The sequence below is a fragment of the Brevundimonas terrae genome (assembly GCF_011761985.1).
Classification (GTDB): domain Bacteria; phylum Pseudomonadota; class Alphaproteobacteria; order Caulobacterales; family Caulobacteraceae; genus Brevundimonas; species Brevundimonas terrae.
In genome coordinates this window covers 57087-114606 of record NZ_JAASQT010000004.1, presented here as the reverse complement: position 1 = coordinate 114606, position 57520 = coordinate 57087, and the positions used below count along the sequence as shown (strand labels likewise).

54 protein-coding genes, 2 tRNA genes and 1 pseudogene (2 of these 57 only partly in view) are annotated in these 57520 nt (G+C 59.3%); 28 read left to right on the top strand and 29 right to left on the bottom strand.

The features are described from left to right. The 6 genes in view from FHS64_RS10810 to FHS64_RS10785 are tightly spaced (at most 14 nt apart) and all read right to left on the bottom strand, a layout consistent with a single transcriptional unit that may run on beyond the window. Window positions 1–184, bottom strand: partial view of an aminotransferase class V-fold PLP-dependent enzyme gene (locus FHS64_RS10810; RefSeq protein WP_167178223.1) — the start only. The gene continues 1058 nt to the left of window position 1, outside the view; only the first 184 of its 1242 coding nucleotides appear in the window; the start codon lies at window positions 182–184; the stop codon falls past the left edge of the window. After that, entirely contained in the window at window positions 163–1176 is a 1014-nt protein-coding gene (sufD, locus tag FHS64_RS10805) for a Fe-S cluster assembly protein SufD (protein ID WP_167178222.1), read from the bottom strand. Before sufD ends, FHS64_RS10810 begins: the two co-directional genes overlap by 22 nt. Continuing rightward, a complete protein-coding gene (gene sufC, locus FHS64_RS10800) occupies window positions 1173–1922 on the bottom strand; it encodes a Fe-S cluster assembly ATPase SufC (RefSeq protein WP_167178221.1) in 750 nt (249 codons plus the stop codon). Before sufC ends, sufD begins: the two co-directional genes overlap by 4 nt. A gap of 14 nt (window positions 1923–1936) precedes the next feature. Beyond that, window positions 1937–3403, bottom strand: coding sequence for a Fe-S cluster assembly protein SufB (gene sufB / locus FHS64_RS10795; RefSeq protein WP_167178220.1), 1467 nt, complete (start codon window positions 3401–3403; stop codon window positions 1937–1939). A 3-nt stretch (window positions 3404–3406) separates the two neighbouring features. Further along, a complete protein-coding gene (locus FHS64_RS10790) occupies window positions 3407–4543 on the bottom strand; it encodes a cysteine desulfurase family protein (protein ID WP_167178219.1) in 1137 nt (378 codons plus the stop codon). Continuing rightward, window positions 4544–5002, bottom strand: coding sequence for an Rrf2 family transcriptional regulator (locus FHS64_RS10785; RefSeq protein WP_167178218.1), 459 nt, complete (start codon window positions 5000–5002; stop codon window positions 4544–4546). It abuts the gene before it with no gap. Between the two features lie 161 nt (window positions 5003–5163). Between FHS64_RS10785 and FHS64_RS10780 the strand changes: the two genes are divergently transcribed. Beyond that, on the top strand, window positions 5164–5814 hold the full coding sequence (locus FHS64_RS10780; RefSeq protein ID WP_167178217.1) for an alpha/beta hydrolase: 651 nt from the start codon (window positions 5164–5166) through the stop codon (window positions 5812–5814). A 120-nt stretch (window positions 5815–5934) separates the two neighbouring features. Here FHS64_RS10780 and FHS64_RS10775 read toward each other — a convergent pair whose 3' ends face one another. From FHS64_RS10775 to FHS64_RS10765, 3 genes are all read right to left on the bottom strand, one after another. After that, complete coding sequence (locus FHS64_RS10775) at window positions 5935–6552, bottom strand: DUF6624 domain-containing protein (protein WP_167178216.1); 618 nt, start codon at window positions 6550–6552, stop codon at window positions 5935–5937. Between the two features lie 63 nt (window positions 6553–6615). Continuing rightward, window positions 6616–7575, bottom strand: a complete 960-nt coding sequence (locus tag FHS64_RS10770) for a DMT family transporter (RefSeq protein ID WP_341771146.1) — start codon at window positions 7573–7575, stop codon at window positions 6616–6618. A gap of 29 nt (window positions 7576–7604) precedes the next feature. Continuing rightward, window positions 7605–8765, bottom strand: coding sequence for an anhydro-N-acetylmuramic acid kinase (locus FHS64_RS10765; RefSeq protein WP_167178215.1), 1161 nt, complete (start codon window positions 8763–8765; stop codon window positions 7605–7607). 178 nt (window positions 8766–8943) lie between these two features. Between FHS64_RS10765 and tyrS the strand changes: the two genes are divergently transcribed. The 3 genes from tyrS (at window position 8944) to FHS64_RS14190 (ending at window position 11584) form a co-directional block, all read left to right on the top strand. After that, window positions 8944–10200 (top strand): tyrosine--tRNA ligase, encoded by a 1257-nt coding sequence (gene tyrS, locus FHS64_RS10760; protein WP_167178214.1) that lies wholly within the window; start codon window positions 8944–8946, stop codon window positions 10198–10200. Between the two features lie 43 nt (window positions 10201–10243). Next, the gene (locus FHS64_RS10755; protein ID WP_167178213.1) at window positions 10244–10711 is read left to right on the top strand and encodes a peroxiredoxin; all 468 of its coding nucleotides are present in this window, start codon (window positions 10244–10246) and stop codon (window positions 10709–10711) included. 132 nt (window positions 10712–10843) lie between these two features. Beyond that, window positions 10844–11584: a bactofilin family protein gene (locus FHS64_RS14190; protein WP_243862940.1), complete on the top strand. Its 741-nt coding sequence runs from the start codon at window positions 10844–10846 to the stop codon at window positions 11582–11584. A gap of 73 nt (window positions 11585–11657) precedes the next feature. Here the strand turns inward: FHS64_RS14190 and prfB are convergent. The 4 genes from prfB to dapA all read right to left on the bottom strand — a co-directional run bounded on the left by prfB (window position 11658) and on the right by dapA (window position 16737). After that, a protein-coding gene (prfB, locus tag FHS64_RS10745) for a peptide chain release factor 2 (protein ID WP_167178212.1) occupies window positions 11658–12771 on the bottom strand; the annotation gives its coding sequence in 2 pieces (ribosomal slippage) (window positions 11658–12701 and window positions 12703–12771; 1113 coding nt in all). Window positions 12772–12880: 109 nt separating this feature from the next. Then, on the bottom strand, window positions 12881–15304 hold the full coding sequence (locus tag FHS64_RS10740; protein ID WP_167178211.1) for a penicillin-binding protein 1A: 2424 nt from the start codon (window positions 15302–15304) through the stop codon (window positions 12881–12883). 78 nt (window positions 15305–15382) lie between these two features. Continuing rightward, on the bottom strand, window positions 15383–15853 hold the full coding sequence (smpB, locus tag FHS64_RS10735) for an SsrA-binding protein SmpB (RefSeq protein ID WP_167178210.1): 471 nt from the start codon (window positions 15851–15853) through the stop codon (window positions 15383–15385). Continuing rightward, window positions 15853–16737, bottom strand: coding sequence for a 4-hydroxy-tetrahydrodipicolinate synthase (dapA, locus tag FHS64_RS10730; protein ID WP_167178209.1), 885 nt, complete (start codon window positions 16735–16737; stop codon window positions 15853–15855). Before dapA ends, smpB begins: the two co-directional genes overlap by 1 nt. A gap of 102 nt (window positions 16738–16839) precedes the next feature. Here dapA and FHS64_RS10725 point away from each other — a divergent pair, with 102 nt between their 5' ends. Next, entirely contained in the window at window positions 16840–18888 is a 2049-nt protein-coding gene (locus tag FHS64_RS10725) for a lytic transglycosylase domain-containing protein (protein WP_167178208.1), read from the top strand. 1 nt (window position 18889) lies between these two features. Here the strand turns inward: FHS64_RS10725 and FHS64_RS10720 are convergent, their stop codons facing one another. The 4 genes from FHS64_RS10720 to FHS64_RS10705 are packed head-to-tail and all read right to left on the bottom strand — an operon-like array spanning window position 18890 to window position 22066. Continuing rightward, window positions 18890–19642, bottom strand: a complete 753-nt coding sequence (locus FHS64_RS10720) for an ATP-binding cassette domain-containing protein (protein WP_167178207.1) — start codon at window positions 19640–19642, stop codon at window positions 18890–18892. Continuing rightward, entirely contained in the window at window positions 19639–20628 is a 990-nt protein-coding gene (locus FHS64_RS10715; RefSeq protein WP_243862939.1) for a FecCD family ABC transporter permease, read from the bottom strand. The genes FHS64_RS10720 and FHS64_RS10715 overlap by 4 nt, the downstream gene beginning before the upstream one ends. Continuing rightward, a complete protein-coding gene (locus FHS64_RS10710) occupies window positions 20625–21395 on the bottom strand; it encodes an ABC transporter substrate-binding protein (protein ID WP_243862938.1) in 771 nt (256 codons plus the stop codon). Before FHS64_RS10710 ends, FHS64_RS10715 begins: the two co-directional genes overlap by 4 nt. 41 nt (window positions 21396–21436) lie before the next feature. Continuing rightward, window positions 21437–22066: a TetR/AcrR family transcriptional regulator gene (locus FHS64_RS10705; RefSeq protein ID WP_167178205.1), complete on the bottom strand. Its 630-nt coding sequence runs from the start codon at window positions 22064–22066 to the stop codon at window positions 21437–21439. Between the two features lie 115 nt (window positions 22067–22181). Here FHS64_RS10705 and FHS64_RS10700 point away from each other — a divergent pair, with 115 nt between their 5' ends. From FHS64_RS10700 to FHS64_RS10690, 3 genes are read left to right on the top strand one after another with little or no spacing between them, the layout of a single operon-like run. Continuing rightward, window positions 22182–23630: a glycosyltransferase family 2 protein gene (locus tag FHS64_RS10700; RefSeq protein ID WP_167178204.1), complete on the top strand. Its 1449-nt coding sequence runs from the start codon at window positions 22182–22184 to the stop codon at window positions 23628–23630. A gap of 17 nt (window positions 23631–23647) precedes the next feature. Continuing rightward, complete coding sequence (locus tag FHS64_RS10695; RefSeq protein WP_167178203.1) at window positions 23648–24547, top strand: RsmD family RNA methyltransferase; 900 nt, start codon at window positions 23648–23650, stop codon at window positions 24545–24547. Continuing rightward, a complete protein-coding gene (locus tag FHS64_RS10690; RefSeq protein WP_167178202.1) occupies window positions 24547–25359 on the top strand; it encodes a TrmH family RNA methyltransferase in 813 nt (270 codons plus the stop codon). The genes FHS64_RS10695 and FHS64_RS10690 overlap by 1 nt, the downstream gene beginning before the upstream one ends. 35 nt (window positions 25360–25394) lie before the next feature. Here the strand turns inward: FHS64_RS10690 and FHS64_RS10685 are convergent, their stop codons facing one another. Further along, complete coding sequence (locus FHS64_RS10685; protein WP_167178201.1) at window positions 25395–26684, bottom strand: MFS transporter; 1290 nt, start codon at window positions 26682–26684, stop codon at window positions 25395–25397. A gap of 66 nt (window positions 26685–26750) precedes the next feature. Beyond that, window positions 26751–29186 carry an ATP-dependent helicase HrpB gene (gene hrpB, locus FHS64_RS10680; RefSeq protein ID WP_167178200.1) on the bottom strand — a complete coding sequence of 812 codons (2436 nt, stop codon included), beginning with the start codon at window positions 29184–29186 and terminating at the stop codon, window positions 26751–26753. Window positions 29187–29337: 151 nt separating this feature from the next. On the opposite strand from hrpB, the gene FHS64_RS10675 reads away from it, so the two are divergent. The 6 genes from FHS64_RS10675 to FHS64_RS10650 all read left to right on the top strand — a co-directional run bounded on the left by FHS64_RS10675 (window position 29338) and on the right by FHS64_RS10650 (window position 35671). Next, on the top strand, window positions 29338–30846 hold the full coding sequence (locus FHS64_RS10675; protein WP_167178199.1) for an amino acid permease: 1509 nt from the start codon (window positions 29338–29340) through the stop codon (window positions 30844–30846). Window positions 30847–30979: 133 nt separating this feature from the next. Continuing rightward, window positions 30980–31064: transfer RNA gene (locus FHS64_RS10670), tRNA-Leu, on the top strand. A gap of 209 nt (window positions 31065–31273) precedes the next feature. Beyond that, the gene (locus FHS64_RS10665) at window positions 31274–31612 is read left to right on the top strand and encodes a P-II family nitrogen regulator (RefSeq protein WP_167178198.1); all 339 of its coding nucleotides are present in this window, start codon (window positions 31274–31276) and stop codon (window positions 31610–31612) included. 74 nt (window positions 31613–31686) lie between these two features. Next, complete coding sequence (glnA, locus tag FHS64_RS10660; RefSeq protein ID WP_167178197.1) at window positions 31687–33096, top strand: type I glutamate--ammonia ligase; 1410 nt, start codon at window positions 31687–31689, stop codon at window positions 33094–33096. Between the two features lie 299 nt (window positions 33097–33395). Beyond that, window positions 33396–34706, top strand: coding sequence for a glycosyltransferase family 2 protein (locus FHS64_RS10655; protein ID WP_243862935.1), 1311 nt, complete (start codon window positions 33396–33398; stop codon window positions 34704–34706). Beyond that, window positions 34703–35671 carry a hypothetical protein gene (locus FHS64_RS10650; protein WP_167178196.1) on the top strand — a complete coding sequence of 323 codons (969 nt, stop codon included), beginning with the start codon at window positions 34703–34705 and terminating at the stop codon, window positions 35669–35671. The genes FHS64_RS10655 and FHS64_RS10650 overlap by 4 nt, the downstream gene beginning before the upstream one ends. Here FHS64_RS10650 and FHS64_RS10645 read toward each other — a convergent pair whose 3' ends face one another. The 4 genes and pseudogenes from FHS64_RS10645 to FHS64_RS10630 form a co-directional block, all read right to left on the bottom strand. Beyond that, window positions 35672–36319 carry a CatB-related O-acetyltransferase gene (locus FHS64_RS10645; protein ID WP_167178195.1) on the bottom strand — a complete coding sequence of 216 codons (648 nt, stop codon included), beginning with the start codon at window positions 36317–36319 and terminating at the stop codon, window positions 35672–35674. Between the two features lie 60 nt (window positions 36320–36379). Continuing rightward, complete coding sequence (tatC, locus tag FHS64_RS10640) at window positions 36380–37267, bottom strand: twin-arginine translocase subunit TatC (protein WP_167178194.1); 888 nt, start codon at window positions 37265–37267, stop codon at window positions 36380–36382. Between the two features lie 262 nt (window positions 37268–37529). Next, a pseudogene (gene tatB / locus FHS64_RS10635) lies at window positions 37530–37761 on the bottom strand (Sec-independent protein translocase protein TatB); the annotation flags it as partial. A 23-nt stretch (window positions 37762–37784) separates the two neighbouring features. Further along, on the bottom strand, window positions 37785–37988 hold the full coding sequence (locus FHS64_RS10630) for a twin-arginine translocase TatA/TatE family subunit (protein ID WP_167178193.1): 204 nt from the start codon (window positions 37986–37988) through the stop codon (window positions 37785–37787). A gap of 110 nt (window positions 37989–38098) precedes the next feature. On the opposite strand from FHS64_RS10630, the gene rnhA reads away from it, so the two are divergent. Beyond that, entirely contained in the window at window positions 38099–38548 is a 450-nt protein-coding gene (gene rnhA, locus FHS64_RS10625; protein WP_167178192.1) for a ribonuclease HI, read from the top strand. A 40-nt stretch (window positions 38549–38588) separates the two neighbouring features. On the opposite strand, the gene FHS64_RS10620 is transcribed toward rnhA, so the two are convergent. From FHS64_RS10620 to FHS64_RS10610, 3 genes are all read right to left on the bottom strand, one after another. Continuing rightward, the gene (locus tag FHS64_RS10620; RefSeq protein WP_167178191.1) at window positions 38589–39047 is read right to left on the bottom strand and encodes an NfeD family protein; all 459 of its coding nucleotides are present in this window, start codon (window positions 39045–39047) and stop codon (window positions 38589–38591) included. Window positions 39048–39052: 5 nt separating this feature from the next. Beyond that, complete coding sequence (locus FHS64_RS10615) at window positions 39053–40060, bottom strand: SPFH domain-containing protein (protein WP_167178190.1); 1008 nt, start codon at window positions 40058–40060, stop codon at window positions 39053–39055. An 80-nt stretch (window positions 40061–40140) separates the two neighbouring features. Then, a complete protein-coding gene (locus FHS64_RS10610; RefSeq protein WP_167178189.1) occupies window positions 40141–40557 on the bottom strand; it encodes an NUDIX hydrolase in 417 nt (138 codons plus the stop codon). Window positions 40558–40635: 78 nt separating this feature from the next. Here FHS64_RS10610 and FHS64_RS10605 point away from each other — a divergent pair, with 78 nt between their 5' ends. The 4 genes from FHS64_RS10605 to FHS64_RS10590 all read left to right on the top strand — a co-directional run bounded on the left by FHS64_RS10605 (window position 40636) and on the right by FHS64_RS10590 (window position 44817). After that, window positions 40636–42039, top strand: a complete 1404-nt coding sequence (locus FHS64_RS10605) for an FAD-binding oxidoreductase (RefSeq protein WP_167178188.1) — start codon at window positions 40636–40638, stop codon at window positions 42037–42039. A gap of 94 nt (window positions 42040–42133) precedes the next feature. Beyond that, the gene (yaaA, locus tag FHS64_RS10600; protein ID WP_167178187.1) at window positions 42134–42907 is read left to right on the top strand and encodes a peroxide stress protein YaaA; all 774 of its coding nucleotides are present in this window, start codon (window positions 42134–42136) and stop codon (window positions 42905–42907) included. A gap of 61 nt (window positions 42908–42968) precedes the next feature. Beyond that, a complete protein-coding gene (locus tag FHS64_RS10595; protein WP_167178186.1) occupies window positions 42969–43766 on the top strand; it encodes a 3-hydroxybutyrate dehydrogenase in 798 nt (265 codons plus the stop codon). 28 nt (window positions 43767–43794) lie between these two features. Further along, entirely contained in the window at window positions 43795–44817 is a 1023-nt protein-coding gene (locus FHS64_RS10590; protein WP_167178185.1) for a patatin-like phospholipase family protein, read from the top strand. On the opposite strand, the gene FHS64_RS10585 is transcribed toward FHS64_RS10590, so the two are convergent. Continuing rightward, window positions 44814–45752, bottom strand: a complete 939-nt coding sequence (locus FHS64_RS10585; RefSeq protein ID WP_167178184.1) for an L-threonylcarbamoyladenylate synthase — start codon at window positions 45750–45752, stop codon at window positions 44814–44816. The two genes, FHS64_RS10590 and FHS64_RS10585, sit on opposite strands and share 4 nt — an antisense overlap. A 160-nt stretch (window positions 45753–45912) precedes the next feature. On the opposite strand from FHS64_RS10585, the gene FHS64_RS10580 reads away from it, so the two are divergent. The 4 genes from FHS64_RS10580 (at window position 45913) to FHS64_RS10565 (ending at window position 50336) form a co-directional block, all read left to right on the top strand. Further along, the gene (locus FHS64_RS10580; RefSeq protein ID WP_167178183.1) at window positions 45913–47700 is read left to right on the top strand and encodes an acyl-CoA dehydrogenase; all 1788 of its coding nucleotides are present in this window, start codon (window positions 45913–45915) and stop codon (window positions 47698–47700) included. Window positions 47701–47778: 78 nt separating this feature from the next. Further along, window positions 47779–48642 (top strand): hypothetical protein, encoded by an 864-nt coding sequence (locus FHS64_RS10575; RefSeq protein WP_167178182.1) that lies wholly within the window; start codon window positions 47779–47781, stop codon window positions 48640–48642. A 61-nt stretch (window positions 48643–48703) separates the two neighbouring features. Next, window positions 48704–49447 carry a TonB family protein gene (locus FHS64_RS10570; protein ID WP_167178181.1) on the top strand — a complete coding sequence of 248 codons (744 nt, stop codon included), beginning with the start codon at window positions 48704–48706 and terminating at the stop codon, window positions 49445–49447. 85 nt (window positions 49448–49532) lie between these two features. Further along, on the top strand, window positions 49533–50336 hold the full coding sequence (locus FHS64_RS10565) for an energy transducer TonB (RefSeq protein WP_167178180.1): 804 nt from the start codon (window positions 49533–49535) through the stop codon (window positions 50334–50336). Here the strand turns inward: FHS64_RS10565 and FHS64_RS10560 are convergent. Beyond that, window positions 50303–51178 (bottom strand): trypsin-like serine peptidase, encoded by an 876-nt coding sequence (locus tag FHS64_RS10560; protein WP_243862933.1) that lies wholly within the window; start codon window positions 51176–51178, stop codon window positions 50303–50305. The genes FHS64_RS10565 and FHS64_RS10560 overlap by 34 nt on opposite strands. Window positions 51179–51192: 14 nt before the next feature. Between FHS64_RS10560 and FHS64_RS10555 the strand changes: the two genes are divergently transcribed. From FHS64_RS10555 to lexA, 4 genes are all read left to right on the top strand, one after another. Then, window positions 51193–53391: a S9 family peptidase gene (locus FHS64_RS10555; RefSeq protein ID WP_167178179.1), complete on the top strand. Its 2199-nt coding sequence runs from the start codon at window positions 51193–51195 to the stop codon at window positions 53389–53391. Beyond that, window positions 53391–53948 carry a GNAT family N-acetyltransferase gene (locus tag FHS64_RS10550; protein WP_167178178.1) on the top strand — a complete coding sequence of 186 codons (558 nt, stop codon included), beginning with the start codon at window positions 53391–53393 and terminating at the stop codon, window positions 53946–53948. Before FHS64_RS10555 ends, FHS64_RS10550 begins: the two co-directional genes overlap by 1 nt. A 180-nt stretch (window positions 53949–54128) precedes the next feature. Further along, window positions 54129–54205 (top strand) — tRNA-Asp (locus FHS64_RS10545). A gap of 190 nt (window positions 54206–54395) precedes the next feature. Continuing rightward, a complete protein-coding gene (gene lexA, locus FHS64_RS10540) occupies window positions 54396–55097 on the top strand; it encodes a transcriptional repressor LexA (RefSeq protein ID WP_167178177.1) in 702 nt (233 codons plus the stop codon). Here the strand turns inward: lexA and FHS64_RS10535 are convergent. Continuing rightward, entirely contained in the window at window positions 55091–57013 is a 1923-nt protein-coding gene (locus tag FHS64_RS10535; RefSeq protein WP_243862932.1) for a ComEC/Rec2 family competence protein, read from the bottom strand. The genes lexA and FHS64_RS10535 overlap by 7 nt on opposite strands. Window positions 57014–57242: 229 nt before the next feature. Between FHS64_RS10535 and gltX the strand changes: the two genes are divergently transcribed. Then, a protein-coding gene (gltX, locus tag FHS64_RS10530) for a glutamate--tRNA ligase (RefSeq protein WP_243862931.1) crosses the window boundary here: on the top strand, window positions 57243–57520 show its start. Its footprint extends 1153 nt past the window's final position; 278 of the gene's 1431 nt are visible here — the first part of the coding sequence; it begins with the start codon at window positions 57243–57245; its stop codon lies off the right edge, out of view.

The following is a 57520-nucleotide window of genomic DNA, read 5'->3' as shown; positions in this document are numbered from 1 at the left end:
CGTTGGAATAGCCGTTCTCCATCACCGAAACGAGACGATCGATGACGGCACGCGGTTTTTGTGCCGAGGCCGCATTATCCAGGTAAACCAGCGGACGACCATTGATCTGGCGCTTCAGGATCGGGAACTGCTCCCGAACCGCCACCACATCAAATGCCGGTTTTACAGACGTGCCGTCAGCCATTGCGTAACAACCTCCCGCACATCGTCCTGTTCGATACGGTCAACCACTTCATTCAAGAAGGCCTCGGTCAACAGGGCGCGGGCTTCTTCGGCCGTAATACCGCGAGCCTGCATGTAGAACAGGGCCGCCTCGTCCAGCGTACCGACCGTATTGCCGTGGGCGCACTGAACTTCGTCGGCATAGATAATCAGTTCGGGCTTAGCGTCGATTTCCGCGCGTTCGCCGTCGATGAGCGCGTTGTGCGCCATACGGGCATCGGTGCCGTCTGCGCCACGCTGTACGACGATCTTGCCTTGGAACACACCGCGCGAAGTTTCGCGGGCCACGCCCTTGGTCAACTGGCCGGTTGTGCCATGCGCTTCCAGATGATCGACAACCGAGGTCAGGTCGGTATGTCGAGCGCCCTTCAGCAGATACAGGCCATCCATCCGAGCATCTGCGCCATGGGCATGATGCGCCAGGCGGGTTTCAAAGCGTTGCAGCCTTGCGCCCGTCGTCAGCACAGTCTGGCGGTATTTCGCACCGGCAGCCAAGTTCACCTCGGCCTCGGTGACGGACACAGCCAGTTCGGGCTCGTCAATCAATACGATGCGGGTCACTTCGGCACCCGCAGCAACATCAATATCAATGCGGTTGTGGGCGACGTAATCGCCCCTGCCCTCGTGGCTTTCCAACAGCAGCAGTTTGGCACCGGCTTGGGTTTTGATCGACACACGGGCTGTGTGGCCCGTGGACTCGGCATCGGATACCAGACGGACTTGAACCGTGACCTGATCCGCAGCCGAATAATCGATGCTGCCGTGACCATTGGCCAGTGACAGAACTTCTCCGCCCAAGGCTGCAAACGGGCCTGAACCCTTTATATCGGTCGTAGCAGAAAGCTTTGGCGTTTCACGAAGAATACGCGCCAAATCACTGTATTTCCATGCCTCGACACGACGCGACGGATAGGTCGCGGCATTGTTCAGGTCAAAACGGGCAATGGCGTTCACGCGGCGTTCGGCAGGTATTTGTCATACCCTTCCGCCTCAAGCTCATGAGCCAGTTCCGGACCACCCGAGGCCACAATACGGCCAGCGACCAGAACGTGGACCTTGTCCGGTTTGATATAGTCCAGCAGGCGCTGATAGTGGGTGATGACCAGCATGGAACGGTCGGCGCGACGCAGGGCGTTGACGCCTTCGGACACGATACGCAGGGCATCGATGTCCAGACCGGAATCCGTTTCATCGAGGATCAGCAGCGACGGCTCAAGCATGGCCATCTGCAGGATTTCCATGCGCTTCTTCTCGCCGCCGGAGAAACCGACATTGAGAGGACGCTTCAGCATGTCGAAGTCCATTTTCAGGTTCTTCGCCGCTTCCTTGACCTGTTTGAGGAATGCCGGTGCCGAAATCTCGTCCTCGCCGCGCTGGCGACGTTGGGCGTTCATGGCCGTGCGCACAAAGGTCAGGCCCGGAACGCCGGGGATCTCGACCGGATACTGGAACGACAGGAATACGCCCGCTGCTGCACGCGCCGCAGGATCAAGCTCCACCAGGTCCAGACCGTTCCATGTCACCGAGCCTTGAAGGACCTCATAGTCGGGGCGCCCTGCAATCGTGTTGCCGAGCGTGGACTTGCCCGCGCCGTTCGGTCCCATAATGGCATGAACCTCGCCCGCAGGAACTTGCAGCGACAGGCCTTTGAGGATGGCGTTATCTTCAACAGAAGCGTGAAGGTTATCAATCTTAAGCATTGTAATTCTTCTTTTTAGCCGACCGAGCCTTCGAGGCTAATGGCTACGAGTTTTTGCGCCTCAACGGCGAATTCCATCGGCAGTTCTTGCAACACATCGCGAACGAAACCGTTGACCAGAAGGGCCACGGCTTCTTCTTCCGACAGGCCGCGCTGCTGGGCGTAGAAGAGCTGGTCTTCCGACAGACGGGTCGTCGTCGCCTCGTGCTCCATCTGGGCAGAGCCGTTCTTGGCTTCGATGTACGGAATGGTATGCGAGCCGCACTCCTTGCCGATCAGCAAGCTGTCGCACTGGGTGAAGTTGCGAACGCCCGTCGCCTTGGGATGCACCGAAACCAGACCGCGATAGGTCGAGTCCGATTTACCCGCCGAAACGGCCTTGGCGATGATGCGCGACTTCGAGTTCTTGCCCAGATGGATCATCTTGGTGCCGGTGTCGGCCTGCTGATGTCCATTGGTGATGGCAATCGAATAGAACTCGCCCGAGCTTTCCTCGCCCTTGAGGATGCAGGACGGATATTTCCATGTGACGGCCGAGCCAGTTTCCACCTGCGTCCACGACACCTTGGAACGGTCGCCACGGCAATCCGCACGCTTGGTCACGAAATTATAGATGCCGCCCTTGCCCTCGGCATCGCCCGGATACCAGTTCTGGACCGTCGAGTATTTCACCTCGGCATCGTCCAGCGCCACGATCTCGACGACAGCGGCGTGAAGCTGGTTTTCGTCACGCATGGGGGCCGTGCAGCCTTCCAGATACGATACGTAGGAACCCTTGTCGGCGATAATCAGCGTCCGCTCGAACTGGCCGGTCTGGCTCGCATTGATGCGGAAATAGGTCGACAGCTCCATCGGGCAGCGAACGCCCGGCGGGATATAGACGAACGAACCATCCGAAAATACAGCGCTGTTTAGGGCTGCAAAATAGTTATCCGAGACCGGAACAACCGTGCCCAGGTATTTGCGTACCAGATCAGGATATTCGCGCAAGGCTTCGGAAATAGGCATGAATATCACGCCGACCTTGGCCAATTCTTCCTTGAAGGTGGTCACGACCGAAACACTGTCGAACACAGCGTCCACGGCCACCTTGGGTGCGCCCTGAACACCGGCCAGAACTTCCTGTTCTTTCAGCGGAATGCCCAGCTTGGCGTAAATTTCCAGAAGCTCCGGATCGACCTCGTCAAGCGACTTGGGGCCTTCCTTGGTCTTGGGGGCAGCATAGTAATACAGGTCCTGATAATCGACTGGATCGTACTTCACCGCCGCCCAGGTCGGCTCTTCCATGGCCAGCCAACGTTCATAGGCCGCCAGACGCCATTCCAGCATCCATTCCGGTTCACCCTTTTTCTCGGAGATGAAACGGACGATGTCGGTGTTCAGACCCTTGGGGGCAAATTCCTGTTCGACATCAGACGTGAAGCCGTATTTGTAACGCTCCAGTTCCGCGACTGTATCGACAGTTTCTTTAACAGCAACCATATCTTACGCGACTTTCTTCACGTCTTTACGAAGACGCGACACATGTTTTTCATAGGCAGCGGTCCACGCATCGGCAAAGCGAACCCAGTCGCTTTCCTGCGTGTTCCAGCCCCCTGAAACTCTCACGCCGCCAGTTGCCAGATCGTCCATTCCCATGGCGACCATAGTCTTTGACGGCTTCACCTTACCCGATGAACAGGCCGAGCCAGCGGAGATCATCACACCGGCAAGATCCAGTGTGATCAACTGCTGCGGGCTGTCCCATGCAGGAACGGCCATAAACAGGGTGTTCGGCAGACGCGGCGCACCCTCGCCAACAATCGTGGCTCCGGCCGCTTTTACACGCGCCTCGGCGGCATCGCGCCATGCACTATGGTCGACGCCAGATGCCATTTCCTGCGCGACTACCAGAGCGGCCGCACCAAAACCGGCAATGCCCGGCACGTTCTCGGTGCCCGCACGAAGACCGCGTTCCTGACCGGCACCATGCACAATACGGATGGCCGCGCGGTTCTCGGCGACAACCAATGCACCCACGCCTTGCGGGCCACCGATCTTGTGCGCCGAAAGGGTCAAGGTATCCGCACCCAGAGCGCGGATATCGACGGCAATTTTGCCCAGTGTCTGGATCGCATCGACATGCATCCACCCGCCAGCGGCACGCACCATGGCCGCAGTCTCGGCTATAGACTGGATCACGCCGCTTTCGTTATTGGCATGGTGAAGAGACACAAAAGCACGGCCGCCCTTGGCCAAAGCCGCTTCCAGCCATGCCAGATCAGCTTGACCGTCGCCCAGAACCGGCATGACCTCGACAGGCACGCCGCAGTGAATGGCGGTTTCGGAAATGCACGGATGCTCGGTCGCGCTGACAATAACGCGATCACAACCGGCGGCGACCGCACTGGCAATGGCTTGCGCGTTGGATTCCGTACCGCCCGAGGAGAAGATGATCGACGTCGGATCGGCACCAACCAGTTCGGCCACAGCCGCGCGCGCATTTTCCACCCGCGCCCGTGCCTTGCGGCCCAGCGCATGAACCGCAGACGGATTGCCGCCCGGCATCATGGCTTCCATCACCGCATCGCGCACTTCGGGGCGCACGAGAGCCGTGGCATTATAGTCCAGATAGATCGCCATTTATTCAGCCGCCACTTGTGCCGCCACATCGGAACGGCGGTTACGCAAATTATTGGAAACCACATCATCCAGCGACACGCTGGACAGATAGCGGTGGATTTCAGCGCCGAGGTCTTCCCAAAGATTGTGCGTGATGCAGCGTTCACCGCGCAACATGCAGCCATTGGGTTTGCCATGTTCGGCACAGCGCGTCGCGCGGATCGGTTCGTCGACGGCCAGAACAATCTCGGCCACCCAGGTTTCAGCAGACGAACGCGCCAGACGATAGCCACCGCCCGGCCCCCGCACACTCTTGACCAGCTCGGCTTTACGCAGACGCGCAAACAGTTGTTCCAGATAGGAAAGCGAGATTTCCTGACGCGTGGCGATCTCGGCAAGCGACACAGCCCGATCAGCGCCATTACGCGCTAAATCGGCCATTGCCATCACGGCATAACGTCCCTTTGTAGAAAGGCGCATCAATACCCTCAAATAAAGCACGCTTTTCGGGGTTGTTGTGGTAGAACCCGCGCCCTTGCAGGCGAATGCGTTGCGTGGTGGGGACTTAGAAAGTCCTACCCCGCTAGTCAAGTATTCGGCTGCGATGAAATACATATTGAACGACAGGGGATTCGCGATCCATGCCCGAAGTCATCCTTCCAGGTGCAGCTGGCCGTATTGAAGGCCGTTATTCGCCGGGCAAACGCCCTAATGCGCCGATCGCGCTGATCCTGCACCCGCACCCGAAGGCTGCGGGGCACATGAACAATCCTGTGGCTGTTACGCTTCACAAGCTGTTCGTAGAGCGTGGCTTTGCTACCTTGCGCTACAACTCGCGCGGTGTCGGCAAGTCACAAGGCGAGTTCGACAGCGGCATTGGCGAACTCGCCGACGCGGCAACCGCTCTGGACTGGCTGCAAGCCAACAACCCTGCCGCAACCCAGACCTGGGTCGCCGGTTACCAGTTCGGTGCCTATATCGGCATGCAGTTGCTGATGCGCCGTCCAGAAACCGACGGCTTCATCTCGGTGTCGCCGCCGTCGAACATGTACGATTTCAGCTTCCTCGCACCCTGCCCTGCATCGGGTCTGTTCCTGCACGGCACAAACGATACGGTTGTTCCGCCCGTTGAGGTCGAGCGCGTGGTCAACAAGCTGCGCACCCAAAAGGGCATCATCATCGACTATGAACTGGAAGAAGGCGCTTCGCACTTCTGGCAGGACCATATGGGCGCTGTTGAACGCCGCGTCGGTGCCTATCTGGACAAGCGTCTGGAAGAAAAGCCGGCTTGATGGTTTGTGCGATGGCTAAGCTATCATGCCCCTATGCTCGCCCCTCGGGGCTCACAGCTTGAAGGGCAACAACACCGGACATTAAAAGGCGCGCTTCTTTTGAGAAGCGCGCCTTTTTCGTTAGCAAGGCATGGATTTGAAGCCCGCGACGTAATCAGCGTGGCTTTCAGTGAACCCCATTTCGCGTCTACGATCATCAACAGCCTCGGGTGCTTCCAGATTCAGCACCACCCATTCACCGTTCTGACAGGCAAGCTGAGAACCGTATCGCTGTGGTCGCTTCTCGGCCAAGGCGAGCCGATCATACATCAGCCCATATGACTGACCATCGACCTCACCAGCAGCGACCAGCGGCTCCAGCACCGGTACGAACCGACGCCATGTCTCGAGGTTGGAATGTTGGACCACCAAAAATGCCGTGGTTGCGACTTCCACCCCATAGCGGCTATGTAAATACCACCCCTCTGGCGGCAAATGCTCCAGAACGATCTGAAGATTCTTAGCGTCCTGCTCAGCCATTATAGCGCTCGCCTCGCCACGGGCCTTGGCCATATCCTCGGCAGATAGCTCGCTGCGCAAGACTTCGCCCATGAACTGACGCGGATATTGGTCCAGCACATAGACGCTGGCAAAGCGCGTTTTCAGATCGGCATTCGGCGGCAAGCTGTCCAGCTTGGCCTGTTCCTGTTCGATCCGCTGAACCAGTGGGGCAATGGCCCTATCTGGCTCTGGAGCCATTGAGCAGCCACCAAGACAAAGCAATGAGACGACTAGAAACCAGACCATTTGGCCCCCTCTGGATCAGTGCTCCGCTTCGGCCGCGATTTCCGCCACTGGCCTGTGCGCACGAACGCACCAGACCACACTTATAACCAGCATGACTATAGCTACGATCTCGATGACCGTCGGGCCACGCTGTTCCCAGATGAAGCCATAGAGGAAGGCGAAAAGCGTCTCGAACACGATCATCTGGCCCAGCATGGTCAGTGGCAGCAAGCGACTGGCACGGTTCCAGAACGCATTGCCAACGACCGATGCCAGAACCGCGATCCCCACAGATACCATCAGGAAGCGTGGCCAGAACGCGCCGTCCATATCGCCCATGGTAAAAATGGCCACCGGAACGAGGAACAGCGACAGAGCCCCCGTCACGACACCGATTAACAGCGACCAGTCATGCGAACTGACCGCGGTCATCTTGGTCATCCAGCGGCTGTTACCCACGGCATAGGAGGTCCACAGCACCAGTGCGATCAAGCCCGCCACCAAACCGATGGCAACCGTTAAACCGCTTTGATCGGCTGCGACCCTGCCCTGACTGAAGCTTCCCCAACCGATTAGCACCACAGCCAGAGCCGCCAGTAAAATAGGCGGGCCAACGCGACGGATCGGCGGCGAGTTTTTGTCCTTCAGGCCCCACAAGGCCACGACAACCGGCACAGCCCCGACAATCAGGGCCGACGCCGCCACACCGGCATAGTGAACCGACACCACCAGAAACAGATAATAGATCACATTGCCGGTCAGGCTGAGCCAGATCAGCGCCCACCATGTCTTGCGATCAAGCAAGCCAACCAGACGCTTCCAGCGCGGTGCGATCAGCAGGGCTGCAATCAGCCCGTAGGAAATATAGCGCCCCGCCGACAACAGGAATGGCGAGGCCTCGGGCACGAATTTTGGTGCCAGAAACACCAGCCCCCACATCGCTCCCGCGGCCAACCCGCTCAGGACACCCCAAAAACGCGTACTCGACAGGGTCACATCATTATCTCTGGAAAGATCTTTGGCATTTAAACGTCATCGGGTTCGTAACCCGGTTCATCTCCGGGATGGGCCGTGCGACCACCCGTCATAGGCTGCGCCACACCCGTCGTGCCGGGGAAGCTGATCGGCAGGCCCAGATGGCTACGAGCCGCCAGATAGGCAAAGGCCTCGGCCTCGATGCTGTCACCGCGCCAGCCGTGATCTTCGGCGGTCGCAACCGGCATTTTCAGGCGCGCCTTGATGGCCTCCATCAGTGCCGGATTGTGCCGCCCACCGCCACAGACCACGATCTGGTTCGGCACCTCGCCACAGCGGGCCACGCCCAGTGCCACCGCTTCGGCAGCAAAGGCCGTCAGCGTCGCGGCGGCATCTTCAAGCGTCAGGTGCTCGACCGCATCCAGCGAGAAGTCAAAACGATCCAGCGATTTTGGCCCTGATGCTGCGAAATACGGATGGGACAGATAATCTTCGAGCGCAGCCTTATCGACAGTGCCCGCACGCGCCAACTGGCCACCTTCATCCATCCGCTTACGGGTGCGCGATTGAACCAGCAGGTCCACCATGCCGTTCGCAGGGCCGGTATCAAAGGCTTGTAGCTCGCCATCCGAACGGATCAGCGTGATATTGCCGACCCCGCCCAGATTCAGCACCGCCACCGGCCCCTTCAGGCCCGACCAGCGTACCAGTGCGGCATGATAGACGGGGGCCAAGGGCGCACCCTGCCCGCCCGCAGCCACATCCGCCGTACGGAAATCATAAACGACCGGAAGTCCCAGCCCGTCGGCCACGGCGACCGCATCAATCAGTTGCACCGTACGGCCCGCCAGTTCCGGCGTCGGCGCTTCGTGCAAAACGGTCTGGCCGTGAACCCCAACCAGATCGAGGTTCTTCACCCCGTTCATGGCCATGAAGCCCAGAGACGCCGCCAGGTGGGCATCGGCCACCGCCATGCGCGCATCATCAAAGCTCTCGGGTTCTTCCTCGTCACGTTCCCAATCAAAGGCGTCTTCGATCGCGTACTCGATCAGGGTGCGCGTCTCGGCATCCAGCTTCATCTCGCCGGACGGGCCGAAAGCCAGAATGTCGTGACCATCCGTCTCGATCACCGCCATATCGACGGCATCAAGAGACGTTCCGGTCATAAAGCCAAGGACACGAAGAGACGTAGGGGGAGATTGATCGGTCATCTCGCTTGACTGCCACGTCCCGCCCGCTGTAGCTAGCACCCATGATCGCCTGTGACGCTCTTTTCGCCACCTATTATTACGGCCTCGATTAAACGAGCGGCCGCGATCACTGCCGCCCAATATTTGGTGGCTCAATTTCTCGAAAGACGGCCGCCGTTTCCAATGCTACGGACCCGCTATGACCGAGATTGCTTTTAAATCCGACTTCCTCAAAACACTGCAGGAACGCGGCTATATTCACCAGATCACCCACCCTGTAGAGCTGGATGAAGCTGCTGGTTCGGGCATTGTAACGGGGTATATCGGCTTTGATGCCACGGCTCCGTCGCTGCACGTCGGCTCGCTGATCCAGATTATGATGCTGCGCCGCCTGCAACAGGCTGGCCACAAGCCCATCGTCCTTATGGGCGGCGGCACGACCCGCGTGGGTGATCCGACCGGCAAGGATGCCTCGCGCCCGCAACTGACCGACGAAACCATTCAGGCCAATATTGACGGCATCCAGAAGGTGTTCGCCAAATTCCTGAAATTTGGCGACGGCCCGACCGATGCGGTCATGGTCAATAACGACGACTGGCTGTCCAAGTTCGGCTACATCCAGTTCCTGCGCGATTTCGGCACCCACTTCACCATCAACCGCATGTTGAGCTTCGACTCGGTCAAGCTGCGCCTCGAGCGCGAGCAGCCGATGACCTTCCTCGAATTCAACTACATGCTGATGCAGTCGGTCGACTTCCTGGAACTGAACCGCGCCATGGGTGTGAACCTGCAAATGGGCGGTTCCGACCAGTGGGGCAACATCACCTCGGGTGTCGATCTGGTGCGCCGCGTGGACCAGAAGTCGGCCTTTGGTCTGACCACACCGCTGCTGACGACGGCCTCGGGTGGCAAGATGGGCAAGACCATGGGCGGCGCCATCTGGCTGAACGCCGAACAGCTCAGCCCCTACGATTACTGGCAGTTCTGGCGCAATGCCGAAGATGCCGATGTCGGTCGTTTCATGCGCCTGTACACCGATCTGACGATGGAAGAGATCGCCGTATTCGAGGCGATGGAAGGCGCGCAGATCAACGAGGCCAAAAAGGCCCTCGCAGATGCGGCCACCACCCTGATGCACGGCGAGGAAGCCGCCAAAACGGCCCGCGCCGCTTCGGAAGCAGCCTTTGAAAAAGGCCAGCTTTCCGCTGACCTTCCGACGGTCGAACTGCCGCGCGACGAAGTGATCGGGGCCATGATCGCCGCCGTCACCACCAAGGCTGGTCTCAGTGGCTCGAACGGTGAAGCCCGCCGTCTGGCACAAGGTGGAGGTCTGCGTTTGAACGACGTGGCCATCAATGACGGCGCGCAGCTGATCACCGATGCCGACGTCAATGCAGACGGTGTCATCAAGCTGGGTGCCGGCAAGAAGAAGATCGTGCTGGTCAAGCCGGTCTAAAGACTGAAATGGCGCGGGTGCGCCGGAAGTGGATTTTTACGACATGAGCCAAATCGCAGAGAACACACCGGCCCCCGCGCTGAACATCGCCACGGATGGCGACGGACGCTTCGACCTGTCCGCCCACAAAGGGCAAAAGGTCGTCGTCTATTTCTACCCCAAGGCCGACACGCCCGGCTGCACGACCGAGGGCCTCGATTTTTCGGCACTGCTCGATCAGTTCGCCGCAGCCAATACCGTTGTGATCGGTATATCGCGTGACAAGGTTGCCAAGCTGGACCGCTTCAAAGCCAAGCACGATCTGAAGATCATCCTCGGCTCCGACGAAGATGGCGTGGTCACCGAAGCTTGGGGCGTCTGGATACTCAAAAAGCTCTATGGCCGCGAATATATGGGCATTGAGCGCGCCACCTTCCTCATTGATGCCAGCGGCCAAATCGCCCGCATTTGGCATAATGTGAAGGTTAAGGGTCATGCGGACGATGTTCTGAAAGCCGCCCAGGCGCTGTAAGCAACATCAGGTAAAAACGCAGATTTCTCAATTTGATCGAACGACGTTTTACAGTTGTTATACCTTAGGGGTAACACTGTTTAGTGAGTCGTAATCAACCGTCGCTCCCCCGCGACGGACCGGGAGGACTGTATGTTCAACAAGGGCAAGCCCTACGTTCCGCCGCCGACACGTTCTATGGGCAGTGCAAACGCCCATGACGGATTGCACGATCTGGATGATGCCGAGCTGGAGCTGGACAGTGAAATCCATCCTGAGCCCTCGCCTGCTCCCCGCGCTGCCTACAGCCATGCCGCTGAAGAACGCATGGCTGCCACGCCTCAGGACAGCGCCCTTCACCCCGAAGAGCATGCTTCTGACGTCGACCTGATTTCAACCCAGACCCAAACCCATGCCTCGGCGGACGATAGCTGGTCAGGTGGCCGCCTCAGTTCGGGCGGTTATGGCAGCGGTGGCGGCTCCGGTGGCGGTGGTCATGGCGGATCGGGCGCTGGTGGTGGTCATGGTGGTGGCTCCACGCCCGCCAACCCTACGCGCGAGGCCGCATCGGTACTTGCCAACGGTATGACCTTCGAAGGCGACATCTCCGGTGTTGGCCAACTGGTCATCGAGGGCGTTGTCAAAGGCGACATCCGCGTCTCGCAAGTCCTCATCAACGAAAAAGGAACAGTCGAAGGGACGGTTCATGCCGACCAGCTCGACGTGCGTGGACGTATTGCCGGTGCCATCGTGGCCAAACAGGTGCGTCTGCATCCGACCTCGCGTGTCGAGGGCGATATCACGCAAGAACAGATCACGATTGAACGCGGTGCATGGTTCTCGGGTCGCTCGACCCAGGCCAAACGCGGAGACGAACTCGTAGAAGCGGACTAAAGCCGCTCGTTTACAGTCATAGAAAAGGGGATGGCTCACACCATCCCCTTTGTCGTTTCAGCTTCAGGCCCAATCAGCCTTCGCGCGTCTCACCCACACGGGCAGCCAAGGCGGCCCCCATAAAGGCATCCAGATCGCCGTCCAGAACACCTTGCGTGTCCGATGTTTCGACATTGGTACGCAGGTCTTTGACCATCTGGTACGGCTGTAGAACATAGGATCTGATCTGGTGACCCCAACCAATATCGGTCTTGGCATCAGCCAAAGCCTGAGCGGCAGCTTCACGTTTTTGCAGTTCCAGTTCGTACAGACGCGCACGCAGCATCTTCCACGCCTGATCGCGGTTCTGGTGCTGCGAGCGGCCAGCCTGACAGGCCACAACCGTATTGGTCGGAATGTGCGTCAAACGCACAGCCGAGTCGGTTTTGTTGATGTGCTGACCACCCGCGCCCGAGGCACGGTAGGTGTCGGTACGAACATCGGCCGGATTGATATCAATCTCGATGGTGTCGTCGACAACGGGTGAAACTCCGATCGAAGCAAACGAAGTGTGGCGCTTGGCTGCGGCGTCATACGGGCTGATGCGCACCAGACGGTGAACGCCTGATTCCGACTTCAACCAGCCATAGGCATTGGGGCCCTTCACCAGAATGGTGGCGGACTTGATGCCAGCCTGTTCGCCAGACTCTTCGGCCTCGAGGTCAACCTCGTAGCCGTGAGCCTTTGCCCAGCGCGTGTACATACGCAGCAGGATACCCGCCCAGTCATTCGACTCGGTGCCACCGGCACCCGAGTTCACTTCCAGATAGGCGTCGTTGCCATCGGCCTCACCCGAAAGCAGGGCTTCCAGTTCGGCGCGCGCGGCACGTTCCTTGATGGCTTTCAAATTCGAGCGGGCTTCCTCGAGGGCAGCTTCATCGCCTTCCTCGTCAGCCATTTCTGCCAGCATCAGACCGTCTTCGAGATCACGTTCCATCTCTTTGACGGTGTTGACCTGGGCCTCAAGACGCGAACGCTCGCGGCTGACGGCCTGAGCCTGTTCGGGATTGTCCCACAGTGTCGGATCTTCGACACGGGCATTCAGCTCGTCGAGCTTTCTTAGAGCGACATCCCAGTCAAAGTCGCCTCCTGAGCAGAGCGACGCTCTGCTCGATGTCGGCCTTCATGGCCTCGACATCCAGTCTCATCGCAAACTCCTATGCGATAGCGATATTCCCGCAGCCAATGCGACGGGATCGAAAGATAACGGCGCACCCGTGAACCGGGTGCGCCGCATTTGAGGTGCTAACTAATGCCTCAGTACAATCCGCTCAAGTCTTCAGGCACTTCCTTGCGCGGCGGAGTGGCCGTTGTGTTGCCCGGCTGCTGCGCAGCAGGTGCCGAAGCCGCAGCCTTGGCTTCCTGTTCACGACGCAGCACATCGTAATAATTCTGCGGTCCGGTCGGCTCGACACGCACCGGATCGGCACGAACCTCGCGCTCGGTCCCCGGACGGAAAGCCTCTTCGATACCGTTCACAGTTTTGAAGATTGCATTCTTGGGGCGCACAAACGGGCGGGCCGGGCGCGATTGCAATGCCGTCTGCATGAACTCGCCAAAGATCGGCACCGCCGTCGAAGCCCCTGCTTCGCCACCGCCCAGCGAACGGTTGTCGTCGAAGCCCACAAACACGCCCACGACAACATCCGCAGAATAGCCGACGAACCACGCCGAACGGTATTCATTGGTCGTGCCGGTCTTGCCCGCAATATGCGGCCCCAAATTACGCACACGCGCCGCCGTGCCGCGCTGGACCACACCTTCCAGCATGGAGGTGATCTGGTACGCCGTGATCGGGTCGATCACCTGACGTCCACGATCTTCCAGACGCGGAGACTCCTGCCCCGAGAAGGAGCGCGTGCAATCGCGGCAGGTGCGGCGGTCGGCACGCTGGATGGTCTTGCCATAACGATCCTGAACCACTTCGATCAGATACGGATCAATGCGGCGACCACCATTGGCAAAGGCCGCATAGGCTGCCGTGATCTGATAAGGCGTGGTTTCCCCTGCCCCCAGCGACATCGCCAGATTGGCGTCCATGTCATCGACGACGCCCATCTTTTTGGACAGGTCCACGATATTGCGCATGCCTACAGCCTGGGCCAAGCGCACCGTCATGACGTTACGCGACAGCTCAAGTCCCCGACGCAGGGTCTGCGGACCATAGAAGCGACGGCTATAGTTGGATGGCGACCACGGCTTGCCGCCGGCACCGCCGGGGAAGCTGATAGGTGCATCCAGCACAATCGAAACCGGCGTGAAATCACCTTCGAGTGCCGCCGCATATACGAACGGCTTATAGGCCGAACCCGATTGACGGCGGGCCTGCGTGGCACGGTTGAAGCTGGACAGACCGTACGAATAGCCGCCGACCATAGCCAGAACACGGCCCGACTGCGGTTCGATGGCGACCAGCGCACCGTTCACGGCCGGAACCTGACGCAGGCCATATTGACCACCTTGCGCCTCTACAAAGATCAGATCACCGCGCTTCAACGGCTTGCGGCTGTTGTTCGACCACGTCACGTCGCTGCCGATCAGGGTCCCCGTGCGATCATCCTTGGCGGTACGGATACGAACCGTATTGCCGCTGACGCTTTCAACAGCAGCAGATTCCCAACTGCGGCGTTCCGGCGGAGTCTGGCGACGCAAGGCCTCGGCTTGCCAGCCGTCTGCAAAGTCAGTTTCACCCCATGCCCCGCGCCAGCCATGGCGGCGGTCATAGTTTTCCAGCCCGTGCATCAGAGCCGCGCGGGCCGCCGACTGAAGCTCCGGATCCAGCGTGGTACGCAGGTAATAGCCCCCGCGGTTGACCTCTTCGGTCCCGAACATGGCGATGGCACGACGGCGAGCTTCCTCGACGAAGAAGTCGGCATCGGCATATTCGGCACGGCGAGGTGCAGCGCGCGCATTCAGCGGGCGTGCCTTTGCGGCGTCACGCTCTTCGGCGGTGATAAAGCCCGCATCCTTCATCTGGCCCAGAACCCAGTTCCGGCGGCCAATAGCGGCCTCGGTCTTGCGGCGCGGGTGATAGTTGGACGGAGCCTTGGGCAGGGCCGCCAGATAGGCCGCTTCTTCAAGCGTCAACTGGTCCAGCGATTTGCCAAAATAATTATAGGCCGCGGCCGCGACACCATAAGAACGATAACCCAGATAGATTTCGTTCACATACAGTTCGAGCAACTGCTCCTTGGTCAGAACCGTCTCGAGGCGCGAGGCCAGAACGGCTTCTTTCAGCTTGCGATCCAGCTTGCTTTCATCGGCCAGCAAGACGTTCTTGGCGACCTGCTGGGTGATGGTCGAGCCACCTTCCAGACGGTTGCCCGACACCACGTTGAACACGTTGCGGAACATGGCGCGGCCGACACCGGAAACGTCGATCCCGCCATGATGGAAGAAGTTGCTGTCCTCGGCGGCCAAAAAGGCCTGAACCACCTGCTCGGGAACCTGATTATAGGTCACATAGATGCGGCGCTGTTCCGAGAACTCGCCGATCAGAGTTCCGTCGCCCGCATAGACGCGCGTCGCCGTAGCCGGGCGATAATTCGCCAGCTCCGACGTATCAGGCAGGTCATGCAGCACATAGGCCGCATACACGGCCACAACGACACCTGCGGCAGCAACAGCACCCATCATGGCCATTCCAGCCATGACGAACCAGCGATTGGCTATTTTCACCATGCACTCCGCAACCGGTCATTCAGACCAAATCCTATCCTGCGCCGCGATCTCTCGCTAGGGCAGACAGGATCAATTCACTCAGCCCTTGTCGCGCAAAAGCCGAGCCTTGTCGCGTTGCCAATCGCGCTCGGCGGTGGCTTCACGTTTGTCATGGTTCTTTTTGCCCTTGGCCAAGGCGATTTCAACCTTGGCCATACCTTTTTCGTTCAGATACAGGCGCACAGGTACAATCGTCCGGCCATCGCGCTGAACCGCCGAAATCATTTTGTCGATCTGGCGTCTGTGCAGCAGCAGCCTGCGATGGCGGCGCGGTTCGTGGTTGAACCGGTTGGCCATCTTATAGGGCGGGATATCGGCATTGATCAGAACCAGATCACGCCCTTCTGGCGAGACATAGCTTTCGGCAATATTGGCCCGACCATCGCGCAAGGCCTTGATCTCGGTACCCAGCAACTGGATACCGGCCTCGATGTGATCCTCGAGAAAATAGTCGTAACGCGCACGACGGTTCTCGGCGATGGTCTTCTGTTTTGGCCCTTGGTCAGCCATTAAATAATCCCTGCTGCCGACATAGCGGCATCAATATGCGGTCGAGCCTCGTCACGCGTAGTCACCAGCGGCAAGAGGACGTCCTCGCCGCAATAGCCCAGACGCGACAACGCATATTTAGTGGGCGACGGCGAATTATCGAGGAACAGAGCCTTGTGGAGGTCGATCAGACGGGCCTGCCATTCGCGGGCCGTGACCAGATCGCCACTCTGAACCGCGTTGTGCAGAGCGACCATAGCTTCTGGAGCGACATTGGACGTGACCGAAATCACGCCTACACCGCCTTGAGCGGCGTAACCGAGATAGCTGGGGTCATCGCCCGAAATCAGGTCAAAACCTTCGTCGATATGGGCGTGCATCCAGCTGACGCGCGGCAGGTCGCCGGTCGCGTCCTTGATGCCGACAATGTTCGGATGCTTGGCCAGTGCCGCCACGGTTTCATTGGCGAGATCCACGCCTGTCCGGCCCGGTACGTTATAAAGCAGGATCGGAATCTGGACAGCATCGGCCACGGCTTCAAAGTGGGCCTGAAGACCGGCTTGCGACGGACGGTTGTAATAGGGCGTCACGGACAACACGCCGTCGGCACCGACCGTCTTGGCAAAACGGGTCAGTTCGATAGCCTTGTCGGTCGCAGAGGCCCCTGCCCCCGCGATCACTTTGATGCGACCAGCCGCCTGTTCGACGCACATTTCGACCACGCGTTTATGCTGGTCGAGATGCAGTGTAGCGCTCTCGCCGGTCGTGCCCATGGGGACAACCCCGTGCACGCCTGCGGCAATTTGGCGTTCCAACAGTTTTTTAAACGCCACTTCGTCCACGTTTCCGTCACGAAGAGGTGTGATCAAGGCGGTGATCACGCCCTTGAACAAATGGGCGATCATAGAAAAACTAACCTGTGCGGAGCATGAGCGGATTGGCCGCTCGAAAATCTTTATGGGGCCAGAGGTTATTTCGCCTAGGGCTTCACCGCAACAAGTAGATGTATGAGGACGAAGAAGCTGATGATTGCGACGACACTCGCAGCCGCTCTGGCGGTCATGGCCCCCCCGACTCAAGACGTGCTTAACAGCGCCCCTGCCGCCTATAGCGCCGCGACTGCTGGCGATATCAGCAGCGCAGACATGTCTTTGGTCCAGCAGGGACTGGCCGCCGCCCGCGCACGCGATGTGGTCGGCACCCAGTCCATCATGTCCTCTATCAGTGACCCCACGGCCCGCAAGCTGGTGGAATGGGCCTTGGTCGATACCTCGGACAAGCAACTATCCTATAGCGAGCTTTTGCGTGCCGAGACCGACCTGAACGGCTGGCCGCGCGCCGAATCACGTCGCAGCGCCGCCGAGCGGGCCTTGCTGGCCTCCGGTTCCGGCAGCGATGCGGTGCTTGCCTTCTTCGGTCAGGCCCAGCCAACCACGGTACAAGGTGCCATCGCGCTCGCCTCGGCCCTGGAACAGGCCGGACGTCGCGACGAGGCGCAGACCTTGATTCGCAACTGGTGGCGCACCGAATCCTTTGATCTGGCCGAGCAGGATCTGATTCTGTCGCGCTGGTCTTCGTGGCTGACCAGTGATGACCATTCGGCACGCATAACGACGCTCCTCAGCGGCCCGCACGGCCCTGCAACCCGCGCCATGGTCAATATGGTACCCGCAGAACGACAGGCCGCCGCCACTGCGGCCATGTCCCTGCGAACCGCCTATGCGCCCGATGCCATCGTTGCCGGACTGTCGCCATCACAGGCGACCGATCCTAATGTTGTGCTGGAACGTGTGAAGCTGTTGCGCTCCGCCAATCACCAGTCCGAGGCGTTTGGTCTGCTGCGCTATCTGCCCGCTGCGCCGAACCATTCGGATGGTCAAAGCGCATTGTGGAACGAGCGCCGCAACTACTTCCTCGATGCACTGCGTATGGGGAACAATCAGGCCGCCTATGACGCCATGAACGGCCACGGCTTCCCTTCTGGTGAGCGCAAGGTCGATGCCGAGTTCTTTGCCGGTTGGGTGGCCCTGACCAAGCTGAACGACCCGCAACGGGCCAGCGCCCATTTCGAAGTGCTGCGTAACACCTCGCAGACACCGATTACGCAAGGGCGTGCGCTATACTGGCTGGGCCGCGCTGCCGAGGCGCAGGGCGATACCGCCACCGCGCAGCAGTATTATACCGCCGGTGCCCAGCACTGGCAGACCTTCTATGGGCAACTGGCCGCCGAAAAGGCCGGTATCTCGACCCTGACCCTGCCGGGCGAACCGGACCCGACCCGCGAGGATCGCCAGCGGTTTGACGGCTACGAAGTGGTCAAGGCCACGCGCATCCTAGGCCAGATGGGCGAAAAGAACCTGATGCGGGTCTTTGCCTATCACCTTGATGACACCCTGCCACTGCCGGTCGATCTGGCCATGCTGTTCGATCTGATGAAGCAGAATGGCGACCAGTTCGGTGCCATGATGGTCGGTCGCGCCGCCAGCGGTCGCGGCATTGTCATGCCCGAACGCATGTATCCGGTTCAGTTGCCGCAACAGGTCGCGGGCATGGCTCCGAACGATTTTGCTCTGGCCATCACCCGTCAGGAATCCAGCTTTGATCCTCTGGTCCGATCACATGCCGATGCGCGTGGCATGATGCAGCTTCTGCCCGCAACCGCGCGCGGTGTGGCACGACGCATGGGACGCTCGTTCAGCGACGACCAGTTGTGGGATGCCGAAACCAATATGACGCTGGGCAGCTATCATCTGGGCGAGTTGCTGAACAATTTCGGCCAGTCACCGCTTCTGGCCGCCGTCGGCTACAATGCCGGACCCGCCCGTCCGCCCCAATGGACAGCCCGTTGCGGCGATCCACGTCAGGCGCAGGTCGACCCCATCGACTTCATCGAATGTGCGCCCTTCACAGAGACGCGCAACTATATGATGCGGGTTATGGAAAACATGCAGATCTACCGCGCGCGCCTGAACGGAGGTTCGGCTCCGCTGACACCATCGGCCGATCTGGCGCGGGGCACGCCCCCCTATTCGGGACCGCGCCCCTACCAGCCCTGATCTAAAGACGACGGGTCGCCAAAAGCGGCCCGTTTTCTGTTTCGATCCACTGTCCCGCAATGCGAAAATGTTCGCGCAGAATATCGGGCGTCAGCGCGTCCAGCGGCTTGGCATCGGCCACAATACGTCCGTCTGCGACGACGATAACGCGGTCGGCAAACTTGGCTGCTGCGCTCAGGTCATGCAGACTGAGTAAGACTGCAGAATGCCCTTCAGCCCGCTCGCGCAGGCGTTCCAGAACCAACAACTCCGCGTCGGGATCAAGCCCCGCCACAGGCTCATCGGCAATCAGAACCGGCGCATCGGTCACCATAGCACGGGCCAAAAGCACACGCGCCCGCTCGCCACCGGACATATCCGCTACGCCACGCATGGCCAGATGGCCGACCCCGACCATGTCCAGTGCGCGTTGAGCGCGGCCCATAATATCGGACTGGCCCAGATGAAGCCCGCCCAAGGCAGCCACCTCGATCGCTGGCAGGTTCCACGCAATCAGACGTTCTTGCGCCAGATAGGCTACGGCTTCACCACGCTGGTGTGATGAAAGGGTTTTCAGATCGCGTCCATGGATCGCGACATGGCCCGCCTTGGGTTTATGCAAACCCGCCGCCAGCTTGAGCAATGTCGATTTACCGGCACCGTTGGGCCCGCATATGGCGACCATTTCGCCGCCCTCGACACTCAGCGATGCCTGTAGCAGCACCGGCTTGCGTTCGATTTCGACGCTGGCCTCATGAAGGGTCAACAGGCTCACAGCCGCCACTCCCGCGCCGCACGCCACGCCATAATGGCAAACAGAGGCGCACCAATCAGCGCTGTGAACACACCCAGTTTCAGTTCCTGATCCGTCGGGATCAGCCGCGTCGCCAGATCGGCCAGCACCAGTATCAGACCGCCCATCAGGGCCGATGGTAAAAGAATACGCCCCGGATCGCCACGCACGCTGGAACGCACCAGATGCGGTGCTGCCAAACCCACAAAGCCGATCACACCCGCAACGGCCACGGCTGCACCCGATGCGACCGCTGCCGCCAACAAGGCCCAGACACGCAGTTGCGCCAAGGGAAGCCCCGACGCGCGGGCAACATCCTCGCCAAGGGTCAGCATACGAAGACCCGACAGGGCCAGACGCGCAAAAAATGCCGATATGCCCAGCGCCACGGCGACCCACATAACGTCAAACCAGCTGCGATTGGCCACAGAACCCAGCAGCCAGCTCATCACCTCGGCAGAGGCCACAGGTGATGGCGAGAGGTTGAAAATCAAAGCCGTGGCCGCACCCGAGAAGCTGGACAAGGCAACACCAAACAGGATCAGGGCCTCGGGCGCTTTCAAACGTGCGCCCACCACAACCAGCAGACCACCGGCAAGCGCAGCCCCGACCAATGCCGCCACTTCGACAGCGCCTGGAATGGCGGCAAAGCCTGCGATAATCGCCATGGCTGCTGCACAGGCCGCCGTACCCGATACGCCAATCACACCCGGTTCTGCCAAGGGATTACGCAACAACCCCTGCATCACAGCCCCCGCCAGCCCCAGTGCTGCCCCCACCAAAAGCGCACACAATGCGCGTGGCAAACGGATTTGCCACAACACCGCAGCTTCGCCCGAAGATGGATCGGTAAAGGCCCGTCCATAGGCCGCCAAGTCCAGAACCGTTTCGCCAAAACTGACAGCAAAAGCGACGGCCAGAACCAGCGCGACAATCAGCACCGCAATCAAAACCGATGAACGGATCATGGATCGACCTTCGCCAGTGTCGTTACCGCATCGGCGGCGAACCATGCCGGACATGTCAGTGTTGACGCCGGAAGATCGGCTACGGTTCGTTTCTGCATCAGCCCCTTTAACACTGGATGGCGCCCTGTTCCGCGCCAGTCAGCCATCAGTTGCTCAAAAAATCCGCGCACAAAAAGCAGGGGCGGATTAAGCAAAGCGCGCTCCAAGCCCAAAGGCTGATAGCCCGCAGCCCTAGTTCCGTTTTTGAACCCCGCCGCCCGCAACACACTGTCGATCAGCGTTTCGGGTCCGGCGGTAAAACCGCTGGCCGTCAGATAGGTGGCACTCCGTCCCTGCCCGCGCCCCTGCGAGGCTTGCAGTTTCGCATCCATATCGCGGATCAGATCATCACCACGTTCGCTTGCCCGCAAGGCTTTCGACACAGTCTGGATATTCTGGCGAATACCTTCAAAATTCTGACTGTCGTTGATAGTCGCCACGGTGATGCCGTCGGCTTCCAGTCGAGACAGCAAACGCATATCCCCGCCCCAGTATCGCACCACCACATCGGGCCTGAAGGCTACAGCCGCTTCCAGAGTAGGCCTTATCCGCCGATGCCCCTTTGCCGCCTCGCGCAAAGAGGCGTCAGGATCATCCGCACGCGGCGACAGCCGTACCTCGGCATCCGGCCTGAGCGCCAGAACATACTGGTCGGCGCATTGGTCCAGCGACATCACCCGCAATGGCGCAGACCATGATTTTTCCGCCGGTGCGCAAACAAGTATCATCACCGCCAAAGTCGAACCCGCACGCATAACCAAACTCAAGCTCACTGCGTTTCCAGTGCCTTGAGCAGGATATCCAGCTGCGTGTTGATCAGATCTTCGCGATCCGCCCAATCCACATGCGGCTTCATCATCACAATCGAGACCAGCCCATGCGTGCTGGCCAATAGAATCTGGGCCAAGACCTTGGCGCGCTGCGGCTCATGCCCTGACGGCAAGGCCTGTTCGACGCCGCGTTCGAAACTGCTGTACAGCTCGGCGGCAACCACACGGGCCAAACCTTGCTCGTCCGCATAGATCTGGACGACCGGCGTCATGAAGGCCAAGCGATAGGCATTGGCGTTTTCAAACCCGAAACTGACATAGCTATGCAGCAGTCGGCGCAAGCGCACCAACGGGTCTTTCTCCGTCTCAGCCAGTTCCTGACAGCGCATCAGCAAGGTCGAGAACGCGTGCTGGCAAATCTCGTTCAGGATTTCGCTCTTGTCCCGAAAATGCAGATAAAGCGCCGTCGATGACACGCCTACGGCGTCGGCAATCTTGCGGATAGTTGCGCCTTCATAGCCATCTGCGACGAAAATCAGCTCGGCAGCCGCAAGGATTTCGCCACGGCGAACATGGCCTTCGCCCTTCGGTTTGCGAACCGAGCGTGCCTTAGGCGTTTGGTCAGTCATTTGGGCCTCCGGCTACTGCCTGCTCATCCTAGGGCTGATTGCGCGGTCTTTCCAAGGTTGCGTATGGTCAAGCTTATATCTAATAATCAAATAACAGCGTTTTCTTGGGGGAGAAATGCGCAGTTTGATTAAACGACCCAGCACACATACCCGCGTGGCCTATGCTTGCGAGGCCGCAAGGGGAGCCACTATCGCATTTCGGATCATAGGGCTTTGCGCTTTCTCAATCGCATTGGGCCTGTGGTGCGCGATTAATACGCAATGGGCCACCGCTTTACTCTGGGGGTTCCAAGGCGTTCTGATCGTCTTTGCGCTGTGGCGTTTGGCACTGGTGTTTCTGAGCGCTCCAAAGCCCCAACCGGTCACTCCGCCTGATACATGGCCCCGATACACAATCATGGCGGCGCTCTATCGCGAGGCTACGATCTTGCCTCAACTGGTTCAACGGCTTTCGCTCATTGATTATCCAGCCGATGCGCTGGAATGTTTTCTGCTGCTCGAAATTGATGACACCGAAACCATCGCAGTGGCCCGTTCATTGCGCTTACCGCCATGGATGAGCGTAGTGGTCGTTCCAGCCGGTAGCCCTAAAACCAAACCTCGCGCTCTGAACTATGGACTGGGACTGGCCTCGGGAACATTCCTCACAATCTATGACGCCGAAGACTCCCCCGATCCTGCACAGTTAAAAGAGGCCGCTTCTCGTTTTCTCGCCGAGCCATCCGATACAAGGCGTCCCCTTGCCTGTTTGCAAGCCCCGCTAAGGATAGGCCGCAAGCACAAGGCTGCGATCAGCTCCGACATTCTCGATCGTCAATTTGCCGCCGAATATGCGGGCCTGTTCGAGGTCATCTTGCCGGGCATGGCGCGGCTGGGCCTGCCCTTTCCCCTTGGCGGAACGAGTAACCATTTTCGGGTAGAGACCCTGCGTCGCATCGGGGGCTGGGATGCCTATAATGTCACCGAAGACGCCGATCTGGGTTTTCGCCTTTGGCGTGACGGCTGGTCACTGGGCACAATTTCCAGTCCGACATGGGAAACACCGCCCGGCAGGTTCAAGCTTTGGCTTCCTCAAAGAACCCGTTGGCTGAAGGGTTTCATGCAAACCCTCGCCGTTCACCTTTTCAAACCCGGGCTGGGCTTCAAAGGTCTGTGGGCCATGCTGACCACATTGATCGCCGGACTGGTTGCCGCGTCTATCCACGGATACGCTTTGGCAACGATCACCATGATCGCGCTTCTGGGGATTCTGTCGTTTGAAATTCCTCAACTCCAGATTTCGGCCTTTGCCGTCATGATCACCGGCTACATAGCCTCGTGGATGACATGCATCGTCGGCACACGCCGTATCGGCCTGACCTATGGAGCCAAGGAGTTTGCGCTGGCTCCCCTCTATTGGGGTTTGCTGACTCTCGCATTTTTCCATGCCCTGGTGCGTCTGGTCTTCCAGCCACACACTTGGGATAAAACCCCGCATATGCCCGATGTGCCTGTGGCGGACTTGCATACACCGATCATCAGACCACGCTATTCGGAAGCGACCGCTGGACGAGAGGCCGCCTGACGGCTTATCAGCGGCGCATGGCTCCGGTTTTATCCCCTACACCCGAAACCCTCGTCACCCGAGGCTGGTCGGATTACGCGCTGATCGACAGCGGCAATGGTCGCAAGCTTGAACGCTATGGCCGCTATACGGTCGTGCGCCCCGAGCCGCAGTGCTTCTGGACGGCCAAGGACGAAAACAAGTTTGAACAGGCCACAGCCATGTTCGATCCCCAGCAGGAGGAAGAAGATTCCGGCCGCTGGCGCTTCGACCATCACGGCCCGATCGACGCCTTCCCGCTGAAATGGCGCGACGTAAAATTTATGGGCCGGTTCACGCCCTTCCGCCACCTTGCCTTCTTCCCCGAGCAAGCGGCGAACTGGGAATGGCTGGATGCCCGCATCCGCACCCTGAAACAGCCGAAGGTTCTGAACCTGTTCGGCTATACCGGCGTGGCCTCGCTGGCCTGTGCCGCAGCGGGAGCCCATGTGACGCACGTCGATGCGTCCAAAAAGTCGGTCAACTATGCCCGCGAAAATGCCGAGCTGTCGGGCCTCTCCGACAAGCCGATCCGCTGGCTGGTCGAGGATGCCCGCAAGTTTGTGGCCCGCGAAGTTCGCCGTGGTTCGAAATATGACGGCATCATTCTGGACCCGCCCAAATATGGTCGCGGTGCCAATGGCGAGGTTTGGCGCCTGTTTGAGGACATGCCGGATCTGCTCAAGGATTGTGCGTCGCTTCTGTCGGATGACGCCTCCTTCCTGCTGCTGAACGCCTATGCTGCGCGTATTTCCGGCTTGTCGCTGGCGCACATGATGGCCGAGGCTACCCATGACCGTGGCGGACGTATCGACTGGGGCGAACTGGCGTTGTCGGAAGACGGCAAAGATGCCCGTTCTATCGGCCTCAGCTTCTTTGCCCGCTGGAGCAATCTGTAATGAGCGATCATCTGATTACCTCGCTCACCAATGACACCGTAAAGGCCGTTCGCGCCCTTCACATGCGCAAAGAGCGCGAAACCACGGGTCGTTTTCTGGCTGAAGGTCTGAAATTCATCGGCGAGGCCCTCGATCAGGGCCGTGCGCCTGTGATGTTGCTGGTCGGGCAAGATGCCCGTCCGCACCCGATCCTCGAACAAGCCAAGGTTGAAACTCGCAAGGCCGGTGGTCAGATCATCACCGTGACCCACGCCATTCTCGAAAAGATCAGCCGCCGCGACAACCCGCAGACCGTGCTGGGTGTCTTCGAGCAGGTCTATACCCCGCTTGAAGACATCCAACCCGACAGCAAGCCTGTATGGGTAGCTTTGGAACAAGTTCGCGACCCCGGCAATCTGGGCACCATTATCCGCACGGCTGATAGCGCCGGCTGCGGTGGTGTGATCCTGATCGGGGACTGTGTGGACCCCTATTCGGTCGAGGCCGTGCGCGCGACCATGGGTTCTGTGTTTGCTGTATCCATCACCAAGGCCAGCCGCGAAGAGTTCGTGAAATGGTGCAAGGGCTGGAAGGGCAGCATCATCGGCACCCGCCTCGATGCCACCCACGGCTATCGCGACAGCCCCGTCCAGCATCCGGCCATTATCCTGATGGGCAATGAACAGGCGGGCCTGACCGACGAACTGGCCGCCACCTGTGACGTGAACGTCAAAATCCCGATGCGTGGACGTGCCGACAGCCTGAATCTGGCCGTGGCCACCGGCATCATGGTCTATTCGATCACAGACGCCGCTTACGGCTCCGGCCTTTAAAACCGTACATCGGTGGAAATAATGAGGGGGAGGCTTTACGCCTCCCCCTCTGTTTTTATGCGCCCCATGCCGATCAGGGCTACAATGGTCAAAATCGACGCAGCGACCAGATAAAGACCTACCGCGGGCAGGCCATATTTGCTGGCCAGCCATGTAGCGGCAAAGGGTGCCAGCGACGCGCCCAAAATCCCTGCCAGATTGAATGTCATCGACGCACCGGTATAGCGAACCGCCGTCGGGAATGGCCGCGCCAGCGCTGCTCCAATCGGCCCATAGGTGCATCCCATCAGGGCAAAGCCGATGATGAAGAAGGCGACAATACCGCCCAGACCGCCGCCAAACAGCATAGGCAAAGCCAGACCAAACAGGCCAATCGCCACGCTGGTCACCAGCAGGGTACGCCCCTGCCCCCACCTGTCCGCCGCCAAAGCCGCCAATGGAATGGACAAGCCGAAGAAGCACACACCTAGCAACTGGATCGGCAAGAACTGCTCGCGGCTATAACCCATCGAGGTCGTACCCCAGCCCAGTGCAAACACCGTCATCAGGTAGAACAGCACAAAGGTCGCCATCCCCGCCAAGGTCCCCGTCAGCAAGGCCCATTTGTGGTTGGCGAAAAGGGTGATGACGGGTGCCTTTACCCGCTCTTGGCTGTCGATGGTCTTCTGGAACTCGGGCGTCTCGGTGATCTTCAGCCGCACCCACAGGCCCACAATGACCAACAGCGCACTGGCGATAAACGGAATACGCCAGCCCCACGCCATAAAGGCGCTATCGCTCAGAACCTGCCCCAGAACGATGAAGCTCGCCGTGGACAGGATAAAGCCTATCGGCGCGCCCAATTGCGGGAACATTCCGTACCAGGCCTTCTTGCCCGGCGGTGCATTCTCGGTCGCCAATAGAACGGCTCCGCCCCATTCTCCGCCAAGGCCCAAGCCTTGCCCGAAACGACATAGCGCCAGCAGCATGGGGGCCAGAACACCGACCTGATTATAGACCGGCAGGACGCCGATCAGGATGGTCGAGACGCCCATCGTCATCAGGGCTGCCACAAGGGTCGCCTTGCGCCCCACACGATCACCAAAGTGACCGAACACCACGGCCCCGACCGGACGCGCGAAGAAGGCAATCGAGAAGGTCGCAAACGAGGCCAGCATGGCCGTCATCGGATCGCTACCGGGGAAAAACAGCGCCGGAAACACGAGAACCGCCGCGGTCGCATAGATATAGAAGTCGTAAAACTCGATCGTCGTACCGATCAGGCTGGCGAACAGCACCCGGCCTTTAGAGTTGGCGGGCGGCAAATTTTGATCTTCGGACAACATATTTCCTCGGGCTGAAGAGGCGTTTCTTTCAGCATAACGCCATCAGGGTCAAGAAATTGCACCCCGTCATGTCCCGCGCGGTTTGACCCGATTGGTCGCCGTGGCATTGGCAGGATCTTCAGGCCACGGATGGCGCGGATAGCGCCCCCGCATTTCAGCCCTCACAGCGGCCCATGATCCAGCCCAGAAACCGGGCAAATCTTTCGTCACCTGCACCGGTCGTCGTGCGGGCGACAGCAGAGACAATGTCAAAGCCACACGCCCGCCACCGATCATCGGATGTGACTGAAGGCCAAACAGTTCCTGCACGCGGATTTCAACACGCGGCCCACCCTCGGCTGCGTAATCAATAGCCGCAGAGCCCAAGGGGGTTTCCAGACGCGACGGTGCCAATGCATCCAGCTTGCGCTGTAAGTCCCACGGGACCAGATTGCGCAAACCATCGGCCATCGCGCGATCACTGACCGCTGACAGATCATTCACGCTGTCCAGCGCAGGCCACAACCATTCTTCGCGGCGTGCAAACAGGCCTTCATCCGATACATCCGGCCACGCATCGTCCAGAGCGCGCACAAAGGCCAGACGCGCGCGCAATGCGCTGGATACCTCGCCCCATTTCAGACGCCCCAGACCGTCCCGATCCACTTCGTCTTTCAGGGCCTTGGTCATCATCTTGCGATCCGGCGCGCCCAGTACCTTCTCGTCCAACACCACAGCCCCGATACGGCGAACACGCTTCATCACCGCCCTACCGGACGGCTCGCGCACCAGTCGATCTTCTGTCTCGATGCGATGCGCCAGATCGGTTTCCAGTGTGCGTGCGTCCAGCCTTGCCGCCAGCCGCACGCGGTCGCGCACATCACCGCCGCCCAGTTCGGCTACGGCCAGCCAAGTTTCCTGTGACAGACTTTCAGCCGCATCGACCATCGCCCCGCGACCGGACGCCAGCAGATATTCTCCCGTCTTGCCCTTGGCGCGGGCGATCCGTTCGGGGAAGGCCTCACACAGCAGCAAGCCATGATCGGCCTCGCCACCGGAACCGTTACCCGCCAGACGCGCCCAGCGCTCGGCCAGCTTCATAGCATCACGCGCACGGGGCGAACGATCTCGGGCCAAGCCGCGAAAACGCTCTTCTACATCCACAGCTGTTCCACCCAAACCGGGCTCGGTCAGCAAGGCCGCAAGCTTTGCACCGCCCAATGCATCGCCCTGATCGGAGGCTACAGTCACCATATGCGCCAGTCTGGGCGATAACGGCATTTTCGCCAGTCGCTGCCCGTGCTTGGTCAGGTCACCCTTAGCGTCCAAGGCCCCCAGTCGGGACAGAACCTTGCGCGCCTCGCCAAAAGCACCGGCAGGCGGCACGTCCAGCAGCGCCAGACCCTCGGCGCTTTTCGCTCCCCATCGCGCTAGATCGAGCGCGAACGCTGTCAGGTCCGCTTCCTGAATCTCGGGCTTTTGGTGCTGTACCAATCCGCGCGTCTGCTCTTCGTCCCACAGACGATAACAGACACCCGGTTCGACGCGACCGGCGCGGCCCTGACGCTGTTCGGCCGACGAACGGCTGACCTTCACGGTTGCAAGCCGCGTCAAACCGCTGGACGGCTCAAAGCGCGGCACGCGCGACAAACCGCCATCAATGACAACCCGTACACCCTGAATCGTCAGGCTGGTTTCCGCCACCGAGGTCGCCAGCACGACCTTGCGACGGCCCGCTGGTGCTGGCTCCAAGGCACGGTCCTGATCGGCCTTGTCCATAGCGCCATAAAGACCAACCACATCAACAGACGGGTCACGCAGCTTGTCCTTCAACCGCTGGACCGTCCGGTGGATTTCTCCCTGCCCCGGCAAGAAGGCGAGGATGGAGCCACTTTCCTCATGCAGAGCCTGAAGAACGGCTTTGGCCATAGCGTCCTCGAAACGCTCGACAGGATTACGTCCCAGATAACGGGTCTCGACCGGAAACATCCGTCCTTGGGTCTCGACCACGGGAGGATCACCCAACAGTTTCGATACGCCCGCCACATCCAGCGTCGCCGACATGACCACCAGCCGCAGATCGTCACGCAACAGGCTTTGGGTATCACGGGCCAGTGCGAGGCCCAGATCTGCATCCAGACTGCGTTCGTGGAATTCGTCGAACAGGACCGCGCCAACACCCTCCAGCGTCGGGTCATCCAAAATCATGCGCGTGAACACACCTTCGGTAATCACCTCGATGCGGGTGTTCGGACCGATCTTGCTCTGAAGGCGCGTGCGATAGCCCACGGTCTGGCCACTTGATTCGCCCAAGGTTGCAGACATTCGGTCTGCCGCAGCGCGTGCAGCCAGTCTGCGGGGCTCCAGCAGCAGGATTTTGCCATCACCCAACCATGGCCGTCCCAGCAAGCTAAGCGGAACGACCGTCGTCTTGCCCGCCCCCGTAGGTGCAGCCAGCACCAGTGTGGGCGATGCGTCCAGAGAATGGACAATTGATTCCAGTACGGCGTGGATAGGCAACATAAGATGTTACTAGCCCGAAGGAATGCTTGAACAAAATCGTCACGAAAATGGCTTGATTGCGTCAATCGCGTTGCGTGAACAAAAAACCCTGTCTAGCGTCCCCCCCCGAGGGTCGGCACGCGTCGACACGAAAATATGTGAGGGGACTTCCATGTCGTGGCGGATCAAACCGCTGGACGCTATTATCGCGTCCGCAGAAAAGAAAGCGCTTACGCGCTCGCTGGGCGCTGTCCAGCTAACCCTGCTCGGAGTGGGTGCTATTATCGGCACCGGCATCTTCGTGCTGACATCCGAAGCCGCACAAAAAGCCGGACCCGGCATGATGTGGAGCTTCGTTATCGCCGCTGCGGTCTGTGCCGTGGCGGCGCTTTGCTATTCAGAGATCGCTTCCATGGTTCCGGTGTCGGGCTCTGCCTACACCTATACCTATGCGGTGATGGGTGAATTGCTGGCCTGGGTCGTGGGTTGGGCCCTGATCCTGGAATACGCCGTGGCGGCGTCCGCCGTGTCGGTGGGTTGGTCCGGCTACTTTATAGGCTTGCTCAATAGTTGGGGGATTGAGCTACCGTTAGCCATCACAGCCGGCAGCTATGCCGGTGGTATCATCAACCTTCCGGCTGCGCTGATTGCATTGTTGATTACCGCTCTTTTGATGATCGGTACGACCGAGAGCGCGCGCGTCAACGCTGTTTTGGTGGCCATCAAGGTCACCGCGCTGACCGTCTTCATCGTACTGACCCTGCCGGTCATCAAGGGCGCGAACTTCGAACCCTTCCTGCCGAACGGCTGGATGGGCAATGGCCATGGTGCCGGTCTGGGCGTCGTCGGGGCCGCGGCTTCGATCTTCTTCGCCTATGTCGGTTTCGATGCCGTTTCGACCGCAGCCGAAGAAACCAAGGACCCGCAAAAGAACGTTCCGATCGGCCTGATCGGTTCGCTGCTGATCTGTACTGTCTTCTATCTGCTGGTCGCAGCCGGTGCCATTGGTGCCATTGGTTCCCAGCCGGTCACCGGTGCAAATGGCGAAATCCTGCATGCCGGTTCTGCGGCCATGGCCGCACAGTGCCAGTCGCTGATGGCTGCTGGTTCCGAACCGCTGGTTTGCTCCAAGGAAGCTCTGGCCCACGTTCTGCGCTCGGTTGGCCATGAACGCGTCGGTGACATGATCGGTATCGCGGCCTTCCTGGCCCTGCCCTCGGTCATCCTGATCATGCTTTTCGGTCAAACCCGCATCTTCTTCGTGATGGCGCGTGACGGCCTGCTGCCGGAATTCCTCGCCAAGGTTCACCCCAAGTGGAAAACGCCACACGTGGTGACGGTCATCACCGGTCTGGCTGTAGCCCTGTTTGCGGCCTTGCTGCCGGTCGGTAAACTGGCTGACATCTCCAACTCGGGTACGCTGTTTGCCTTCTTCATGGTGGCTCTGTCGGTGATGATCCTGCGCATCAAGCAGCCGGAACGCCATCGCCCGTTCAAGACACCGCTGGTCTGGGTTGTCGCTCCGCTGGCCATGATCGGTACGCTGGGCCTGTACCTGAACCTGCCGACGGAATCGAAACTGGTTCTGCCGATCTGGGCAGCGTTCGGTCTGGTCGTCTACTTCCTGTACGGCTATCGCAAGAGCCATGTGGGACGTGGTATCGTCGATACCGATCACTAACGTCCCGCGTTTCAGGTCTTACCTGTGCAAGAAGGCTCCGGAGAAATCCGGGGCCTTTTTGTTATTTGCAGACCCGAGCATTTCGTCGCTTGCGCGATCTGGCGACACTGGTTAAAGCCTCGCTCGACCTAATGCGGATGTGGCGGAACTGGTAGACGCACTGGATTTAGGTTCCAGCGCCGCGAGGCGTGGAGGTTCGATTCCTCTCATCCGCACCACCTTCCTGAAATCGCTAGACCTTACAGATAACGCATTGCAGCGTTAGTCGAACAATGAACGTGCCTGAATAGTGGCATTTCAGTCTGTTCGGTGAGCTTTTCCGATCACGGACGGTATCAGATACCCGAAAAAGCTTGCCTTATGACGCAATGCAATGTGTTTTGACGGTCGGGCAAAGGGCCATCAGGGGACCCTGCTCGGAAGTGCCATGAAAAAGATCGAAGCCATCATCAAGCCGTTCAAGCTGGATGAAGTCAAAGACGCCCTGCAGGACATTGGCGTGCAGGGCATGACCGTACTGGAGGCCAAGGGATATGGTCGCCAAAAAGGTCATTCCGAACTTTATCGTGGTGCCGAATACGTCATCGACTTTCTGCCGAAGATCAAAATCGAGATCGTTGTCGCCGACGATCTGGTGCCATCCGTTATCGAAGCCATTCAAACCGCTGCGCGTACCGGCAAGATCGGCGATGGCAAAATCTTTGTTAGCTCACTGGAAGACGTCATCCGCATTCGTACCGGAGAAACGGGTTCACAGGCTATCTGACCGTAATCGGCCGTCCCTTGGGGGCGGCCTCTTTTGTTTCCTCCCACACCTCATAACAATCAGGACCTCGAGAAATGAGCGCCGCACAAAAGATCCTGCAAGAGATCAAGGACAAGGGTATCGAGTATGTTGACCTGCGCTTCACCGACACGCGCGGTAAGCTGCAGCATGTAACCTTCGACATCGGCATGGTCGATGAAGAGCTGCTCGAAGAAGGCACCATGTTCGACGGTTCGTCGATCGAGGGCTGGAAGGCGATCAACGAGTCCGACATGCTGCTGAAGCCGGACTTGAACACCGCCCATGTCGATCCCTTCTACCAACAGCCGACCTTGTGTCTGTTCTGCGACGTACTGAACCCCGATACGGCCGAGCCGTATAATCGCGACAGCCGTTCGATGGCGCAAAAGGCCCTGTCGTACGTCCAGTCGTCGGGTGTGGGCGATACGGTATTCTTCGGCCCCGAAGCCGAGTTCTTCGTATTTGACGACGTGCGCTGGAACACCGCGTCGCACAATACCGGCTACAGCTTCGACTCGAGCGAGCTTCCGTCCAATACGGGTGCCGAATATGCCGAGGGCAATCTGGGTCACCGTCCGCGCACCAAGGGCGGCTATTTCCCGGTGAACCCTGTGGATTCAGGTCAGGACCTGCGCGGCGAAATGCTGGCGGTCATGCGCGATCTGGGCATGGCTCCGGAAAAACACCACCACGAGGTCGCCCCTGCACAGCACGAGCTGGGCCTGAAGTTCAGCGATCTGCTGACCATGGCTGACCGTATGCAGCTGTACAAATACGTGATCCACAACGTGGCACACGCCTATGGCAAGTCGGCCACCTTCATGGCCAAGCCGATGTTCGGCGATAACGGCTCGGGCATGCACGTCCACATGTCGATCTGGAAAGACGGCAAGCCCCAGTTCGCCGGTGACCAGTATGCCGGCCTGTCTCAAGAATGCCTGTGGTACATCGGCGGCATCATCAAGCACGCCAAGGCCATCAACGCCTTCGCCAACTCGACCACCAACTCGTACAAGCGTCTGGTGCCGGGCTATGAAGCTCCGGTGAAATTGGCCTATTCGGCCAGCAACCGTTCGGCCTCGATCCGCATCCCGCACGTCTCGTCGCCAAAAGCCAAGCGCATGGAAGCCCGCTTCCCTGATCCGATGGGCAACCCGTACCTGACCTTCGTGGCTCTGCTGATGGCAGGCCTCGACGGGATCGAGAACCGTATCGATCCGGGCGCACCGGCCGACAAGAACCTGTACGATCTGCCGCCGGAAGAGCGCGGTTCGATCCCGGAAGTCGCCGGTTCGCTCAAGGAAGCTCTCGAAGCTCTCGACGCCGACCGTGCCTTCCTTAAGAAGGGCGGCGTCATGGATGACGACTTCATCGACGCCTACATCGAACTGAAGCAGACCGAAGTTGCGCGTCTGCAACTGCACCCTCACCCGGTCGAGTTCGACATGTATTATAGCTGCTAAGTCGCTGTAATATTGCAAGAAGCCCCGAGCGTTCATCGTTCGGGGCTTTTTTGTAAGTGCTTCTTCTTACAGAGAACCATTCGCAGCAAACAAAACAATTTGTAACATTGTTATGTTAACTACCCCTGATCCGCAACCAAAGCGTCGCTTCTGGTGTTTCCGCGATAAGGCCCCAACATATTGGGTCAGGAAACATGCAACAAAAAACGCCGCCCCCCCACGAAGCGTCCATCCTAAATATTGAGCCTGTGGTTGGAGAAGCCCAGCTTCCCTCCACGCGCGCGCATCGTCGATTTTACTTGACGGTTCCCGTTAAGTTTACGGTCGCCATTCTGCTGGCGATCGCATGGACGACGCTTAGCGTCTGGCTTTCACAGCGATGGTTGGTTGATCTGGCCCATATAACCAACTGGCCATTTGCGCTTATTGCAATCAGCTTCATTGCCTATGTGCCGGGCTTTATGAATGCCTTCCTCATAAGCACCTTGGCGTTTGACCGTCGCCCTCCCCGCAAAGGCCTGACCACATATCCTGCCGTAACCATTCTGGTCGCAGCCTATAACGAGGCGGCTGCTATCCGCGATACGCTGACCAGTCTGTCACGCCAGAATTATAAGGGCACTCTGGAAATACTGGTACTGAACGACGGTTCGACTGACGACACCGTGGCGATTGCCAATAAAGCCATAGAAGACCTGTCCATCCCCGCCAACTTCACCATGCGAGTGCTGGATTACGAGGTTAATGCGGGCAAGGCCGCCGTTCTGAACCGAGGCCTGGCCTTGGCCAGCCACGATCTGGTTGCCACGATTGACGGAGATTCATGGGTTCGCGAAGACGGCATTACCCAGATCGTGGAACGCTACGTCAATGATCCGCCCAATACGCGCGCCGTCGCCGGTGCGGTGATGGTGCGAAACTCGCGCCATAACTTCCTCACCCGCGCTCAGGAATGGGATTATTTCCACGGGATTGCCGCAATCAAACGAATGCAGTCCATGTATCACGGCACACTGGTCGCTCAGGGCGCTTTCTCGCTGTACCAGCGCGATGCCCTCAACAGTGTTGGCGGCTGGCCGGAATGTGTGGGCGAGGACATCGTCGTCTCGTGGGCCCTTTTGGAACAAGGTCACCGCATCGGTTACGCCGAAGATGCGCTGGCCTTTACCAATGTGCCGACCACGCTGAAACAATTCACCTTGCAGCGCAAACGCTGGTCACGTGGTTTGATCGAGGCCTTCAAGGCCTATCCCGGCCTGCTGTTCAAGCCGCGCCTGACCACCCTGTTCATCTGGTGGAACCTGTTCTTCTTGCCGCTTGATCTGGTCTATACATTTATCTTCATTCCGGGGTTGGTTCTGGCACTGTTCGGCCATTTCTGGATCGCCGGTCCGATGACGCTTGCCGTGCTGCCACTGGCTGCACTGTGGAATCTTTTCATCTTCCGCATCCAGCGCAACATGTTCCACGGAGAGGGTCTTAAGGTGCGCCAGAACTTCGGCGGCTTCCTCTTCTATGCCATCGGCTATAGCCTTTTGATGCAGCCCGTCAGCGTTTGGGGCTATGCCGCTGAAGCTTTGGGCATGACCAAGAAATGGGACACGAAATGATCCGTCTGACCATTGCCGCATTGATGGTAGCGACCTCGTCCATCGCCCTATCGGCTCACGCCCAGACCGTCGAAACCGCACAGGACGTCGCCCGCGAGCAACATCGTGAGCGGACCGTCGAAGGCTTTACGCCGCGCGCCGCTGTCGGGGCTGACCTGTTCTACTCCACCGATGCCGATGACACAGAGGTCTTGAAGGTCGGGGCCAATCTGGACTGGAAGTGGAAGGGACCGGACGAATATCTGGGCCTGCGTGTCGAGAATGCCAGCTTCAGCCCCAATGGCCAGCACAGCCGCGACGAACAGCGCGTCTATCTGCGCGCCGCCGACAAGACGGGTGACTGGACATGGAAGGTCATGGCCGGCACCGACGGCAATACGGCCTTAGGGGCCGCCAGCATCCATAACGATGCCCGCTTCCGGCAGGAATATTTCATCGAGCGCGAAGTTCTGGAAACCCCTCAGGGTGTCGATGACGGTATCTATTACACCTTCGTTGGCGGCGCTGTGGACCTGCCCATCAATGACCGGAACAACCTGACCTTCGTGGCCGGTGTTCAGGACTTTACGGGCGAGAATGTCCGCACCCACCTGCGGGCCACCTTTGTCCACGTCGTAAAGCCCGAATGGGGTCTGTCGGCCCAGATGCGTGTGCGCTACTTCCATTCCAGCCACCCCGGCGAGTTCGATTACTTCTCGCCCGAGGACTATGTGGAAGTCATGCCCGTGATCCAGATGCGCCGCTATTACGGTGGCTGGCGCTATCTGATTGCAGGGGGCATCGGCGGCCAGAAAGCTACGGGCGACGACTGGCATCAGGCCCGCTATTTCAACGCACAGGTCATCAGTCCGCCTGTGCGCGAATGGGCCGTCACCGCCGGAATAACCTACAGCAACACCCCGATCGCCAGCGGTTACACCTATGACTACACGCAGTTCAACGTCGGCCTGACCCGCGCATTCTAGTCAGCGGGCTTCGTAATCAGCGGCGGCCTTTATCAAGGCCTCGATGTCCGTCGCGCAGAGCAACGGCCGCAGTGCCTCGAACTTGGCCTGCGGCCAGTTATAGACGTCCAGTGCCAGTAGGGATTGCGTAACCTCGCCGGAGAACCGTTGGCGTACAGGCACGGCCGGATTTCCCGCTACAATCGTATAGGGGGCCACATCCTTGGTGACGATGGCCCCCGATGCGACAATAGCGCCCTCGCCTATGGTCACGCCCGGCATAATCATCGCCCGCATACCGATCCACGCCCCATCCATAATGTGCGTGTCGCCCTTGCCCTTATAGGCATCGAGAATAACCTCGGGGAACGGGTACAGGCTGAACCAGTCGGTGCGGTGCGTGTGATTGCCGCCCAGCAGGATCACCGCCTCGGCACCAATGCAGACACAGTCACCGATATGCAACTGGTCTATCGGCCATTGGGGCGTCCATGCCGACAGGCTGTAGGGATCACCATACAGATAGCGGACGACGCTCTGCTCGAACGACCCGCTCCACGCATCACTGTAATAGCTGCGCGTGCCTTTGATATGGATGTTGGGGTTGGTCACACTCTCATGGAGCAGTTCAACCTTGGACCAGTGCCGGTCGGGCGCGATGGGAGACATGGACAGCTTTCACTCTTGCGAATACATGTCCTATCGCCCCACCGTCCGATTGCCTACAGCTTACGCGGCGGAATCCGCAGCCTGATCGGCCTTCTTGCGGCGCATTTCGATAATGCGGACGCACCAGATCGAAATCTCGTAGAGCAGCACCATCGGCACCGCCAACATCAACTGGCTGACAGGGTCCGGCGGCGTCACAACAGCGGCCACAACCACAACGGCCACGATGGCATAACGACGCCCCTTGGACATCAGTTCGCTGGAGATCAGGCCCGCCATGCCGATCAGGGTCATCACGACCGGCAACTGGAAACAGAAACCGAAGGCCAGCACCAGCGCCGTCACAAGGCTCAGATAATCCGACACCTTGGGCAGAAGTTCTGCTGTGATCCCGTCGCCCGAAATGCCTTGGCTCAGCGAGAACCACATCACGAACGGCAGCATCACATAGTAGACAAGCGCCGCACCCAGTACGAACAGGACAGGTGCCGCCACCAAAAACGGCAGAAAAGCCCCGCGCTCGTTACGATACAGACCCGGCGCGATGAAACGGTACAGTTGATAGGCAATCACCGGAAAAGCGATGAACACGCCACCCAGCGCCGCCAGCTTCATCTTGGTGAACAGGATTTCCAGCGGAGCCGTATAGATCAGCTTGACCTCGTCGGCCCCGATTGTCGGCAGAGGCTTGAGACCTGCTGTACCGAGGATCAGGTCCAGCGGGGAAACGCCGCCATGTGCGCCGACCGACTGGAAGAAGGCAAAAGCCGCCGCATAGGGTTTGACCAGAAACAGATAGATGTGACCGGCAAACGCAAAACACACGATGAAGGCCAGCACAAAGGCCACCACACAGACCATCAACCGCTTACGCAGTTCGATCAGGTGATCCATCAGGGGCGCGCGCGAAGCCTCGATTTCAGCATCGTCCCTATCAAGATGGGTCATTGGGAATCCTTCTTGGCCGCAGCGTCAGCCAGCGGCAATTGCTCGACCTGTGCCGCCTGGGCATCCAGATCGGGCCATTCGTCAACGCCGGTTGCGATCAGTTGAGGCTCGGCTTTTTCTTCGCCCGAGTTCACTTCACCCGGATTTGCTTCATCAGTAGCTTCGGGGGCCTTGTCCGCAGCGGGGGCACCTAGAGGGGCTTCCAGTTCCTTGCGGATATCCTTGAAGGCGTTGTCCGCATCGGCACCCAGCGCATACATGCCGGTGCCGCTACGCAGGTCCTGAACTTCCTTGCGCAGTTCGTCCAACTCGGACTGACGAGCCATTTCATCGAAACTGGCGCGGAATTCATTCGCCATGGCGCGGGCCTTGCCAACGAATTGGCCGACCCTGCGCATCAATAATGGCAAATCTTTTGGCCCTACAACCAGCAGGGCCACGATTCCGATCACAAGGATTTCGAAACCGCCGATACCGGGGCCTAGACCACCCATAACTCAGCGTCTTTCAGAAAAAGTCAGTTTTTTTCTTTGTCTTCGGTACGGGTGATGGTGCCGACCGGCTCGTCCTTGGCCTTGTCGTCTTCCTTCATGCCGTCCTTGAAAGCACGGATGCCCTTTGCGGCGTCGCCCATGATCGACGACAGCTTGCCGCGTCCACCAAACAGGACCAGCACGACCACAATAACGATCGCCCAGTGCCAGATGCTCATAGCGCCCATGGAAAAACCTCCTCGGTAGGCCGCGACTCTCGCAGCCCGAACATAGATTGTTGTCGCCCATATAGGCGGAGTGATGGCCCTGAGGAAAGGGACACTGTAGTCATCGGTCAATGAGTCTCATTGATCACGTAATCATCCACACCGATGGAGCCTGCAAAGGCAACCCCGGCCCGGGCGGCTGGGGCGCTATTTTGCAATCACGCGGGCACGAAAAAGAACTGTGGGGTGGTGAGTTGGACACCACCAATAACCGCATGGAAATGTTGGCCGCGATTTCGGCACTGGAGGCGCTCAAACGCCCGTGCCGCGTGGATCTGCACACTGACAGCAAATATGTGATGCAGGGCGTGACCGAGTGGATGAAGGGCTGGAAAGCCCGTGGTTGGAAGACCGCCGACAAGAAGCCCGTCAAGAACGAAGACCTGTGGCGCAGACTGGACGAAGCCCGCAATCGCCATGAAGTGAAATGGCATTGGGTCAAAGGCCATGCGGGACACGTCCTGAACGAACGCGCCGATTCGTTGGCCAACCGTGGCGTACAAGAAACCCGCGCTCGCTGATCGCGGCGCGGGTTCCAAGAGCTCAGGCCTGAATACGGACCTACTGCGGGCGTACCTGCAGTCGTCCTCCTGTAACCCGTTCGACGATAACGCTTTCGCCAACCAGAGGGTTACTGCCGTGGATTTCGGCAGCCCATTCAGCCCCCGAAATGAACACGCGCCCTACCCCGTTAGTGAACGGTTCGACCACACGTGCAGACTGACCGATCAGGCGCAGGTTCACGTCATTGATGTCTGGCAAGTCACCGGGGTTAACCCGCTTGACCAGACGCTTTGAAACCAGCGTTAGAGCAACCGTCAAAGCTGCAAAAACGGCACCTTCAATCTTCAAGCCCAGTTCGGGGGCCAGTGCAGCCAACAGAGCCGTAGCTCCGGCAGCCACAGCCGGCCACAAAAGCCACTCGGTCGAGAACATCGCCTCGATGCCGAGCAAGATCACCCCGATACCCAGCCACAACCAGAACGGCTGGGTGGCATATAGTCCGGCAAGCCATTCCATAGAGATCACTCCGTCGGCGGAACGCCCGTCGCACGCGGCGGCGCAGTGCGACGCGCAGGAGCAGGCTGTTGTTGGGCCGCAGGACGCGGTGCGCGCGGTGCATCATGTGACTGGCGCGTCATGTTCACCAGTTCGCCAACACCGGCAATCGTGCCGACCAGAGCCGACATTTCGCTCGGGACGATGACGGTTTTCTGCTGCGGGCTGCGGGCCAGTTCGGCGAAGGCTTCGACGTATTTCTGGGCCACGAAGTAGTTGATGGCGTTCACATCGCCCACAGCGATGGCTTCCGACACCATGGCCGTTGCGCGGGCTTCGGCCTCGGCTTCGCGTTCGCGGGCCTCGGCGTCACGGAAGGCGGCTTCCTTACGGCCTTCGGACTCCAGAATAGCTGACTGCTTGGCACCTTCGGCGCGGGCGATTGCGGCTTGCTTCTCGCCATCCGCCTCGGTGATGACCGCACGACGCTCGCGCTCGGCCTTCATCTGACGGGCCATCGCATTGGTGATGTCCACCGGCGGCGTTAGGTCTTTAATCTCGATACGTGCAACCTTCACGCCCCAAGGCGCAGTCGCCGAGTCGATAACGTGCAGCAGACGGGTATTGATGCTGTCACGCTGGCTCAGCACCTCGTCCAGTTCCATCGAACCGACCACCGTACGCAGATTGGTCATGCAAAGCTGGGCGATGGCATAGTTTAGGTTATCTACGCGATAGGCCGCAGCCGCCGCATCAATCACCTGAATGAAGACGATGCCATCCACCTTCACCATGGCGTTGTCCTTGGTGATGACTTCCTGCGTCGGAACATCAAGCACCTGTTCCATCATGTTCATGCGGCGGCCAACGCGCTCGATGAACGGGGTCAGGATATGGATGCCGGGGTTGAGGGTCTTGGTATAGCGGCCAAAGCGCTCGACAGTGAACTCACGACCTTGCGGCACGATTTTCACAACACTGAACAACAGGATCAGTGCAAACGCCACAAAGGGGATCACAAAAAATAGGCCCATCGTTTCCTCCGATTGAACCTTGTGATCCTATCAGGGCTTTTGACGTTTTGGCCAGATTTTTGCCACAAGTGAACGGATTGTCATCTTGTCGCAGACCCCTGTCGGGCCGCTGCATGGGCCGCTCTGATGATGCGTCGGGTTTCTTCCCAATCCACCATTGCCAGAGCCTGATCCAGCGGAACAAAACAGGCTTCGGCGGCATCATCGCCAGCCAGCACCTCGCCTGATACCCACCGCGCCCAATAATCGATCAGGACATAATGGCGCTTGGCCTCGGGGAAGATGCCGTCAACCACATCGATAAGGCCGCCAATCGTCGCCTCGACGCCCGTCTCCTCGCGCAGTTCGCGAATCGCCGCATCAAGCAGGCGCTCCCCCGGTTCGATATGACCACCCGGCAGGCTCCACTCCCCCATCTTGGGTGGTTTCCCGCGCCGGATCAGCAGGACTTCATCGCCCTTCACGCAGACAACACCGACAGCAGGGACTGGAGTCATGATTATTTCGCCGAAAGACCATTCAAGAGCACAGGTTTGCCCTTCCACCACCGCGCTGCTTTTGTCAAAAGGGCAAACATGACCCTTCCCACGCCCCAAGCCATCGCCGAGCTGAAAGCGGCTCTTCCGGACGCCTTTACCGAGGATACCAACGATATGGCCCCTTGGTTGACCGAATGGCGTGGCCGCTGGACGGGCCATACGCCGATCTTGCTGCAACCGCGCACCACCGCCGAAGTGCAAAAGGCCGTAGAGATTTGCGCCCGTCACGGCGTCGCCATCGTCACCCAAGGCGGCGGTACAGGATTGGTCGGTGGCCAGATACCCTTTGGCGAGGTCCTGCTATCCACGCGCAAACTGCGTGAAGTGCGCGATGTCACCCCTCTGGATGATGCCATGACCGTCGAGGCCGGTGTCACGCTGCTGGAAGCGCAGGAAATCGCCAAGGCCAATAACCGCTTCTTCCCGCTGTCGCTGGCCGCCGAAGGTTCAGCCACAATCGGCGGTGTGATCTCCACCAATGCGGGCGGCACACAGGTTCTGCGCTACGGCATGATGCGTGATCTGGTGTTGGGCGTCGAAGCCGTCATGCCGGACGGCCAGATCTTCAACGGCCTGAAGCGCCTGCGCAAAGACAATACCGGCTATGACCTCAAGCAACTCCTGATCGGGGCCGAAGGCACGCTGGGCGTTATTACGGCGGCGACTTTGAAGCTGTATCCCATCATGCGCTCGCGTTGCGTGGCCTTTGTCGGTCTGGAAAGCGCCGCGGCCTCTATCGAGCTTCTGGCCCGCGCCAAGGATGAAACCGGCGGCGGTGTCGAAGCCTTCGAGATGATGAAGCGCCTCGGCATGGAACTGGTGCTCAAAAACATTCCCGACACGCGCGAGCCGCTGGAAACCACGCCGCCCTGGTATGTGCTGATCGAGATCACCAACGGCACCGTCGGTGGCGCAGAGGCCCAGATGGAACGCCTGTTGGAGGTCGCCTTCGAGGAAGGCCTAATCACCGATGCCTCCATCGCACAGAGCGACGCCCAGCGCGCCCAGTTCTGGCGTCTGCGCGAAGAACATTCCGCCGGCCTGAAACCCGAGGGTGGCGGCTGGAAACACGATGTCTCCGTGCCCATCAGCCGTATCTCGGACTTTATCGACGAGGCCACCGCCGCCGTCGAAGCCTTCCATCCGGGATGCCGCGTTTCATGCTTTGGCCATGTCGGCGACGGCAACCTGCACTACGACATTATTCCCGGTATTGGCGAAGATATCCCTGCCTTCATTGCCCGCTGGAAAGAAGGCTCGCAGGTGGTTCACGATGTAGTGGCCAAATATAACGGCTCCATCTCGGCGGAACACGGCCTTGGCCGTCTGAAAACCGAAGAGGTCAAACGCTATAAATCGCCTCTGGAAATCCAGACCATGTCCGCGATCCGCAAGGCAATTGACCCGCAACGCATTATGAATCCTGCCGTTCTGTTCTGACCCTTGTCAGGCAGCGACGACAGGAAAACTTGTCGCACCAAGGTTTAAACTGACACGATTTGCCCCTATGTGAGCCGCGACTAGGGAGCGTGCCTTGCTGATTGTTATCTCGCCTGCCAAGAAATTGGACTTCACAGCTGCGTCCGGTGATCTACCGATGACGACGCGCCGTTGCGCGCCGGAAACGGCCGAACTGTCGAAGGTCACGCACAAGCTGACCCGCGCCGATCTGCGCCGCTTGATGTCCATTTCCGATGCACTGGCGGACCTCAACTACGAGCGGTTCCAATCGTTCGATAACGACAAGACCGAAGGTGCGCTGCAAGCCGCCTTTGCGTTTGCCGGTGATGTCTATGAGGGCCTGAAGGCCCGCGAGATGTCGGCCGAAGACCTGATATGGGCGCAGGACCACCTGCGTATCCTGTCAGGCTTTTATGGTCTGCTGCGTCCGCTGGACGGAATGCACCCGTATCGTCTGGAAATGGGGATTCGCCTGAAGACCCCGCGCGGCAATACGCTTTACGACTTCTGGGGCGAACGTATCTCGCTGCGTTTGAACGAGGATGCCCAAGGCCATCCCGAACAGACCCTGATCAATCTGGCCTCGCAGGAATATTTCGGTGCCGTCGATGCCAAGGCGCTGAAACTCAAGGTCATTACGCCCCACTTCAAGGAGCGTAAGGATGGTGTGGACCGTATTATCTCGTTCCATGCGAAAAAAGCACGCGGCGCGATGGCACGATTCATCATCGAGAACCGCTTGGAAGATGCTGAATCTCTAAAGAAATTTGACCGCGATGGTTACCGTTTCGAGGCCTCGTCCTCGACCGATACCGACTGGATATTCATCAGAGCAGGAAATTCCTGATGCTTTGATGACAGACAGGCGCTAGTTTCTTTTCAAATCAGAACAGGTTGGAAACGCGCCTATGTTTGCCATGAACGATCTTAAGGGTCAGGTTGCCGTCATTACCGGCTCGACCTCGGGTATCGGTCTTGCCCTCGCCTCTGCCGCCGCCGAATGCGGTGCTGCGGTGGTTCTGAACGGACTGGGCGACGCGGCCACAATTGAACAAACCCGTTCGGACCTTGAAACCCGTACCGGCGTGCGCGTGCTGTATCATGGTGCCGACATGACCAAGCCGGACAAGATCGCCGACATGGTTGCCTATGCGCACAAGGAACTGGGTCGCCTCGACATTCTCGTGAACAATGCGGGCATCCAGCACGTCGAAGCCGTCGAGAATTTCCCGAACGACGCGTGGGAACGCATTATCGCGATCAACCTTTCTTCGGCCTTCTATGCCACAAAGGCCGCCGTGCCGATCATGCAGGCGCAAGGCCGTGGCCGCATCGTCAACGTCGCCTCGGCGCATGGTCTGGTCGCCAGCCCCTATAAATCGGCCTATGTCGCCGCCAAGCACGGCGTGATCGGTTTCACCAAGACGGTCGCGCTGGAACTGGCCCAGCAGGGCATTACCTGCAACGCTATCTGCCCCGGCTTTGTGCATACCCCCATCGTGGACAAGCAGATCGACGATCAGGCCCGCACCCGCAATATGAGCCGCGAGGACGTGATGAAGAACGTCATCCTCGGCTCGCAACCCACCAAACAGTTCGTCACCACGGAACAGTTGGCCGGTATCTTCCTTTATCTGGTGTCGGACCTTGGTGCTTCGGCGAACGGCAGTTCTTATTCTGTCGACGGCGGCTGGACAGCCCAATAGGCTGAAGGCCTCTCAGCGGAGGCTTCCTATGGTTGCGAAACGCAAATCCGTTTGCTTGGCCCTTCAGGGCGGTGGTTCGCACGGTGCCTTTCAATGGGGCGTCCTTGACCGCTTGTTCGAGGACGACCGTATAGAGGTGAAGGCCGTCACCGCCGCCTCTGCAGGTGCCATGAACGCCACCGCTCTGGTCACGGGACTGGAGCGCAACGGGGCCGCTGGCGCGCGTGAAGCGCTGGATTTCCTATGGCAGGAGGTCAACCAGTCCGGCGGACGCAATGTGTTTGGCCAGTCCGGCGCATGGCTCAAAAGTCTGACACCCCAATGGATGACCGAAAACCCTGTCTGGCAGGCCAGTCAGACCTTGGCCATGTCCATGAGCCCCTACAGCTTCAATCCGCTCAACCTGAACCCTCTCAAAAGGGTCATTGAGGCGGCTGTCGATTTCGAGGCCGTAAAGGCATCGAAAATCCGCATCCATATTTCAGCTACCGCTGTCCGCGCCGGACAATCGCGCATCTTTGGCAATGACGAAATGTCCGCGGATGTATTATTGGCCAGCGCATGCCTTCCGCACCTGTTTCAGGCGGTCGAGATAGACGGCGAGCCCTATTGGGATGGTGGCTATCTGGCCAATCCGGCGCTTTGGCCATTGTTCGCCAAGGATGTGCCCGACGATATTATCCTGCTGCCGCTCAATCCCCTGTTTCGCGATGACACGCCCAAACAGTCAGCCGACATTATGGATCGCCTGAACGAGATTTTGTTCAATGCGCCCCTGATTGCCGAGCTGCGTACCATCGCCATGACCCAACGCCTGATTGATGAAGGCAAGCTCCTACGTGCCGAGACATGGCAGCCTCCGAAAATCCACGCCATTCTGGCCGACAACTGGCTGGGCCAACTGTCGCTGGCATCGAAAACCGATACCGAGTGGAGCTTCCTGTCCTCGCTCAAATCCTTGGGTCGCGAGGCCGCCTCACAGTGGATTGATGCCAGTTTTGACGACGTCGGAAAACGAACCAGCGTCAATCTGCAAGACGTGTTTCTCTAGCCGACAAAACCCGCTGCACGGCTCAGGCGATCATTGATCGCCTCGCCCAGACCCGTCGCCGGAATAGTTGAGACCGCTATCCCTGATGGCTTGGTGCGGTCTGCCTCGCGCAAAAGACGGAACAGATTGGCCGCGGCTTCGCGTAAATCTCCGACAGTGCTTAGGCTCCAGCGCGGATCACCAACCCCTTCGCCAAAGCCCAGCAATATCTCACCGTCTTTCACATTCGTTGCATTGATCCGCACAGGCGCGTCCGGTGCATAGTGCAAGGTCAAACGCCCGGGTGAACGATGCCCCTCTTCGGCGCTAGCTGCCAAAGGGCCCACCACCGCTTCAATCTGTTCACGGGTAATGGTGCCGGGGCGCAGCAAGGCGATCTGATCGCCCAGCACCGAAACCACTGTGCTTTCGACGCCCTCGCGGCATGAACCACCATCCACGGCCGCCCCCGTCGATGTTCCTGTCTCTTCCAGTGCATCGGCAAAGGTGGTCGGACTGGGTCGCCCCGAGCGGTTCGCCGACGGCGCAACAACCGCCCCGCCAAAGGCCGAGATCACCGCCCTCGCCTTTTCATGGGCCGGAACACGGATCGCAACACTGTCCAGACCGGCCCGCGCCAGATCGCACACCTGCCCGCTATCACGCACTGGTGCCACAATCGTCAAAGGTCCCGGCCAGAATGCCTTGGCCAGTGCGCGTGCGCGTTCATCAAAGACGGCAATAGATTCGGCGGATACCAGATCGGCCACATGGGCAATCAGCGGATTGAAGCGCGGACGCCCCTTGGCCTCGAAAATCTTGGCAACAGCTTCAGGCTTCGATGCATCGGCAGCCAAGCCGTAAACCGTCTCGGTCGGCAAAATGACCAACTGCCCCGCTCGCAGCGCTTCTGCCGCTTTCTCGGGGCTATCGCCCTTCATGGGAGCATCAGACATTTAACAAGACTTTCCTTACGTTACGGCAGTGGTTCAAACCGCGTGTCACGCTTCTACCGCTTATTGGCTTCACTGAGCGGATTTTCGACCAATGTCCAAGACGGCTTGACGAAAGATGGTCGGAAAGCCGACACAACGGCATCTAAATTAAGGATTTCCGATGACCTATCGCGCTCCAGTCCGTGACATCGCATTTGCCCTCGAGGCCATTGCCGGTATCGACAACGTCGCTGCTACCGGTGCCTTTCCGGACTATGACACCGATGTAGCCTCGGCCATCATCGAAGCTGCAGGCCAATTTTCGCAAGAAGTGCTGGCCCCGCTGAACCGCGTAGGTGACCTGAATCCTGCAACCATCTCTGATGGCAATGTGACCGCCTCGCCCGGCTTTGCCGATGCCTATAAACAGTTTGCCGAAGGTGGCTGGACGTCGTTGACCGCATCGGTCGAAGCCGGTGGTCAGGCCCTGCCCAAGGCACTGGAACTGGCGGCCTATGAAACCGTCCACGCCGCCAACATGGCGTTCGGCCTGTGCCCGATGCTGTCGCTGGCCTCGATCGAAGCTCTGGAAGCCGTCGGCACCGACTACCAGAGAGAAGTCTACCTGCCGAAACTGGTTTCGGGCGAGTGGACCGGTGCCATGGTGCTGACCGAGCCGAGCGCGGGTTCGGACCTTGGCGCACTGGTTGCCACCGCAACGCCGACCGCAGACGGCAAATACCTGCTGAACGGCCAGAAGATCTTCATCACCTGGGGCGATCACGACGCCACGGATAATATCGTCCATCTGGTGCTGGCCCGCCTACCGGATGCACCGGCAGGTCCCAAGGGTATCTCGCTATTCCTCGCATCGAAATTCCACCTCGATGCCGATGGCAACCCGACCTCGCACCGCAACAGCTTCCATCCGGTTGGTCTGGAGCACAAGCTGGGCATCCACGCCTCGCCCACCTGCGTCATGCAGTATGAAAACGCCGTTGCCGAACTGGTTGGCCGCCCGAACGAGGGTCTGGCCCATATGTTCGTGATGATGAACGCGGCCCGTCTGGCCGTGGGCGTTGAAGGCGTCGGCATTGCCGAGCGCGCCTATCAGCACGCCCTCGCCTATGCGCTGGAGCGCCGTCAGGGCACCAGCATCTGGACCGGCCAGCGCAATGCGCCGCTGTTCGACCTGCCGGACGTTCGCCGCATGCTGGTCGTGATGAAGTCCAAGATCGCCGCCGCCCGCGCCATCTGCTTCTCGACCGGTGTTGCTGCCGACATGGCCCGCCATGCCGCCACCGAGGAAGAGCGCAAAATCTGGAAGGGTCGCGAAGACCTGTTCACCCCGATCGCCAAGGCATGGTCCACCGATGTCGGCTGTGAAGTCGCCTCTCTGGGCGTTCAGGTTCATGGCGGCATGGGCTTCATCGAAGAAACCGGCGCGGCCCAATATTACCGCGACGCCCGTATCACCCCGATCTACGAAGGCACCAACGGCATTCAGGCCATGGACCTCGTCGGTCGCAAGCTGTCGATGGATAGTGGTGAATCGGCCAAGCGCCTGATCGAGGACATGAAGGTGACACTTCATCAACTGGCGTCCCTCTATTCGGGCAAGCCGGTGGAACGTTTCGCCAACGCCATTGAATCGGTCGAGGACGCCACCTTGTGGCTGCTGGATGCCAAGGCCGACAAGGATCGTGCTGCCGACGTTCTGGCCGGTGCCGATTCCTATCTGAAACTGCTGGGCGATGTTGTCGGCGGCTGGATGCTGGCCAAGGGCGCTCTGGCGGCCAAGGCCAAGCTGGACGCCAATGATGGCGACGCAGCATGGCTGCAAGGCAAACTGGACCTCTACGAAGCCTATGCGGCCAATGTTCTGGGCCACGTCTCCAGCCGTCTGGCTGGCGTCGGCCAAGGCGGCGACCTACTGCACCGCCTGACGCTGGAAGCTCTGGCAGGCTAAATTGGCGGGCTAATTCTGCTAACCCAGCTTTGCAAATGATCACGCCTCCTGCATCATCGGTGCGGGAGGCGTTTTCTTATGTTTTCACTGTCTTGGGTCGCTGCATTTGTAGGACTTTTTCTTGCGAGCCACGAAGCTACTCAAGAAACAGCCGTACCACCGAGGGTATCATGGCTTAACCCTCCTCAGGTCACTCCGGACGATTACCCCGTTGTTGCAACTTATTTGAATGTTCGCGGTAACGCCGCGGTCACATGTATTGCCAATGCCGATGGATACGTCCGCGAGTGTGTAGCCACCGCTTACCCTGAAGGCTTTGGTTTCGAACAAACTGCAATCGAAATTGCCAAGCGTGGTCAGCTCAAGGCCAATTGGGATGGAGACACACCCGAGAATTTGACCTTCAGCTTCAACATCCCCTTCGGCGATAACTTTGATGAGCTACTACCGCCCAGCGTTCCTTGGGATGGCCCTGAGCCAACAGATGACCAACTAAGTCTCGCCAAAAACATTGTTGAGCACATCAAATCCATCAACGGACATGTGCCTTTTGAAGGCAAGATACCCAAAGAAATCAAAGCCGCTCTTGCCTCTGAGCTCGCTCCTGAAAATGCAGCGTTCCTGAACGAAACGATTAACTCTCACGGATTGACCGAAACTGAGAATGAAGCTCTGTCCATCCGCATGTACGCGCGTATGCTGACATTTTCAGAAGTAGAGAACCGGATCGAGCGTATTATCGACTTCAGTGATCCTCAGGTCCGTGCACGAATGATCCGAGCTGAGGGTGGCGAAGGCTGGAACTCTGCAGGCTGGCGCATCAATAACGCCTACTGCTCGCGCTATGATTGCACGACCAGACGAGCGGAAGAGCCCGAAACCCCTTCGCACTGGCACCCTCGGGACGACGAGCCCTTCCCGCCCTATCAGGGAGCCGACTGAAACTATATCTTGGTTTGCAAATGATCACGCCTCCTGCATCCTCGGTGCGGGAGGCGTTTTCATGTTTGCAACTGTCGCATTGGCTGCCCTTTTATCCGATCCGGTCGCTGTTCCCGTCGAGCCGGAGCAAACGCCTGTGGAATGGGTCATCCGCCCGCAGGCCACACCGGAAGACTATCCGGTAATGGCCGGTCAGTTAGCACTTAACGGATATGCTTTCGTTGAATGTGAAGCCGACCCACAAGGCGTTCCGGTTAACTGCCTCAGCTTGACCTCGTCACCGGCCCATCTGGGTTTCGATACCGCTGCGATCAATGTGGTTCAGCGTGGTCGCGTGTTGCCCGCTTCAATCGATTACACCGACACGCGCCGGTTTACCGTCAGAGTTCCATTCAAGTCCCTCCCCTTCGAAACCCATCCCGAATGGGAAGGCCCCGACCCGACCGAGGCTCAACTCAATGCAGGCAGACAATTTGCTCGAAACACGGTGATGCGCCGCCCCTCTATTGCCGTGCGCATGCGCCAAGTCTGGCAACTGGATCGTTTACCTGCCGAACAGCGAGATGCTCTAACGGCATGGCTGAACGAACTGGCTCCGTCGCGCGAGAAGGAAGTCGCAGATACTGCAATCGCTGTGGCCCGTGTGCTGGCCGTTCGTGGTGTAGATAGCTGGCCGAACTCCCAACCGGAAAACCACGCCGAATGGCGAAGGGATATGGCGCTGGCACGCCCCGACGATAGCAGTATCGCCATGAAAGAAATCGCACGTCGCTATTGCGCGACTTTTGCCTGTGTAAGCGATTAGGTCTGTGCGGCACGCCCGTTTTGATCTACCGGCCAAACTAAAGCTCTGATCGCAGGGTCAGTCATCGGTATCGGGGGAAGCCGTTATGATCATATCTCTAGGCTTGGCGCTTATGACCACAGGCGTGGAACCGGCGGCGCTTGGTACTGAGCCGCCAGCCATCGTTGCGACCGTCGAGTCCCTTCCCAAACCGGTCGTCATAACCAACCCATCATGGAAGATACTACCCGAGGCGACAGAGGCAGATTATCCGCATCTGGCCGCACATCTGGGCATTGCGGGCCATGTTGTTGTGGAATGTAAGGTCAGTCCAGAAGGCGTCCCCGATTGCGAGACGGTATCGGCAGTGCCCGAAGGCCTTGGCTTCGAGGATACCGCAATTGCCGTTGCCGAGCGCGGCAGGCTTCATCCCCGAACAGTCGACGGCGCGGCTGTAGAAAGCCAGATCCGCCTGTCACTGCCCTTTTATCCGTCCGATAATGATACTCGCCCCGCTACCGAGTGGAACGGGCCAGCGCCCACCAATGCGAACCTGATAGCGGGTCTGGTGGCCGCTCAGGCTTGGGGGCCGACACTCGCCGCATCCGACCAAGCCGTTTGGGGACTGAACCAGCTCTCGCCGGATCGCGCCCAAGTGGTTCAGCAATGGATTTCCGAAATGTATATCGGAAGCACCAATGCCAAATTACTGGGCCGCGCCTTTGCCATGGTTCTGGCGAAACGCGGCCATGCCACCATGCCCGCCGAGCCGCCACAAGACTGGGCCGAATGGAGCAGTGATCTCAGTCTGGCGGTGAACAACCTCTATTCATACGAAGCCAATTACGGCCCGCTCAAACAGCGCTACTGTGCGCGTTATGACTGCGGTCCGGCACCCGCAGCTCGCTGAGAATCCAGCAGGTTAATTGTCTCGTGAATGTACTGGCCGTGCCCGACGACGCCCAGTTCGATCCCCTCGCCATTGCCCTGAACTTCTTTGATCAGCACACCGGCAATGAACGGGTTGGTCGGCACCGGTGCCCCCGGTACGCGCTTCGCAGCCGGCACCCAGAATACCGGCCCGCCGGAATTCCCCTGCGAGACATTAAAGTCCAGCAGGAAGGTTTTGAAATGCTGGACCGGCGTCAGAGGCCATGAACTAATCCGGCCTGACCTCAGGATCGGAAAGCCCGCACGATTGGCCGACAGGCCATGCGGATACCCCAAGGCAAATAGCTCGTCCCCCGGCCCCATGCGCCATTGGTCGAACGTATTGGCATTGGCAATCCAGCCGACCGGAATGGCCGCGCGGGTAAACTCTTCAGGGGCTGTGATTTCCAGAACCGCCACATCTTCTGTCGGGTGCTGGGTCCACAGTGGCGTGCCGTCTTCCTGTCGGATCGGCAGGTCCGCAGGGGCATAGCGCCAGTTGCCGTCACTTTCGGCAAAGCGCCATCCAATACGGGCCACAGGATTGGGCATGACACGGAACACATGCTCTGCCGTCACCAGCAAAAGGCGCGGCGTGCCGTCCGGTCGCGGGGCCTGAACCAGAAAGCCCGTCCCAACCTTACGGCGTCCCTCGCCAATATTCTGGTCCAACTGGACCGTCGCATTGATAAGCCCCAGCGTCATATCCCACTCGGCAGCAGGCATCTGGGCAACGGGCGGTTCGGGGGGAAGTGCATCAATGGCCATAACCGCCATTTGACCTGACGCCGCGACAGGCACAAGGTCCGCTCCAAAGATCATTTGAGGGGGTGTCCATGAATCGCCGCGAACTTATCGCTTCCAGTGCTGCTACCAGCCTTCTGGCCGCATCCCCCGCCCTTGCCCGCCCCCGTGCGGTAAACCTGACTACCGGAGCCCGAATGTCCCGTCCCGTTGCGCCCGTCGCCAAAAAAGTCCCTGTCACCATCGAGCAGCTGGGCCGCACCCGCACCGATGAATACCAGTGGATGAAGGACGACAACTGGCAGGCCGTTCTGCGCGATCCCAAGCTGATCAAGGCCGATGTCCGCGACCACCTGAACGAAGAAAACGCCTACCGCGAGGCCATGATGGCCTCGACCCTGCCGCTCCAGAACCAGATGTTCGAGGAGATGAAGGGCCGCATCAAGGAAGACGACGCTTCGGTGCCCGCCGCTGACGGTCCTTGGGAGTATTACACCCGCTATAATACCGGCGATCAGCACCCGCTCTATTGCCGTCGCCCGCGCGGACGCACCGATGGCGAGGTGATCCTGCTGGATGCCAATGCACTGGCCAAGGATAAGGCCTATTCGGACGTCGGCAGTGTGGAAGCCAGCCCTGACCACAACCTCTATGGCTATTCCGAGGATGCCCAAGGCTCCGAGGTCTTCAAAATCTACATCAAGGATTTGGTCACTGGCGCGGTCCTGCCGGATGCTATTGATTCCGCGACGGGCGATTTCACCTTCTCGCCCGACAGCCAGTGGATCTTCTGGATCAACCGCAACGATAATGGCCGACCGGACAAGATTTTCCGTCGACCCGTGCGCGGTGGTGAAACCACTCTGGTTTACGAAGAAGCCGATGAAGGCATGTTCCTTGGCCTTGGCCGCAGCTCGGATGACGCCTTCATCCAGATCAGCGTTGCCAATCAGGAAACCTCGGAAACCCGCCTGATCCCCGGTTCCCAGCCCACCGCAACGCCGGTTGTCGTAGAGCCGCGCGTCGAAGCCCGCCTCTATGAGATGGACCACTGGGGCGACCGCTGGGTCATTCGCACCAATGCCGACGATGCAATGGACTTCAAGATCGTCGAAGCCCCGACCGATGCGCCAGCCAAGGCCAACTGGAAAGACCTCGTGGCCCATACACCGGGCCGCTACATCGAAGGCTTCGACCTGACCAAGGATTTCGTATCCCGTCAGGAACGCTTTGACGCCAATACCCGCATCGTCATCCGTGACCGCGCAGGCTCCGAACACGAGATCGCTGTCGATGAACCGGCCTACAGCCTGTCTCTGGCCGGTGCGTCAGAGTTCGACACCCCGACGATCCGTTACACCTATAACTCCATGTCCACGCCGACCTCGGTCTATGACTATGACCAGAAGTCGCGCGAGCGCACCTTGCGCAAGGTGCAAGAAGTCCCGTCGGGCCATAACGCCGCCGACTATGTGGTCGAGCGTCTGAACGCACCTGCATCCGATGGCCAACTGGTGCCGGTATCGATCCTGCGCCACAAGAACACGCCGGTAGATGGCTCTGCACCTGTGCTGCTTTATGGCTATGGTTCCTATGGCATGTCGATGAGCGCCAGTTTCTCGACCAACCGCCTGTCGCTGGTGGATCGTGGCTTTATCTATGCCATCGCCCATATTCGCGGTGGTGCCGACAAGGGCTGGAACTGGTTCCTCGATGCCCGTCGCTTCACAAAGAAGAACACCTTCACCGACTTCATTGCCGCAGCAGAGCATCTGATCGACAAGAACTATGCCCGCGCTGGAAACATCGTCGCTGAGGGCCGCTCTGCCGGTGGTCTGTTGGTCGGGGCTGTCACAAATATGCGCCCGGACCTGTGGGCCGGTGTGATTGGCGGGGTTCCGTTCGTGGACCTGATCAACACCATGAGCGACACCAGCCTGCCGCTGACCCCGCCGGAATGGCCCGAATGGGGCAACCCGATCGAGGATGCCGAGGCCTATGACTATATGTGGTCCTACAGCCCCTATGACCAGATTGGCCCCAAAGCCTATCCGGCCATTCTGGCCACCGGCGGCCTGTCCGATCCGCGCGTGACCTATTGGGAGCCGCAAAAATGGGTCGCGCGTCTGCGCCCTGTCACCACCTCGATCAATCCGATCCTTCTCAAGATCAATATGGAAGCCGGTCACTTCGCCTCGTCGGGGCGCTTTGACTATCTGAAGGACATTGCCCTCGATTACGCCTTTGCCATCTGGGCCGTGAACAAGGGCTGGGAACGAGACTTCGCCTGATGCGCGATGCGGTAATCCGTGAGGCGGTGGAAACAGACTTCCCCGCCATCACCGCCATCTATGCCGAAAATGTCGCCAATGGATGCGGCACCTTCGAGCTGGAAGCGCCCGAGCTTGCCGAAATGAAGGCCCGTTTTGCCTATGTGGCGGCCTTGGGCCTCCCACGCCTCGTCGCAGAATCGGACGGTACGGTTCTGGGCTATGCCTATGCGGGCCCATTTCGTGCCCGCGAGGCCTATCGCTACATGGTCGAGGATTCGATTTATCTGGCCGCCAACGCCCGCGGCATGGGAATCGGAGGGCGTCTTTTGGATGCCCTCATCGATTCTTGCGCGAAAATAGGCCTTCGCCAGATGGTCGCGGTCATCGGCGACTCGGAAAATCAAGGCTCGATTGCCCTTCATCGCTCTAGAGGATTCGCTGATTCCGGTATTTTTCACGCCGCAGGGTGGAAACATGACGGCTGGCGCGATGTCATCTTCATGCAAAAGCCGCTGAACAGCGGAGGCGATACGCCACCGGACACCGCCGGTTTGGCGATAAAAGACACCCACTAAAAGCCCGATCCTACGGGCATTTCACCTCCCAAAGCGGCAAGTTTTACGCACCTTCACGGAGCGTCGATTTTCAAAATTGGCGTATTTTTTCAGGGGTCTGCACGTTTTTATGTTGACCCTAAACGCTGCCCCACCTAAACACCACCTCGTTCCCGCCGGACACGGCGCGAACGGGACCAAGCGGGTGTAGCTCAGTTGGTTAGAGTGCCGGCCTGTCACGCCGGAGGTCGCGGGTTCGAGCCCCGTCACTCGCGCCACTCCCCTTCTCATGAAGATGGAGTGGCGCATACCGCTCTTGGTCCAAAATACTTCCAGAAAATAAAGTCATCTCAACACGACACCCTCATTGCGTCACGCAACGAGGTGTTTGGCGTTAGTTGACTTTTAACCAGAACACTTACAGAACATCAGCAACGGTTCACGCCTTGTTCTGAAAGCGCTTGCCTCATGCTCACTAAAAAGCAGCACGAACTCCTGATGTTCATCCATGAACGTATCAAGGAGACGGGTGTGTCGCCGTCCTTCGACGAAATGAAGGAGGCGCTGGATCTGGCGTCCAAATCGGGCATCCACCGCCTGATTACGGCCCTTGAGGAACGCGGCTTCATTCGTCGTCTGGCACACCGTGCGCGCGCGCTTGAGGTTGTGAAGCTGCCCGAACAAGCCACCGCTGCCGCACCTTCCCGTGGCCGCGCACCGTTTAAGCCGGACGTGATCGAAGGTGGTGGCCAGAACCGCACTCAGTCTCACATGGCGGCTAATGACGTTCGCGAACTGCCACTGCTCGGCAAGATCGCTGCGGGTACCCCGATTACCGCCATCCAGCACGAAACCGACCGCCTTTTCGTACCGGAAACCATGCTGGGCGCTGGTGAACACTATCTGCTCGAAATCGAGGGCGACTCGATGATCGAGGCCGGCATCCTCGACGGTGATGTGGTCGTCATCAAACGCATCAATCAGGCCAATTCTGGCGAGATTGTTGTGGCTTTGGTCGAGGGCGAGGAAGCCACGCTGAAACGCCTGCGTAAAAAGGGCCAGTCGATTGCCCTTGAGCCTGCCAACCGTCTTTATGAGACCCGAATCTTCGGTCCCGATCAGGTCGAGGTTCAGGGCAAGCTGGTCGGCCTGATCCGCCGCTATCACTGATAGTCAGGGTCGCCCCAGCGCGACCACGGGCGCTCACCGCGAACATCGCGTACCCAACGGGCCTTCCAGCCGCTCTGGGTACGCCAAAGCTCTACGGCCCCCTTGGTCGCAAAATCACGACCATCCAGAACCAGTGTATCCGCGCATTCATGCGGTAGTGAAGGCACTTCGGACCTGACCGCAACAACCTCGGCACTCGCACACATTGCCGACATGACCTTTTCGTCCGGCACGGCGCGTCCCCACCACAGCGCGACAGGCATCCGCCCCGCATCGGCTCGGCAATAGGTTCGCCCGCATTTCCAGCCTTCCTTCGGGCGCTCGGTGACATCCAGATTCCATCGCTGTGCCCACATGGTGGATGCAAAGGCCCGCACCTTGCGAAACACCTCTGCCTCATGCCCGCGAACCACAGCGGCATTAGTCGCCGCATCGCCGATCCAGATATCCGGCACTTGAGGCCGCGGCCAAAGCAGGACCGCACAGGCCAACGGCAATCCTAGAACCCTCAGCCACCCGCGCCACAGGCACATGAACAATATGCCTACAAACGCCACCGGTAGGGCCATAGCAGGCGCACTGGGCATGGTGTGAACCGCCCCAGGCAAGTCTGCCGCCCAATGGCCAATCACCAGCATGAAACCGACACCCTGCCCTGCCAGCCAAAGGAACGGTGCCCCCAGACCAACCGGTTCCAGCAATGCCCCTAATGCCAAACTGGGGAGCATAATCAGGTCAGCCAATGGCGCACTGGCCATGTTGGCCACCAGCCCATACATGCTGGTCCGGTTGAAATGGTGCATGACGAACGGACCTGTCGCCATCCCCGCGACCAGACTGGCCGACACGGCTGCCAATGCCCATGATCCCGCACGCTGGATTGCGGCAATGGGCCACGGCGTGTTGATCTCCTTGATCCTGCGCGGCCAGATTTCAGCCAATGCGACCAGTGCCGCTGTTGCCGCAAACGACATCTGAAACCCCGGTGCAATCACCGATTCAGGCCGTAACAACAGCACCACAAAGGCCGCGGCCGCCAAAGCCCTCATACTAATCGCCCGTCGATCCAGCAGGATGGCGATAAAGGCTATGCTGGCCGTCACCGCCGCGCGCTCGGCCGGTGGCGGCGCACCTGAAATCACCAGATACGCCCCGACAGCCAGTAATCCCCCCACTGCCGCCACCTTCTTTCCCGACACACGCAGCGCTAGCCACGGCCAAAGCGCCACCAACAGGCGCACCAGAAAAAAGGAAAACCCTCCGACCACGGCCATGTGCAGCCCCGAAATCGACAGGATGTGCGCCAAGCCGGAATCGCGCATGGCCTGAAGATCATCTTCACCGATCCACGTCTCGTGCCCCGTCACCATGGCCGCCGCTATGCCACCGCGCTGTGGCCCCAGACGTGCCACCAGTCGCTCGGCCATATTAAAGCGCACGGCATTGATCCGCATTTCCATCCGGACGCGCCACGTTGGCACCCTAAGATGTGCCTCGCGCGTATCGCCCAAGCCAAACAGTACCCCGCCCAAGCTCTCGAACCATGCCATCCGGCCAAAATCATAAGATGCCGGACTGGCCGGAGCCGGTGGCGGATTCAGCAGGCCATAAATCGACACCGCGTCACCCGGCCTTGGCGGAGCCCCCTTTACCGTCGCTCGCAGCCTGTGTGGCACGTCCTCGAAGGCGATTCCCCTGATCCGTACCGGAGCCAGCACCACCCTGTGGCCACGTGCCCCCGGTGAATCGACGTCAATGACATAGGCCTCGACCAAAGTCGGTTTGGTTATAGAGGGCGCAATCGGGGCCGCCACCGCATCGGATCGTGCCTTGGCCACCCACATCCCTGACAGCACGCAGGCCACCATCAACAAGGACAGTGTGATGCCACGCCCCATCCCTCGCCACTTGGCCAAAAGCCACGCCACAACGGATAAAAAGCCCATTAAAAACAGAGGCAATACCGGCGGCTCCGTCTTCAGAGCGAAATAGATGGCACAGCCAGAGCCAAAGAAAACCGCGCTCCATAATGGCCACCTCGTCGCCTGTGCGCTCCATTCGCGCATCAGCAAGGCGCGCAAACCGCCGATCAACTTTACTGCAAGGCTTCGCTTTGTCGGCGACGGGCGTATAAGGACGCACCTAATGGACTCATCGCTTATGAACTCGTCTTCTTCGACTGTTGTCACCCGCTTTGCCCCCTCGCCGACAGGCTACCTGCATATTGGCGGCGCGAGAACAGCGTTATTCAACTGGCTCTATGCCAAAGGCCACGGTGGCAAATTCCTCGTTCGCATCGAGGATACCGACCGTGAGCGTTCGACCGAAGACGCCGTAAAAGCGATTTTCGACGGTCTAGAATGGTTGGACCTGCTGGGCGACGGGGAAACCGTCTATCAGTATGCGCGCGCCGACCGTCACCG

Bases quoted from the DNA above. Each gene is read 5' to 3' on its own strand.
- hrpB (WP_167178200.1), bottom strand. From the start codon at position 29,186: ATGTTGCCTATCCACGCCGTACTGGAATCAATTGTCCATTCTCTGGAC.
- FHS64_RS10580 (WP_167178183.1), top strand. From the start codon at position 45,913: ATGACCTATCGCGCTCCAGTCCGTGACATCGCATTTGCCCTCGAGGCC.
- lexA (WP_167178177.1), top strand. From the start codon at position 54,396: ATGCTCACTAAAAAGCAGCACGAACTCCTGATGTTCATCCATGAACGT.
- FHS64_RS10755 (WP_167178213.1), top strand. From the start codon at position 10,244: ATGAGCCAAATCGCAGAGAACACACCGGCCCCCGCGCTGAACATCGCC.
- FHS64_RS10615 (WP_167178190.1), bottom strand. From the start codon at position 40,060: ATGGGCCTATTTTTTGTGATCCCCTTTGTGGCGTTTGCACTGATCCTG.
- FHS64_RS10665 (WP_167178198.1), top strand. From the start codon at position 31,274: ATGAAAAAGATCGAAGCCATCATCAAGCCGTTCAAGCTGGATGAAGTC.
- FHS64_RS10620 (WP_167178191.1), bottom strand. From the start codon at position 39,047: ATGGAATGGCTTGCCGGACTATATGCCACCCAGCCGTTCTGGTTGTGG.
- FHS64_RS10685 (WP_167178201.1), bottom strand. From the start codon at position 26,684: ATGTTGTCCGAAGATCAAAATTTGCCGCCCGCCAACTCTAAAGGCCGG.
- FHS64_RS10555 (WP_167178179.1), top strand. From the start codon at position 51,193: ATGAATCGCCGCGAACTTATCGCTTCCAGTGCTGCTACCAGCCTTCTG.
- smpB (WP_167178210.1), bottom strand. From the start codon at position 15,853: ATGGCTGACCAAGGGCCAAAACAGAAGACCATCGCCGAGAACCGTCGT.
- FHS64_RS10775 (WP_167178216.1), bottom strand. From the start codon at position 6,552: ATGGCTCCAGAGCCAGATAGGGCCATTGCCCCACTGGTTCAGCGGATC.
- FHS64_RS10715 (WP_243862939.1), bottom strand. From the start codon at position 20,628: ATGATCCGTTCATCGGTTTTGATTGCGGTGCTGATTGTCGCGCTGGTT.
- FHS64_RS10725 (WP_167178208.1), top strand. From the start codon at position 16,840: ATGAGGACGAAGAAGCTGATGATTGCGACGACACTCGCAGCCGCTCTG.
- sufB (WP_167178220.1), bottom strand. From the start codon at position 3,403: ATGGTTGCTGTTAAAGAAACTGTCGATACAGTCGCGGAACTGGAGCGT.
- FHS64_RS10550 (WP_167178178.1), top strand. From the start codon at position 53,391: ATGCGCGATGCGGTAATCCGTGAGGCGGTGGAAACAGACTTCCCCGCC.
- FHS64_RS10560 (WP_243862933.1), bottom strand. From the start codon at position 51,178: ATGATCTTTGGAGCGGACCTTGTGCCTGTCGCGGCGTCAGGTCAAATG.
- FHS64_RS10570 (WP_167178181.1), top strand. From the start codon at position 48,704: ATGTTTGCAACTGTCGCATTGGCTGCCCTTTTATCCGATCCGGTCGCT.
- FHS64_RS10605 (WP_167178188.1), top strand. From the start codon at position 40,636: ATGACCCTTCCCACGCCCCAAGCCATCGCCGAGCTGAAAGCGGCTCTT.
- FHS64_RS10740 (WP_167178211.1), bottom strand. From the start codon at position 15,304: ATGGTGAAAATAGCCAATCGCTGGTTCGTCATGGCTGGAATGGCCATG.
- FHS64_RS10695 (WP_167178203.1), top strand. From the start codon at position 23,648: ATGGCTCCGGTTTTATCCCCTACACCCGAAACCCTCGTCACCCGAGGC.
- FHS64_RS10565 (WP_167178180.1), top strand. From the start codon at position 49,533: ATGATCATATCTCTAGGCTTGGCGCTTATGACCACAGGCGTGGAACCG.
- sufC (WP_167178221.1), bottom strand. From the start codon at position 1,922: ATGCTTAAGATTGATAACCTTCACGCTTCTGTTGAAGATAACGCCATC.
- FHS64_RS10785 (WP_167178218.1), bottom strand. From the start codon at position 5,002: ATGCGCCTTTCTACAAAGGGACGTTATGCCGTGATGGCAATGGCCGAT.
- FHS64_RS10780 (WP_167178217.1), top strand. From the start codon at position 5,164: ATGCCCGAAGTCATCCTTCCAGGTGCAGCTGGCCGTATTGAAGGCCGT.
- dapA (WP_167178209.1), bottom strand. From the start codon at position 16,737: ATGATCGCCCATTTGTTCAAGGGCGTGATCACCGCCTTGATCACACCT.
- FHS64_RS10585 (WP_167178184.1), bottom strand. From the start codon at position 45,752: ATGTCTGATGCTCCCATGAAGGGCGATAGCCCCGAGAAAGCGGCAGAA.
- FHS64_RS10710 (WP_243862938.1), bottom strand. From the start codon at position 21,395: ATGATACTTGTTTGCGCACCGGCGGAAAAATCATGGTCTGCGCCATTG.
- FHS64_RS10765 (WP_167178215.1), bottom strand. From the start codon at position 8,765: ATGACCGATCAATCTCCCCCTACGTCTCTTCGTGTCCTTGGCTTTATG.
- FHS64_RS10700 (WP_167178204.1), top strand. From the start codon at position 22,182: ATGCGCAGTTTGATTAAACGACCCAGCACACATACCCGCGTGGCCTAT.
- rnhA (WP_167178192.1), top strand. From the start codon at position 38,099: ATGAGTCTCATTGATCACGTAATCATCCACACCGATGGAGCCTGCAAA.
- FHS64_RS10645 (WP_167178195.1), bottom strand. From the start codon at position 36,319: ATGTCTCCCATCGCGCCCGACCGGCACTGGTCCAAGGTTGAACTGCTC.
- FHS64_RS14190 (WP_243862940.1), top strand. From the start codon at position 10,844: ATGTTCAACAAGGGCAAGCCCTACGTTCCGCCGCCGACACGTTCTATG.
- FHS64_RS10675 (WP_167178199.1), top strand. From the start codon at position 29,338: ATGTCGTGGCGGATCAAACCGCTGGACGCTATTATCGCGTCCGCAGAA.
- FHS64_RS10590 (WP_167178185.1), top strand. From the start codon at position 43,795: ATGGTTGCGAAACGCAAATCCGTTTGCTTGGCCCTTCAGGGCGGTGGT.
- FHS64_RS10575 (WP_167178182.1), top strand. From the start codon at position 47,779: ATGTTTTCACTGTCTTGGGTCGCTGCATTTGTAGGACTTTTTCTTGCG.
- FHS64_RS10690 (WP_167178202.1), top strand. From the start codon at position 24,547: ATGAGCGATCATCTGATTACCTCGCTCACCAATGACACCGTAAAGGCC.
- FHS64_RS10650 (WP_167178196.1), top strand. From the start codon at position 34,703: ATGATCCGTCTGACCATTGCCGCATTGATGGTAGCGACCTCGTCCATC.
- FHS64_RS10790 (WP_167178219.1), bottom strand. From the start codon at position 4,543: ATGGCGATCTATCTGGACTATAATGCCACGGCTCTCGTGCGCCCCGAA.
- FHS64_RS10595 (WP_167178186.1), top strand. From the start codon at position 42,969: ATGTTTGCCATGAACGATCTTAAGGGTCAGGTTGCCGTCATTACCGGC.
- glnA (WP_167178197.1), top strand. From the start codon at position 31,687: ATGAGCGCCGCACAAAAGATCCTGCAAGAGATCAAGGACAAGGGTATC.
- FHS64_RS10610 (WP_167178189.1), bottom strand. From the start codon at position 40,557: ATGACTCCAGTCCCTGCTGTCGGTGTTGTCTGCGTGAAGGGCGATGAA.
- tyrS (WP_167178214.1), top strand. From the start codon at position 8,944: ATGACCGAGATTGCTTTTAAATCCGACTTCCTCAAAACACTGCAGGAA.
- FHS64_RS10630 (WP_167178193.1), bottom strand. From the start codon at position 37,988: ATGGGCGCTATGAGCATCTGGCACTGGGCGATCGTTATTGTGGTCGTG.
- FHS64_RS10705 (WP_167178205.1), bottom strand. From the start codon at position 22,066: ATGACTGACCAAACGCCTAAGGCACGCTCGGTTCGCAAACCGAAGGGC.
- tatC (WP_167178194.1), bottom strand. From the start codon at position 37,267: ATGACCCATCTTGATAGGGACGATGCTGAAATCGAGGCTTCGCGCGCG.